This is a genomic window from Propionibacterium cyclohexanicum (genome assembly GCF_900111365.1).
Classification (GTDB): domain Bacteria; phylum Actinomycetota; class Actinomycetes; order Propionibacteriales; family Propionibacteriaceae; genus Propionibacterium; species Propionibacterium cyclohexanicum.
Window position 1 is genome coordinate 1 of the sequence record NZ_FOGZ01000021.1, and the last position, 51,171, is coordinate 51,171.

Below are 51,171 nucleotides of genomic sequence, written 5' to 3' on the forward strand. Positions count from 1 at the left end.
CCCTGGGCTTCCGCAACCTCACCAACTACATCGCCAGAAGCCTGCTCGAGACAGGCGGATTCAGACCCCAACTACACCCTCGATTGGGATGAGCCACTTCAAGTAGCCGCGAGCCACTGGGAAACCCAGCAGGAATGCGAGCAACGTACCCATGCCGGCTCCGGCCGCCGTGTAGAGAACGCTGTTGAGCAGGTAATGCCCGAATCCGCCCTGCTGCCACGCATGGAAGAAATTCCCCCACATCGGGTGATGCACCAGCGAACCGGGACTCGAGAAGAATTCGGCATTGGACTTGATCGCCGTATTGAGCAGATAGAGCAGCGGGAGGAGGAACACGACCAACAGGACAACAGCACAGATGATCGAGCCCACGGGAACGCGCCTGCGACGATGCCTTCGGACCATGGTCGATATGGCAGTGCTCATAGGATGTTCTCCCTCCGGCGCAGGAACACCAACGTGAGACTCGTGACGACAGCGACAATGACGAACTGGACCATCGAGATGGCAGCCGCGTAACCCTGGGATTGAGACACCGTGGTTCCGGAGTTGCCGCCGAACCCTTGAACGAAGACCAGCAGGGACAGGACCTGAGTGGCCTTGTTGGTTGCGCCGGTGAGGACATAGGTCAACTGGTAGCTCTGCAGCGCGTTGACGATCCCCAACAGCACGTTCGCGGTGACCGAGGGGGCCAGCAGGGGCACGGTGACATTCCGGAACTGCTGCCATGATGAGGCACCGTCAATGCTTGCTACCTCGTACAGATCTGCCGGGATCGCCTGGAGCCCGGCCAAAAAAATGATGACTGAGATTCCGATCTGCATCCACACCTGGACCGCGATCACAAGCCACAGAGCGACCCGGGGGTCTCCGAAGAAAGCCGAATTGGCCCCGAACCACGACAGCACCGACGCCGCGGGGCCTCCAGATACATTGAAGATGAGTGAGAAGACCAATCCCGTGACGGTGACGCCCAGGACTGTCGGCATGAACACAATTGCTCGTAGGAAGTTCCGGCCCCGCATCGGGCGGTTGAGGAACACCGCAATGCCCAGGGCAATCAAGATCTGGGCGACCGTGCTGACCAGCGCGAAGATAGCGGTGTTCTTCAACGCATTGATGTTGTCTGCGGCCTTTGTCGAGGAGAAGAACGATCGATAGTTGTCCAGGCCCACCCAGTGAACAGGCAGGTAGGGCAGCCCGCGCAGGTCGGTGAAGGACACGACGACCACTGCAATGGCGGGGACCAAGCCGAACACGGTAAGCACAAGCAAGGCAAGGCCAAAGGACAGGCGCATGGTCCCGCGCCGAGGAAACGGATATCGGTAGGTGGTCACAGACTGCCTCCAGGACGTCGTGGGGGTGGTGGCGGGGCCTGGGCGCAGCGCCGCCACCACCAGATAGTGCTGGCGCTAGTTGGTGGACCACGCAGCGGCCGCATCGCTGGCGGCCTGCTGGGCGGTCTTGGAACCAAGGGGCGAGAGCGCTGGGTAGTTGAACGGGTACAGGGCATCCTGGCCCGCGTTCTTGCTGGCTATCCACAACTGGTCCCACGCGGGCTGAAATGTGCTCGTCATCTGCTCGATGGACTTGAGGAAATCCGTAGCTGCGATATCCGGCTGCGCCGAGGAGAAGCCGCTGGTGGCGAGGAATCCCTTGTAGCTGTCGGCTTGCGAGAAGAACTCGAGCCACGCCAATGCCGCAGCCTGGTTCTTGCTGGAGGTTGGGATGCCGAGTTGCAGCTCAATCTTGCCGTTGAGCAGAGCGTTGTCCGCCGCGGTGTCACTGATGGGCAGTGGGAAGAAGCCGATCTCGAAGGCCCCATTCACTGCGGACGCAATCGTCGGCTCGTTCCAGGTGCCGTCGATGGTCATCGCATACTTTCCGGCGGCGAAACCCGAGGGGATGTCGTCATAACCCGCACCGGCGAAGTTCTGCTGACCGTTCTGGAAGATCGTCTGGGTGCGCTCGAGGATCATGAGGGGTCCCTCATCGGTCAGCTTGACGCTGCCATCCCAGATCGCCTTGGCGAGATTCTCCTTCTTGGTGGCGTCCGGATAGAGCGCAGCGACCGAACCCAGCATGGCCAGCCCCGCTGGCCAGGTGTCCTTCCCGCCGATCCCGAAGGGCGTGACACCCTTGGCGGTGAGCGTACTCATCACTTCCTGTAGCTGGGTCCATGTGGTCGGTACCGACAGCCCTTGCTCGGAAAAGATCTTCTTGTTGTAGAACACGCCGGTGGAGTAGCTGAGGCCCGTAGGGACCCCGTACTGCTTGCCGCCGATGGCTTGTGCGCTCAGCACACTGGGCGTGTATCGGTTCATGAAGTCCTTGCCGGTGAGCTCGACAAGTCCCCCGTTCTCCGCGAGGAGTACATCGTCGGAAGCAGAGTTCTTGGCGTAATCGGGCACTTGGAAGAAGGTCTTGAGAACCATGAGGTCCACCGTGCCTGCCGTCATCCGGGAGGACTTGGTCGATGCATAGGAATCGTTCGGCACGCTGGTGAACTTCACGGTCACATCCGGATACTTCGTCTGAAATGCGGCGTTGACCTTCTTGAAGGCCGCATCGGAGGCGTCGGCGCTCGAGGTCAGGATCTCGAGCGTGCCGCTGATTGTCCCGCTGCTGGATGCGCTGGTCCTCGAGGAACCGCACGCGGACAGGGCCGCGGCTGACAGTCCGGCAATGCCGAGCCCGAGCCCGCCTCGCAGGAGAGTACGGCGGGATAGTCCGACCTGCTCAGTAGCCCGGAGCGCGGTGTTGCAGTGTGCGGAGTGCGAAGAGGGTGTGTTCATGAGACTCCCTTGTCTAGTTGAAGCGAAACGTTTCGGTTCTCACAAGTGAACGAACACTGTCCAACAACCTTGTCAGAGCACCAAGTGACGATCCACCACCGTGGAGAGATCGAAGTCAGAGTGACAACCAAAACGCTTCGGTAATGAAGGTAGCATGCTTCGCTTGCGGCTGCCACATGGTGGCCTCAGATCGTCGACGCCGGCCCGGCGGAAGAACGCACCACGAGCCGGGCTTCTGGCACGCTCGCCTGGGCGTCCATCGGGAGGGAACCCTCTATAAGGTCGAGCAGAAGACGAGCGGACTGTCGCCCCAGTGCCCGGGGGGAGGTCTTGATCGTCGTAAGAGTGGGACGCGTGTAGCCGCCCATGGCAATCCCGTCATATCCGATGACCGACAGATCTGCCGGCACCTTCATGCCCAGATCGAGCGCCCGGTTCATGACGCCAACGGCCGTCAGATCGTTCGCACAGAACACGGCCGTGGGTCTGGGACTCACCGCAAGAAGCCGGTCGGCCGCCTCGTATCCGCCCTGGTACGTGAAGTCACCCTCGGTGACGAGCGAGGGGTCAAGCCCCAGGTCGAGCAGCACCGATCTGAAAGCTTCGAGCCGTTCCACCGCGTGGACGTAGCGCAGGGGGCCTGCGACATGGGCGATCGTGCGGTGCCCGATCCGTGCCAGCCATCGCAGGGCCTCCACTATCGCCTTCGTCCCGTCCTGCCGGACGGTCGGGAAGACAAACTCGCCAGGACCCGGATTGATACCGACCGCGGGCATCCCCCACCGCAGCATGGATTCCGGCCTGGGATCGTCCACGAGCAACTCGTTCAGGAACACGCCGTCCACGCGACGATTGCCAGCCAGTTCCCTGTACCCCGTCGCAGCCGCTCGCGCGTCGCGGCTCACCCGGACGGCCAGCGCGTAGCCGCGCGGACCCAGCGACTCCTCGATCCCTCCGACAAAAGCACCGAAGAAAGGGTCATCGCCCATGACGTCCGGGTCACGCTCCACGACCAAACCGACAGTAAAGGCTCGCTTGGCGGACAAGCTACGTCCCCGCCATGACGGCACATAGCCCAGATCCTTGGCAACCGACAAGATCCGCGCTCTCGTTTCGTCCGAGACGCCCGGTTTGTCATTCAATGCCGCCGAGGCCGAGCTGATCGCCACGCCTGCGCGCCCCGCCACATCCCTGATGCTGGGCGGGCGCTGCGCCTCGGGAGTCACCCCCTGAGCCTACTGCGAGCACAGCACCCAGTCCTGTCAGACCCAGCGGACTGCCCGGCCGCGAGGAGCACGAGAGACTGGACATCTCTGTTCGCGATCATGCGCAGGCCTGCTCATGACAGGAAGCGGCTCACTGTGGCAGCGATGATCGGCACGACCCCCACGAGAATGAAAGCCGGCAGAAAGCAGACCATCATCGGCCCCACAGCCTGGACACCGACCGCTCTGGCCCGGGCAGTGAGGTGGTTGTGGCGACGCTGCCTGGCCCGCTGTGCTCGCGATCGAAGGATCTTTGCCACCGGTTCACCTGTCTCGGCGCTGCGTGCGAGATCCCGAGCAACATCGCCCCAGACGGATTCCTCGCCCAGGCTCCGCCAGGCCTGGGCTTCGCTGAAACCGACCCGCAGGTGCGCATCGACCTCCTGGAGGAGCTGCGCCGAAGGCTGCGGCGCAATCCGGGCGATGTTGGCAGTGGCGGTACGCAGCGCGGCGCCTGCGTCCAGTGAAGCTGTGAGCAGGTCGAGAACCTCGGGTTGTTGCAGCAGGAGCTGTTCCTTGCGTCGACGGACAGCCCGGGGCTCGATCCTGCCCAGAACAAGGTGGGCGACAAGCCCGGCGACCAGGCCGAGCGGAATCGACCACGGGGCGGGTAAAGCCACCAGTACAGCCAGTGCACCGGCACAGGCTCCCAGCAGCCGTACCCGACTGCTGAGCGTGGCGGACCGGGACTCGGGTGCGCGAGCTGGAGGGCCCCAGCTGTGCAATGTACCGCCAGACCCGGACCCCGTCACGCCGAGCCGGTTCGCGTCGGCGCCGGGCCACAGGCACAGCATCGCCGCGAGGAACGCGAGGGCCGCCGCGAACTGCCAGCCATTCATGATTCGCGTCCGGCCCGAAAGGCGATGGCCTCTGTCCACACCAGACCTGCGCAGGCGCACAGGACCGCAGCCACCAGGCAGCCCTTGCCCACAGCAGTCGAGGTGAGGAAGGCCACCGGATCACCCCCGGCCATGAATCCCATCGCGAGACCCACCACGGGCAACATCGCGAGAAGCTTGCCGGTGGCCCGCGGCACCGCCAGCTCCGCGGCGATCTCCGATTGGAGTTGGGTCTCGGCGGCCACCGCCTCGGATACTCCCTGGGCCGCCGGGGACAGCCGGCTTCCGGTACGCTCACACAACCGCCAGGTACGCGCCAGGCTGGCCAGGCCCTGCGCGCCTGGTTGCCGAGAGGCGGCGGTGAGCGCATCGGCCACATCGGCGCCGACACGCTGGGCCGAGACGCATCCGGCGAGCAACTCGCAGTCCTGAGCGGCAGTGGCCAGGGCTTGCGAAGGAGTTCGCCCGATCTGCAGCTGGGCGGCCAGCACCTCACAGGCGCGGGCCACCAGATCGGCATTCCTGCGGGCCCTGCCCTCCTGACGATGCCGCATCCCCGACCAGGCCAGGGTGCTCACGACAGCGCCGCAGGCCACCGCCCAGGCAAGCAGATCCGGTGCGACGAGCGCGAGCACAGCGAGTGCCGCGCTGACCAGGACGAGGACCGAGAGCACCCTGCGCTGCCCGGGGCGGCGTGCCCCGCCTGGAGTCGGCGCACTGTGCCGAAGCCCTCCGGACGGGGGAACCAGAGCAAGGATGGACAAACTGGCAAGAGCGGCCGCGAGGAGCACGATCATGGTTCCACTCCTGTCAGCCGAGCCAGTGCCGTCCAGCCGGAGCAGGGCGCCGACCGGCCACGGTCGTCGACAGCGAGCGCCTCCTCGATGAAGACCTCACCCTGCGGTCGCACCCGGACCACGCCCACCTGTCCCACTCCTCGCATGCCATCGCGGCGCCGGCGCAGATGCACCACCGCATGCAGTGCCGCCGCCATCTGAGCGTGGCATGCGGAGCGGGAGAGCCCGCCCAGTGCCGCGAGTGCCTCCAGCCGAGCTGGCACATCGCCCACCGAGTTCGCGTGGACGGTGCCGCATCCGCCCTCATGTCCGGTGTTGAGTGCGGTGAGCAGATCGCACAGCTCCGGGCCGCGCACCTCCCCCACCACCAGTCGGTCCGGACGCATCCGCAGCGCTTGGCGCACCAGCTGCGTCATACTCACCGAACCCGCCCCCTCCGCGTTGGCCGGACGCCCCTCCAACCGGATGACGTGGCGGTGGACAGGGTTGAGTTCACGGGAATCCTCGACAATGACGATCCGCTCGCTGGCCTCGACCAGGCCCAGGAGCACACCCAGCAAGGTGGTCTTGCCCGATCCGGTCCCGCCGGTGACGAGGAAGGCGGCCCTGCTCGCGACCAGCCCCTCGAGCACCTCTGCGGTTCGCATGTCGAGGCTGCCCTGACGCAGCAGTTCGGGCAAAGTGATCTGCTGACGAGCCGGGACTCGCAGCGAAATGCAGGTACCGGGCTCGGCAAGACACGACAACACGGCATGCAAGCGCGTTCCGTCGGGCAGCCTGGCATCCACCCAGGGCGAGGCGTCGTCGAGTCGCCGCCCCGCGCTGGCGGCAAGTCTGGCGGCAAGGCCCCTGACCTCGTCGTCGTCGCGAAAATGCACGTCGGCGCGCTCCAGGCCTTGCCCGCGGTCGATGAACACCCCCTCGTGCCCGTTGACCAGTACATCGCTGACCCCGGGCATGGCCAGCAGCGGCTCCAGGGGTCCGGCCCCAACGCTGGTGCGCCGCAGCATCTCGCCTGCCTCCAGCACCGCTGCATCGGAGACGACGAAACCCAGGCGATCCAGCCCTTCGGCGATCTCCCGGAGGCCATGGCCCCTCCCCTGCTGGGCAAGCCAACCGCGCAGCTGCTCCAGGTCCTCCTCACGCATCGCCGCACACCTGCTCGAGCAGGGTATCGAGGAAGCGGAAACGCCGTCCAGGTCTGCCGCGGCGCAGCGGGACACCAGTGGCGACGGCTTCGGGAAAGCGGAGGTCGGTGGGTATCGAACCGGCCAGCCTCAGGCCGAGACTCTCCGCCACCGTAGCGGGCGCGATCCTGCAGCCGGGACCACGGCGCACCACCACGCAGGCGTCCTGCCAGCCGAAACCTTCGACATGCGCCCTCGCTGCCATGATCGCACGCACCTCAGCGGCCACCACCACCACCCGCTGTACCCGGCCTGGGGCCCGCCACTGACAGGCCCCAGGGTTGTCCATGACCACCACATCGTGGCTACGGGCCACAGCGTCGAGGACCGCGCGGAACGCCGGCTGGGCCACCGGAGGCTTCGCCGCGCCCGCTTGGGTACCGACAGCGCCTCGTCCGACGGACAGGAGATCGACGCCCGCCACCCGGGGCAGCCGCCCGGAGAGATCACCCACCGTGCCTGTTGCCGACGACAGGTCGGGCCACCGCCAACCTGGTTCATGCTCGGCCCCGAGCAGCAGATCGAGCCCTCCCCCGACCGGGTCGCAGTCGACCAGCGCCACTGTCCGCGAGGACGCCGCGCACCGCTGGGCCAGTGCCGCCGCAAGCGTGCTGGCTCCTACTCCGCCGCTGCCCCCGGCGATGTCGAGAACCACGGTTCCACTCGCTCCATCGGCCCGTGACTGACTGAGCACAGCAGGCAGGAAGCCGGCGTGCTCGGGGAGCTCGATGACCGAAGCCGACAACGGCACCGACCATGCTGCGGCACTGGCCGCATCTGCACCCAGCACATACACCCCGGCGCGTTCGGGCAGCGCCAGCCCCGCCACGAGTGCGGCGGACTCCTCGCCGACGAGCACGGCGGACGCCTGTGCCCAATGCTGACGGATGTCGCGGGGTTGGCCCACGACCATGGGCTCGGCACCGGCACTCGCCGCGGCAGCCGCGATCAAATCGAGCAGCCGCGGCTCATGACAGACCACCATCGGGCCGGTACACCCCGCAGCCTGCCGCCCGGTGCCACCCGCGGCCTGCCACGTGCTCCCCTTCGCAGCCTCCCCCACGATGTCGTGCGATGCGGCGGCGAGGATGTCCGGACCAGGAACACCGAGACCGAGCAAACCGGAGCGCCGGTGCTCCCTGGCATGCGAGGTGGCGTGGGAGGAGAGATTCTCCGGCACCGCCCTGCGCGATGGCGGGGCCGGGCTCGGCTGATCTGGCATGACCACACTGTGGTGCTTTCCCACCGGATTCCCCACGACGGACCCGCCTGTGGAAAACCTGGCTCCGGCCCGCGTGCCGATTCGTGGGTTTCGCAGCCGCTCACAGTCCCCCAACTACGATGTGACCATGCCCAACAGTGCTCCTCACTTCCCCGATGCAGCGCTGGAATGGCTCGTGGGCGACGACGGCAACAACGAAGTGCTGACGTTGTCACCAGCTGCTGGCCTGCCACGCAAACTCGCTCGGCGGGGCCATCATGTCTGGTGCATCGACAAAGACCCCGCCAGGCTCCAGCAGATGGGCGCGGCGCCGGGGCTCGCGACTGTGGCTGCGCGGGCCGAGGCCCTGCCCTTCGCGCCATGCCAGTTCGACCTCGTGCTGGCCCATCAGATCATTCACGAGCTGGCCCCAGGCATCGCCTTCGGCGAACTCGCCCGAGTGCTTCGGCCCAATGGGTGGGTCGGTGTCTCGTACCTCACCCGCGATGATTCAGTCCCGTGGGTGCGTCGGCTGATGGCGCTCATGCGCAGCATCGATCCCGAGGCGATGAGCGCGGACCTGGGGACCGGTGTCACCAAGCAGCTCGTCGCGAGCAAGTACTTTCCCCACCACGAGCAGCGCGACTTCCGGATCTGGATACCGGTCACAAGGGAACGGCTGGTGACGATGACCTCCCGCCACAGGGCGCTCGCGAGTCTCCCGGATCGCGAGCGCGAGCAGGTGCTGAGGGCGGTCGGTGCCATCTACGACGGCGCTGCGGCAGGCTCGGAGCTTCGGCTGCCCTATCAGCTGTCCTGCTGGCGTGCCTATGTCGACCACAGCGAGATGACCACACCCATCGTCATCGGCGACGACGCCTTGGTCATTCCGCTGTGAACCAGCTGGCTCACATACACCGGCCGCACCTGCGCCCGTCAAAACGATTAGGCTCGACACAGCGAAAAGCCCTTACCGGCACCAATGGAGGAAAGATCATGGCAGAGCGCCCCCACCCCAGCGAGTACCTCGCGAACATCAAGGCCTCCGCGCCTCAGATCGTCTCCGACATCAAGGAGCTGGCGAGCGCCGAGATCGTCCCGTCCGCCAAGCACGCCGGAATCGGCGGTGGCCTGTTCAGCGCCGCCGGTGTCTTCGCGTTGTTCGCGCTCAACTGCGTGCTGTGGGCTGCGGTCTTCGGGGTGTCGAATTTCTATCACTATGTCGCCGGCCGCGACTGGTTCACCTCCCTGGCGCTGGCCTTCATCACTCTCGCGGTGTTGCTGCTCATCCTCGCAGCGCTCGTCGCGATCATCGGCTATCGCCAGCTGAAGCAGGTCAAGGCCCCCAGCGCGACCATTGCGGAGGCCAAGGCCAGCATCTCAGCGCTGAGTTCGTCGCTGTCGGCCGGCGCCCGCGATGCCAAGGAGGACATCACGCCCTCGGTGACGAGCCGCTGATCCACCTGCTGGTCCGGACACGGATGAGGGGGACGCGCATTCGAGCGCGTCCCCCTCATCCATCTCTGCGGAGTCGGGTTCACTCCTTGTCGAGGTCCTTCTCGATGAGATCCGCAATCGCGTCCACTGCCTCGGCATTGTCGGACTCGATCGTGACCACTGCGCCCTTGCCGGCGCCCAGCGTCATGATCATGAGCGGCGAGGCCGCGTCGACCGGCTCGTCATCGCTGTCAGGGATCGACAACAGGATCTCGTCGTCGTAGTCGCCGGCCTTTTCGGCGATCAGCGCGGCGGGACGTGCGTGCAGGCCGACCGACGACCCGACAACTGCTTGCTTGCTTGCCATGGGTTTCTCCTTCTCGGTGCTGTGAGCTCATTCTGCCGCACCGGGGCCATCATCACACGTGCCGGGCCCCTTGTGCGCCATGGGGCGTTCTCTTGGAGGAAAGCAGAGCCACCGATAGCAGCTCCTACCAGCTGCGTGAGAGACTGGCCGGGCACGCAAGCGGTTCTGGAAGGACTTCACATATGGCTGTCGCTGACTCATTCATCATCTCTGGCGCCGGGGTGGTTGCCGGAGCCGCCTATGCCCCGGTTCTGCGGGTGCAGCCCCGCCCCCAGCTGCCCTCGGGAGGTTCGGTCACCGACGACGAGAAGGAGGGCGAGATCAAGAACTTCACCGACGCAGTCGCGACGGTGCAGGACATCCTCCTCAACAAGGCCGAGAAGTCAAAGGGCCATGCCAAGGAGGTGCTCACCGCGACCGCCCAGCTCACCGCCGATCGCGGGCTCACCCGCGCAGTGAAGAAGCTCATCCAGCATGGCGACGCCGCCGACTGGGCGATCGTCCAGGCCACCGACAACCTCGTGACCCAGTTCGAGCGCCTGGGCGGCCTGTATGCCGAGCGAACCACCGATCTGAGGGACATTCGCGACCGCCTCATCGCGGAGCTCCACGGCGAGCCGGCTCCCGGGGTACCCGAGCCCACCGAGCCCATCGTGCTGCTCGCCGAGGACCTGGCCCCCGCCGACACCGCCGGCCTGGACCCCGAGCTGACTGTGGCGCTGGTCACCGAACTGGGTGGCAAGACGAGCCACACCGCCATCATCGCCCGTCAGCTGGGCATTCCCTGTATCGTCAGCGTGGGCAAGGCCCTGCGCCAGATCAAGAACGGCACTCCTGTGCTCGTGGACGGCGCCGCTGGCACCATCCAGGCGAACCCCGACCCCGGCAAGGCGAAGGCAGCTGTCGCCAATTCACGCGAGTACCTCAACCGGGTGCGCCAGTGGCGTGGCCCCGGCCGCACCGCCGATGGCTATTCCGAGCAGTTACTGGCCAATGTCGGCAATGGCTCGGCCGCCGAGGCCGCCGCGAAGGGCGAGTCGGAAGGCATCGGGCTGTTCCGCACCGAGCTGTGCTTCCTCAACGCCCCCGAAGAGCCCACCGTCGCCGAGCAGGCCGAGATCTATCGCTCGGTGCTCGCCCCCTATGCCGGCCGTGGCGGACATACGCATGTCGTGATCCGGACCCTCGACGCCGGTTCCGACAAGCCGCTGGCCTTCGCCAACTTCGAGGCCGAGGAGAACCCCGCCCTGGGCGTGCGGGGCCTGCGCCTCGCGAAGGACAACCCGAATCTGCTAAGCCACCAGCTGGACGCCATCGCCGAGGCCAAGAACGGGCTCGATGTGGACGTGTGGGTGATGGCCCCCATGGTGGCCACAGTTTCCGAGGCCCGGTCCTTCGCGGCCGAGTGCCGCAAGCGCGATCTGTGGCCGGGTGTCATGGTGGAGGTGCCCGCCGTAGCCCTCAAGGCAGACCAGGTGCTCTCTGAGGTGGAGTTCTTCAGCATCGGCACCAACGACCTGACCCAATATGCGATGGCCTCCGACCGGCTCTCGCCCCATCTGACCGAGCTCAACGATCCCTGGCAGCCGGCCGTGCTCAGCCTCATCCAGATGGCGGCCCAGGCAGGGTTGAAGGCCAACAAGCCAGTGGGGGTCTGCGGTGAGGCCGCCGCGGATCCGGTACTGGCGTGCGTACTCACCGGACTCGGTATCACGTCCTTGTCGATGGCCGCTCCCGCCTTGCCGGCAGTGGGTCTGCAGCTCGGTGAGGTGACGATCGCGCAGTGCCGCCAGGCTGCCGCGGCAGCAGTGAGTGCCCCCGACGCGGTAACCGCCCGGACCAAGGCCGCCACGATCCTGGGCGCGTGAACCACCGCTGACCCCGCATCCGGCGGGGTCAGCGTCCGCGCAGCCGATCCGTCTCGCGGCGCTGCTTCTTCGTGGGGCGCCCGGTGCCCGGAGCGCGCCTGGCTACGGGCATCGACAACCACGCTGGGCGCTGCGGCGACAGATCTCGATAGGCCGTGACGGCGACCTTGGCTCCCACGCGCTTGTCGAGGAGCTGGAGTACTTCGAAACTGCGGTCCCAGCCGGGCTGCCGAAGGGTCACCACGTCACCCACCTTGACCTGCTGTGACGGCTTCGCGGGCTCGTCATTGTGGCGCACATGACCACCCTTGACGGCTTGGGTCGCCATGCTTCGGGTCTTGAAGATCCGCACCGACCAGAGCCAGACGTCGATTCGTGTCACCAGTTCACTGTCCTCGCGCGCTCCGCATGCGTCAACCGTCGGCAGACGATCTCGGTGCCGCCGCTGCATGCAGCACCCCCCATCCACCGGGGCTCAGGCCGGTGATTGGTCCTGGCGCTCGGGCGATCGAAAGCGAGGTGGCACGTCGACCACGCGGTCCTCGTCCCAGGGGCTCTCCCAGCCGCCCAGACGCAGCAGGGTCTGTGTGAGGAACGCCGTGAAGCCCCAGATGAACAGTTCGTCGAGCTGCCATGCCGGACCCAGCGTGCGTCCCGGATGGCGGGCCCTGACCCGGTTGCGCGGATCCGCGAGAGCGCTCACCGGCCAGATGCGCACGCTGGCCACTTCCCGAGGATCGACGGGCTCCAGCTCACGGTCCGGGTGCCACCAGCCCACGACCGGGATCACGTCGAACTGGCTGACTGCCAGCGTGGACATCGGAAGAGTCGCGATGAGATGTACCGCGCGGGGATCGAGCCCCACTTCCTCTCGTGCCTCCCGGGTCGCCGTCGAAAGCGCGTCGGGATCGCCGGGCTCCGCGCGTCCACCCGGGAAGGAGACCTGGCCCCCGTGGTGACGCAGCGTGCGCGCCCGCTCGGTGAAGACCACCGTCGGGTCCTGCGCGTCGGACAGCAGCACGAGCACCGCCGACCGGGAGCCGCCGAAGGTCGGGGACCGGTTCGCAAGCCCTCCGCGCACCGCCGGGTCGCTCAGTGCGGACGCAAGCCGGGCCAGCGCCGGGGGCACGCTCATGAGCCCTTCACCAAGCCGGCGGCCATCTCGGGGTCGGTCGGCCCCAGGCCGAAACTGGGGCACAGTCCGGCCACCGGACAGGCGCCGCAGGCCGGCCGTTTGGCATGGCAGCGCCGCCGTCCGTGGAAGATGAGGGTGTCCGACAGGGATGTCCACACCGACGGGTCGAACAGCTCCGAGAGCTGCTCCTCCGCCGTTCGCGGTGTCGTGGAGTCGGTGAGACCCAACCTCTTGCCCACCCGGATGACATGGGTGTCGGTGGTGATCGCTGGCAGGCCGAAGGCGTGCCCGCGCACCACATGAGCGGTCTTGCGTCCGACACCGGGAAGGCTCGTGAGAGCGTCGAGTTCCCGGGGTACCTGCGAGCCGAAACGTTCCACCAGGGCTTCGCCGATGCCGATGATGGCCACCGCCTTGTTGTGGAAGAAGCCGGTGGGCCGGATGATCCGCTCCACGTCGGCGAGTGGTGCGCCGGCCAATGCGGCCGGGTCCGGATAGTGGGCGAACAACTGCGGGGTGACCTTGTTGACGCCCTTGTCGGTGGTTTGCGCCGAGAGCACGGTGGCCACCAGCAGCTCGAAGGGGCTGGCGAAGTCCAGCTCGCACCGGGCATCCGGATAGCACGCGCGCAGCAACTCGTAGATCTGACGCGCCTGCTTCGGGTCGCTCACAGCTGGGCGATGAGTTCGACCTCGACGCATGCGTTCTTGGGCAGCAGGGCCACCCCGACCGCACTGCGGACATGCCTGCCCGCATCGCCGAAGACCTCGGTAAGCAGATCCGATGCGCCATTGGCCACTGCGGCCTGCTCGGTGAATCCGTCTGCGCTGGCGACAAAGACCGCGACGCGGACGATGCCCTTGATGGCGTCCACCCCGCCGGCCACCTGCGCAGCAGCAGCAAGGGCATTCGCGCAGGCCGTCCGGGCGGCCCGGGCGGCTGACTCAAGGCTCACCGGGCCACCCACCAGGCCGGTGACGAGCTTCTCGCCGTTCAGGGGCAGCTGCCCGGAGACGAATACCAGGTCACCAACCCGCCGGGCGGGAAGATAGGAGCCGACCGGGCGGGCCACATCGGGAAGGACGATGTTCAGTTCGGCCATGCGCTCGCTGGGGATGCTCATGCGGCGACCGGACGCTTGAAATAGCCGACCACGGTGTTCGCATCCGTGCCGGGAACGACCTGGACGAGTTCCCAGCCGTCGGCTCCGAAGTTGTTGAGGATCTGCTGGCTCACATGGCTGAGGATCGGTGCAGTGAAGTACTCCCACCTGCGCACCGCATCCGTCCGTTGCGCACCAGCCACCGGATTGTCACTGCTCATGAGCGTCCCCCATTGTTGCGTTTGTCGACGGGGTCCAGCTTGCGCGTGAACAACTGCTCTGGCAACCGGCCATCGCCGGAACCGGCCGAGGCGGCGCCGAGCACCGCCGCCCAGGACTTGACCTCGGGACGCTGGCGCAGCAGCTGGCGGCGCTCCCGCTCCGTCATACCACCCCACACGCCCCACTCGATGCCGTTGTCAAGGGCCTCGGCGAGGCACTGGGGACGCACCGGGCAGCCCATGCACACGGCCTTGGCGCGCTTCTGGTCCTTGCCTTCGGGAAAGAGGGCATCGTTCATTCCACGACACTTGGCCCGCAGAGGCCAATCCTCCAGCGGCCACTCGGCAGCATCAGCCACGACTCTTCCCTCCCATAGAGGACCTAGTGTCAAACTACACCGGCAGGTCTACTAGGAGAATTGCCACAAAGAGGCCAGCTCAAACCGCATGGCTGCACACCGGCCAGCTGCCTGTCGTCCGTGCCGCGAAACCGACCAAGGGTCTGGGGACGCGCGCCAGCACGGTCCTGACAGTCCTGGCAGTTAGTCTGGACGCCATGAGTTCACGCGGGGGCGGTTCCAAGGTCTACTCGCTTGCGATGTTCATCGTCGTGAGTGTCGTATGCGGGCTGTTCGTCGCCGGCATGGGTATTCCCTTCGCAGCTCTCACCACCGGCACGCTGAAGACAGCCTCGGACAATCTGCAGAACATCCCCACCGACCTCACCGTGCCCCAGCAGCCCCAAGCGTCCAAGATCCTGCTGTCCGACGGTTCGGTGCTGGCCACCTTCTTCGACCAGAACCGCCAGTACGTGGACCTCGACCAGATCTCCCCCCTCATGCAGAAGGCTCAGCTGGCCATCGAGGATCATCGCTTCTTCATCAATGGCGCCATCGACTTCCAGGGCATTCTGCGCGCCGCTCTCGGCAATGTCGCCACCGGCGGAGTGAGCGCCGGAGGGTCCACGCTGACCCAGCAGTACATCAAGCAGGTGCGCATCCAGATCGCCGAGGACAACAACGACAAGGAGGCGATCGCCGAGGCCCAGTCCCAGACGATCGGGCGCAAGATCCTCGAGATGCGCTACGCGGTGGCCCTCGAGAAGACCCTCACCGCGAAGCTCGGCAGCACACAGGCCGCCAAGAATGCCATTCTCGAGCGCTATCTGAACATCGCCTACTACGGCGACGGCGCCTACGGCGTCCAGGCAGCCGCCCGCCACTACTTCAGCGTGGACGCGAAGGATCTCAACCTTGCCCAGTCCGCCATGCTTGCCGGACTCGTGCAGAGCCCCAGCGAGACCGACCCGGTCAACCACCCGGATGCCGCGGTGGCCCGCCGCAATGTGGTGCTCGACACCATGCTCAAGTGGGACAACGAGGGCGTCTGGTTCCATGGCGCCCCTCAGCTGACCCAACAGGAGGTCGACGCCGCCAAGGCCACCGGCTTCGACGCGTCGAAGGTATCCACCAATAATCCCGGCTGTACCGCGTCGAAGTATCCCTTCATCTGCCAGTACGCCGAGAACGTCCTGCTCAGCGATCAGATGAGCTCGCTGGGAAGCGACCAGGACGCTCGCAAACGGGCCCTCAACCGTGGCGGCCTGATCATCCGTACCGACATCGACCCGCTCACCCAGGACGCGGCCCAGAACGCGATCGCCAGCATCATCGCCCCCACGGACCCCGTCGTGAGCGTTGCCGTGATGACCGACCCGAAGACCGGGCTGATCAAGGCCATGGCGCAGAGCAAGCCGGTGATGGGCTCCAATGCTGCAGCCGGCGAGACCTATTACAACTATGCGGTGGGCACCGATATGGGCGGCGCTGCCGGTTTCCAGGCCGGATCGACATTCAAGGCCTTCGTTGCTGCTGCGGCCATTGACCAGGGCTTCATCCCCGACCGGACCATCTACAACGCCGCAGCCACGAGGAACTGGGACGGCCAAGTCTTCAAGGACTGCACCGGCTCCTTCCAGCTGGACACGAATGGCCAGGGCTGGACTGTCTCCAACAGCTGGAAGTATGGGCAGATGAACATGCTCGTGGCGATGGCCCAGTCGGTCAACAACTACTGGGTGCAGCTCGAGCAGGACGTGGGCATCTGCTCGGCGATCAAGATGGCCGAGGCGGCTGGTATGAGACTGGGCTCAGGAGGCTCGCTCGAGGACTATCAGCGCATCCCCTCATTCACACTCGGCGCCCTCGATGTCACGCCCCTGTCGATGGCCGAGGCCTACGCCACCTTCGCCAACCGCGGCGTACGCTGCGATCCCATCATCCTTGCCTCGGTGACCAATCCCGATGGCACCACGCTCGCCGTGCCGCAGGCCAACTGCCAGCAGGTCATCGATCCGGTGACTGCCGACGGCGTGAACTACACCCTCCAGCAGGTGCTGAAACCCGGTGGCACCGGCTATGCGAGCCGGGTACAGGGCAGTTACGACCAGGCAGGCAAGACCGGCACCGCAGGCAGCACGGAGACCGAATCGGCCGTCTGGTTCAATGCCTACACCCCAGATCTCGAGGGCGTCGCAATGATCTCGGTCGACACCGGCAACAACTACTGGAACGGACGGCCCCAGACATTGACCGGGCTGACGGTGGCCAGCGGAAGAACTCTGCACGGCAACTCGACCACCGAGTCCGGCGGCATATGGAACTCGATGATGTCGGCGGAACTGCCCCGAATTCCCAACTCGGGCAATTCCAGGTTCACTGCCTATGCACCGAAGAATTCCACGATGCCGAGCAACTACTCCGGGCTGCGCACGTCACCGGGTTCCGGCTCCGCCCCATCCTCGGGTAACACCGTGGCCCCGGCGAGCTCCTCGACGGCGAGCGCTCGGGCGGCAGTCCGGCCGGACGATCGGGCGACAGCCGGCACAGCGGTCGCTGCCATCGATGCTCAGCCGGCAACGACTCCCAGCGCCGGCTCGGCGTCGACTTCCCGGCCCGGGCGCGACGCGGCGATCGGAGGCTGAGCCCGTGACACGTCATCCAGTCCTGAGCGCCCTGGGTCACATCGGCCTGGGCAGTGTCGGCGTGGGAGCCCTCATCGGAGCAGGTGCGCTGGTCGAGGCCCAGGCCTTCGTCCTGCGCAGGATTGAGGCAGCGGTGCTGCCCAGTGGCTCGGCTCCGCTGAAGGTGCTGCACATCTCCGATATCCATCTGACCCCCCGTCAGCACGAGAAGCTTGCCTTCCTGCGCGGTGTCGCGGCGCTGGAACCCGATCTCGTGGTGAGCACGGGGGATCACCTGTCCAGCGCGCTCGCCATGCCCCAGCTGTTCGATGTGCTGGCGCCGCTTCTCGCGCGTCCGGGGGCGTTCGTCTTCGGTTCCAATGACTTCGAGGGACCGCACTTTCGAATGCCAACCGCCTATCTGTGGGCCAACTCCACCCCGCGAGCCCCTACAGCCGACAAGGCAATCCCCGCCGACAAGGTACGGGATCATTTCGTGACGGCGGGCTGGGTCGATCTGGACGACGCCCGAGCACGCCTCGAGATCGCCGGGCACATCATCGAATTGCGCGGTACCGGCGACGCGCATGTGAACCAGGACCACTACGGACAGGTGGCCGGTCCCGCCGATCCACAGGCGGATTTGAGCCTGGGAGTCACCCATGCGCCCTATCGCCGCGTACTCGATGCAATGGCCGACGACGGTGTGGCGCTGATCCTTGCCGGGCACACCCACGGCGGCCAGGTGTGCCTGCCCGGTGGGCGCCCGATTGTCACGAACGCTGACATCGGTCCCGAGTACGCCAAAGGCCTGAGCACATGGACCCATGAGGGCCACAGCAGCGTGCTGCATGTCTCGGCCGGGCTGGGCTCCTCGCCCTACGCCCCCTATCGGCTGTTCTGCAGGCCGGAGGCCACGCTGCTCACCCTGGTCTCGGCGCCACCAAAACGCGCAGCGTAACAGGTGGCAAGGATCCCCAGGGTGAGGGATGTTCGACGCTGGTTTCCCAGCGCGGCCCGCAGTGGGCTAGACTCATCGACGGCTCTCAGGCCACGGGGTGTGGCGCAGCTTGGTAGCGCGCTTCGTTCGGGACGAAGAGGTCGCAGGTTCAAATCCTGTCACCCCGACCGTAGTCAGACCGGAAATGGACTTCCAAACACTCCCCCAACGGGGGGAATTGACCGCCATGTGACCACCATCGGGACGGTGACGGTCGTCTCGCATCTCCGTCGCGCCAGGCTGGGGTGCCTGCGCAGCTCAGCGGCATACGCAGCCTGAATGGACTTGGCCTATTGCTGCTGGACGGCAGCTGCGGGGATGGCCCACGTGGTGCCGACGCGGACGCCGCGGGGGATGGCTCCCGCTACGACTTTTGCGAACTTCCTGTTCATATTCCGAACTGCCCTTGCCGCGCGGCTAGTAAAACACGTCATTCGGCGACTCCGACAGGCCATACAGGACGAATTTCAGTCAGGTTGGGATGTTCAGCTTGCCGATTTGGATGATGCTTCCCATGTGGATAAAGGTGCCGAGAGGCAATTCAGGAGACCGATTACCGACCAGCCAGGGGCCGAGCGTGTCGCAGCAGGTCTTACAGCGGCAATGCAGATGACGAACAATGCACTCGCACGTGAGGCCGGGATTCTCACCCGGTCGCCACCCGCTACCCATCTTGGGAACGTGAACTTCCCGTGGAGCGGATCTTGATGAGCAGCGCCGTGCGGCAGGCCCTTCTGCTTCCATCGCTTTGGCGTGGCCACGTGGCAGCCGGGAGGCCCCGGGTTCTGCCCATTCGACCCGCGAGAAGGAGCCGCCGAGTTGACTCGCCTCCAGTCGGGACGTAAGACTGGGGGTATCGAAGTAAAAACGTCGCACCGTTTCTGGCCAGGTGCGACGAGCACAGGCGGGACTAGGCGAACCGTTACTTCTTCATCACTGAAGGAGAACGGATGTCCATTTCGCAGCCCGCACGCTCGCAATCCCTCAAGCCTCACTGGCTGGCCTTGAGCGGCCTTTCCGCGGTGTTCTTGTACGGGATGCTCGATAACTCGATCCTCACCATCGCCCTGCCGACGATCGGTCGACAGCTGCATGCATCGGCAACGGGACTCCAGTGGATCACCAGCGCCTATGCACTCACTTTCGGCGGCCTCATGCTCTCCATCGGAGCGGTCTCGGATCGATTCGGTCGCCGTCGCATCATGTGCATCGGACTCATCGTATTGGCGCTCGTGAGTCTGCTGGTCGCCTTCGTACGGACTCCCGGTGAGCTCATCGCGGTGCGTGCTCTCACCGGCATGGCGGCCGCGATGACGACCCCCGGCACGATGGCCCTGGCCTTCCGGCTCTTCGACGACGACAGGCTGCGCATCCGCGCCATCTCCGTCATCACAGCCGTGGGGCTGGTGGGCCTCGCCGCCGGCCCGGTCGCGGGCGGCCTGCTGCTGGCGGTGCTGCCATGGCAGGGGCTGCTGTTGATCAATGTGCCGATCGCGATCCTCGCCTTCCTCGGCATCCGAGCGGGGATCGCACCCGACCGCGCTGAGGATCTCCACCGTGTCCCGATCGACGTCGCCGGCGCATCCCTCGGCACCCTGACCATCGTGCTTGCGCTCGTCACGCCCACACTGCTCGTGCACTCCGGTGTCGCCTCGCCCTGGCCCTGGACAGCCGCCGCAGCAGCAGCCGTCTCAGCCGGGACCCTCGTACTGCGCGAACGCCGCACCGCGCACCCGCTCCTGGACGCAAGGCTCCTCTCGCAGCCACTCGTGTCCGGAGGGCTCGCGTACAAGGCGGCCACCGGGCTCGCCATCGCCGGGCTCGGCTACGTCATCACCGTGCAATTGCAGCTCGACTGGGGATGGTCACCGGCCCTGGCATCGCTGGGGATGCTGCCACAGGTGGCCACCCTTCTGCTGGTTGGTCTCGTCGTGGAGAGGTTCGTCGATCGGGTCGGCATCCACGCAGCCGCATGGTTGGGATCGCTCAGCGTGGTGGCAGGAATGGTGGTCTACGTGACCCTCGGCCTGCACGCCTATCTCTGGGTCGCACTCACACTCGTCCTCGTCTCGGGCGGGCTGCGTGTGGTCGGCCTCGTTGCTGGCCTCAATGTCATGAAGGGTGCCCCGGGGAACCGCACGTCCATTGCTGCAGCGATGGTGGACACCACCGACGAGATCACCTCTGCCGTCAGCACGGCGATAGTCGGCACCGTCATCGCGGCACTGTTCGTCGGGGACTTCGCCGACGGCCACTGGACTTCGAGCCAGGCGGCGCAGTTCGAGACCGGCGCGACGCGAAGCGTCTCCATCCTCGCCCTCGTCGCTGTGCTCCTCATCACCTGGGCGTTCCGGCGGACTCACCGCGCATCACCGGGCACGACGTAGCGCGCTGGGCGGCGATGAAGTGTCACCCCGCAGGGCTGAAGGCCGCCGCCAAACGCGAGGCCAGCGCGGAGCCGTTCGCATGCCACGAGCCGAGCGTCACCGTGCTGGGCACTGCGCCCCCCGTTGCGCTGTCCACTGCGTGATTCGGGCACGCGCGCTGTTCGATGAGACCAGCTGTTCGATGAGACCAGCCCCATCGGGCGGAGGGAGGTGGCTTTCGCACGAGGGTCAGGCCGCACCGGGCTCCATGGGCCCCACCATGATCAGCTTCACTGACTCGTCGGCGCAGGCGGTGAACTCGTCACTCGGCGCATAGAGCGCGGCTGTCTGCTCCGGTGGATAGACGCGCAGGCCGTCGGCGGCAACCGGGGAACAGGTGTCCGCCGGGAAATTCTCGGCCCGGGCGATCCGCAGCTTGGAGTGGGAGGACTGCCCCGGACTCAGGGTCACCGTCTGCAGCGAGGCAAGGTCGACCCGCAGGCCGGCCGCCCCCAGCTGAGTGCCGTTCCCGTAGCCCACGAACGAGACCCCTGGGTATCCGCGCACAGTGCAGGTGGCCGAGCTGCTGTTGGTGAGCACCAGATAGGGGAACAGACTGCCGGCACCCGCGCCCTCGCCTGGGGTCAGCGAGACGTCCAGATCGTGGGTGGAACAGGCCACCGCCTCGGCCTGGCCGCTCGAAGATCCTCCTGTCGGCGCCGAGCTCGCCGGCGGGCTGGGCTGGGAGGGCGACGCGGCGCCGGGCGCCGTCTGGCCGCCGGCGGGAACAGAGACCGTGGACGCCGGACTCTGCGCCGAACCGGACGACGCCGGACTCTGCGCCGAACCGGACGACACCGGGCTCTGCGCCGAACCGGACGACACCGGGCTCCCCACGGCCGCCGGTGGTGTGGCGGAGCTTTTCTCGCTGCCCCCGCAGCCCGAGAGCGTCAGGCCGAGGGCCCCAGCGAGAGCCATGGCCACCAGCGGACGAGCGTTGTGCATTCGCGCCTTCATATCGCAAGGCTATGACTACGCGGGCCATCTGGTCGGGCTTGGAAACGCTGGATTGGTGCCGAGCCGCAGCACCCGCGCCGGCGCACCGGGTGATCGGAGCCTCTTGATCCTCACCGGCCGGTCTGTCGGCGCACCTGCCTAGGATGAGTTCCACTTCGGGTGGGGGGAATGACATGCGTTTCGTGGCAAGCGCCGACTGGCAACTGGGCATGACGGCGCATTATCTCGACGACGACGCGAGACCCCGCTTCCAACGCGCGCGATTGGACGCGGTCCGCCGGCTGGGGGAGCTGGCGACCGAACGTGATGCCGAGTTCGTCGTGGTCTGCGGCGATGTCTTCGAGTCCAACCAGCTCGACCGCGCCATTGTGGCGCAGACCTTCGAGGTGCTGCGGGGCTTCTCGGTTCCCGTCGTTCTGTTGCCCGGAAACCACGATGCGCTCGACGCCGCATCGATCTACGACTCACCGGCCTTCGCCACATCACCCAGGCAGGTGCATGTGCTGCGGGACTCCCATGTCTTCGAGGTGGTGCCCGGCGCGCAGCTCGTCGGCGCACCGTGGTTCTCCAAGAGCCCGCAGACCGATCTCGTGGCACAGGCCTGCGCGCCCCTGGGCCCCACTCCCCCGGGTATCGTGCGGGTGCTCGTCGGCCACGGGGCGGTGAGCACTCTGAACCCGGATCGCGAGGCGCCTGACACCATCGATGTGGCCGGGCTGCGGGCAGCGCTCGACGCCGGGCGGGCAGATGTCGTGGTGCTCGGCGATCGTCACTCCACCATCGAGGTCGACGAACGCGTCTGGTATTGCGGCACTCCGGAAGTGACGGCCCGACGCGAGGTCGACCCCGGCAATGCCCTGGTGATCGATGTCGACCCCGACACCCGCGCGCTCTCGGTCGAGAAGGTGCACATCGGGAGATGGGCCTTCCTCACTGTCGAGGAGACGCTCGCCAGCCGCGCCGACGTGGATGAGCTGGCCGCACGACTCGACCGGATTGCCTCGAAGGACACCACCGCCGTATGGCTGGCGCTGTCGGGCACGCTGGACACTGCCGCGAAGGCACATCTCGATGATCTCGTCGACCGGGCCGGTGACCTGTTCGCCAAGCTCGACTACTGGCGCCGCGAGATGCATCTGGCCGTCCTGCCGGACGAGAACGACTTTGCCGATCTGGAGCTGAGCGGCTTCGCACGCGAGGCCCTCGACGAGCTCGTCAGCACCGCGACATCGCCGGGACCGCAAGCCGGGCACGCCCAGGATGCGCTGGGCCTGCTCTATCGCTTCGCCGGAGGTGAGGCATGAGGCTGAGAAGAATCGTCTTGCGCAACTTCCGCGGCGTCGCGCAATCGCAGGTGGAGTTCGGGGACACCGTCACAGTCGTCCAGGGCCCCAACGAGGTGGGGAAATCATCGATCGCCGAAGCGCTGCGCCTCATCAGGTCCGAGAAGGACAGCTCTCAGAAGGGATGCGTGCGATCGGCTCAGCCGGTCGGCACCGATGTCGGGCCCGAGGTCGAGATCGAGCTTCGCAGCGGCGGCTTCGACATGACCTACCGCAAGCGCTGGTTGCGTTCCCGGCTCACGGAACTGCGGATCCGGGCACCGAAACCCGAGCAGCTGACCGGGGAGCAGGCCCACGCCCGCTTCCGCGAGATCCTCGAGCACACCGTCGATCTGCAGTTGCTCGAAGCCCTCGACATCGTCCAGGGCAGCTCGCTCGATCAGCCCAAGCTCGCTGCCGTGAACGCACTGCACCGGGCTCTCGACGATTCCGAGCCGGATGGCGGCAGTCAGGACGCCCTCATGGCGCGCATCGAAGCCGAGTACGCCAAGTACTTCACCAGAACCGGGAAGAAAACGGGCCGGCTCAAGGAACTCGATGCCGAGGTGGCGACGCTGGAAGCGCGAGTCGCAGAACTGGAATCCCAAAGCACCGAGATGGATGAGTTCACGGCCGAGTTCGCCGACAGGCAGTCCGAACGCAGGCGCCTGGAGCAGGAGCTGACCGCCGCGACAGATGAGTGGAGGGCCGCACGTCAGGCCGCTGAGCAGGTGAACGCGCTGCGCGAACGCGGCGAGGCCGCACGTCAAGAACGCAACGCCGCGCAGGAGCGGCTGACACTGGTGCGGCAAGCCGACGACAACCGCACCGGGCAGATCAATGAGCTGTCGAAGCGGACCCGGGATGCCGAGACGGGCAAGACCCGATCCGAGCAGTGCAGGGGCGCCCTGGAGCAGGCCGAGACGCGGCTCAAGGGGGCACAGGAGACCGCAACGGCACTGGATGCCACACGCCGGCAGGCCCATCTGGCTGCCGTCGACGCCCAGTCGGCCCTCGATGTGCGCATCGCCCGCACCGAACGCGACCGGCTCGCCGCTCAGCTGGAACACGCCCGGACAGCCGAGCGTCGCCGCCTCGAGGCAGCGGCTCAACTGAAGAACCTCACGATCGACGACGAACAGGTCAGCGAACTCGCCGCGCTGGAGACAGCGCTCGTGGTGGCGCGCCGCTCGCGCGATGCGGCGGCCGCCCATGTGAGCGTCCGTTCGCTCGGCGAGCACCCGATCACCGTGGACGGCGCGGTGCTGCCAGCCGGTGCCGAGCACCGCTGTGCGGTGCTCTCACAGGTGCATATCGAGGTGCCCGATGTGGTGAGCATCGATGTGAGCCCGGGAACCCCGCCGGCCGAGCTCGACCGAGAACTGGCTGAGGCCAGCGCCGCTGTGGACACCGCACTGGCTGCGCTCGAGGTGACATCGGTCGGGCAGGCGCGCGAGCTCGCCGGGCGCCGCCGCACGGCGAAGGCCACGCTCGACCAGGCGCAGGCCAGCTTGGCTGCCCTGCTGGGCAGCCGCGGACTGGGCGAGGTCGAGGAACAGCTCGCCGAGGTGACCGCCCGGATCGAGCAATCCGCCGCAGCCCCTGGGGACGATGCCCCGGTGAATTCGCTGCGCGAGGCTGCCGAACAGGCGCGCAACGCGGAAGAGGACCTCGGCGCTCAGTGGGATCTGGCTACCACGCAGGTAGCCAGATACCGCCAAGAGGCCGAACATGCCCGGGAGGTGTTCGTCCATGCCAGCGCCGAGTTCGACGCGGCGGTGCGTGAACTCGACGTGTCACGTCAGCTGCTCGCACAGGCCCGCGAGACGGCGAGCGACGGCTCGCTCCGCGAGGCCGTGGAGCAGGCCGAGATCGCCCTTCGCGCGGCCGAGCAGGCGCTCCGGGACGCCGATTCCGAGCTCATCCAGGCCGATCCGGACCAGGTGGCGATGACGCTGGCCAACTGCGAGGAGCTCGTCGCGAGCAGGAAGGACAGGCTCAGCGCTACTGCCACCAGGCTCACCGAGCTGCAGGCACTCATCGATGACCGGGCGAAAGCCGGAATCTACGACGAGCTATCCCGGGCGAAGGCCGCCCAGGAGGCCGCCGCCGCGAGCCAGAATCGTCTGCAGCGGGCGGCCGACGCGGTGGCGCTGCTGCGCGACACGATGGTGAGACATCGAGTGGCCGTGCAGCGCAGATATGTCGCGCCTTTCCGCGACCATCTGGAAAGGCTGGGCAAGGTCGTGTTCGGCGCGGACTTCCAGGTGGAGATCTCGCCCGAACTCACCGTGCAATCACGCACTCTTCACGGGGCGACGGTGCCCTTTGGCTCGCTGTCGGCCGGAGCGCGGGAACAGATAGCGCTGCTGGGGCGCCTGGCCAGCGCACAGCTCGTCGACTCCGGCGAAGGCGCCCCGGTGATCCTCGACGACAGCCTCGGTTACGCCGACCCGGTTCGGCTGCGCCGGCTCAACATCGTGCTCAACGATGTCGGGCACTCGGCGCAAGTGATCATCCTCACCTGCCAGCCCGACCGCTTCGGTTCGATCGGCGGAGCGAAGGTCGTCCAGCTCGACCCAGCATCGGGCGGCGCGCCGGGCCGGGCCTTGGTCCAGGGCCGAGACGGAGCCCTGGACCAAGGCGGCGCGGATCAGTGAGTCCGCTGTCGGGGCATCACCGGCAGCTCGCCGTCGCTGAGAATGCGGCGGACCTCGGACGGGCTCGTGGCGGTGAGCAACTGGTCCAGATTCATCGGATCGGCGAGGACGCCGGCAAGCGCGGAGACGATGACGAGGTCGGCATGCTCATCGGTGGCCGCCACCCCTATGACCAGTCGCACCGGGTCGTAGCGGTAGTGGCCGAAACGGACCGGCTCGGCGAGCCGGACAAGGCTCAGACCGGTGTCGTGAACGGCCGCGCAGGGCAGGGCATGCGCCAGCGCGATGCCCGGTGCGACAACGATGTACGGCCCATGCTTCTCGACCTCCTGGATCATCGCGCGCGTGTAGGCGCGATCTGCCACGCCGCTGGCCTCGAGACCGCGGCCAGCGAGCTGGATCGCCTCGTGCCAGTCATCGGCATAGACGTCCAGGGCAATAGCTGAATCAGGCATGACCATTGAAAGGAACATCGGATTACCCCCACTTCATCGTGGAACATCGTCGGACGCCATATCGTCCGGCCGATCGTCTGTGAAACCAGGTACAGGATATTCCGCACCGAACGATCTCGGCAAGTTCCATGACGCCAGCCATGAATGCCTGGCGACATGCTCCAGAGGTGGAAGGCGCCGTTCGAGATCCCTGAACCCCAGGAGTCTCCCCTTGTGGAAGCCGCATTCGATGCCTCTGGACGTGAGTCGCGCCAATTTAGGAGAAACTCCCCTTTCGAAAAGATCAGGCGCTCTCAAGAGTTCTTACAGAAAATCCTCAACCGGCCGATCGATTCTCCGGCGGATCGCCGCAGTCATTCCATGATCAGTGTGCGCCGACCACGCCCAGAACTCCCTGCCGGTGGCCGCGGCCCGGGCCAGTGGCCTCCTCGGTCACGATCGCTGCTGTCGTGGCAGGATCGGCAGGTGCCCTGCACAGCTGCAGGAGTCGATGAGCCGAAGGAGGACAGCAGATGAGCGGCGCGTTCACACCGATGCACGGCCCTACCAGGGTCGACCCCGAGGACCGGCGGCAGCTCGACGAGTCGCCCGTGAGACTGCGCGCCGTCCTCGCCCTGTTCTCAGGGCACCGGCTGCGGATGGGCGCGGTGGCAGCCATCATCGTCGTGGCCTCCCTGGTCTCACTGGCGCAGCCCTTCCTGCTGCGCGAGGTCATCGACCAGGCCCTGCCCCACCACAACACCGCGCTGCTGGTGAAACTGGTGGCGGGCATGATCCTCATCGCTGTCGTCTCGGGAGTGCTGGGCGTCTGGCAGACCTGGCTGGCGGCTGTGACGGGCGAGCACGTCACTCATGAGCTGCGCACCCGGGTATTCGCGCACCTGCAACGCCAGTCGATCGCCTTCTACAAGAAGACCCGGGGCGGCGAGATCCAGTCGCGGCTGCTGCAGGACGTTGCCGGCCTGCAGGCGGTGATCACCACGACAGCGACGTCGATCGCCTCGAACCTCACTGCCACAGTGGCCACCGCCGTAGCGATGATCGCCCTCAACTGGCGCCTGTCGCTCATCTCGCTCGTCGTTCTCCCGCCCGCCTCGCTGCTCACCCGGCAGGTGGCGCTGGTGCGCCGTGAGGTGATGGAGCGCAGGCAGCGCACGCTGGCCGACCTGCACACTCAGGTGGACGATGCCCTGAGCATCAATGGCGCCCTGCTCGCCAAGACCCTGGGCAGCGAAGCCCAGACGCTCGAACAGTTCACTCGGACATCGAGCACCCTCATCGACCTCGACGTGCGGGCCCAGCTCGCCGGGCGCTGGCGGATGGCCGTCATGAGCATCATCTTCGCCGCGATTCCCGCGCTGCTCTACCTCACCGCGGGTTTCCCGGGCTTGTGGGGCGACATCAGCATCGGTACTCTCATCGCCTTCGCGAGCCTTCAGACCTCGATCTTCCGGCCCATCCAGGGACTCCTCAACACCGGCGCCCAGTGGGTCTCGTCGATGGCCCTGCTCAGCCGGATCTTCGGCTACCTGGACCTGCCCGTCGAGGTGGCCGAACCGGTCCATCCGGTTCCGGTGGATCCGCGCGAGGTGAAGGGCCTCGTGCGCCTGGACCACGTTTCCTACCGCTTTGCGGACGGAACCCAGGATGCCCTGCGCGACATCGACCTGACCATCGAGCCCGGGCACTGGCTGGCGGTGGTAGGAGAGACCGGCTCGGGCAAGTCCACGCTGGCCTCGCTGCTGGTACGGCTGGCCGACCCGACCCGCGGCACGGTGAGCATCGACGGAGTCGATCTGCGCCGGATCACGAGCCGGGACCGTTCCCGGATCGTCGGGATGGTCACCCAGGAGACCTATCTTGCGCACGCCAGCATCGAGGAGAATCTTCGCCGGGCAGCGCCCGGGGCCAGCCGGGCGGACCTGCTGCGGGTGCTGGAGATCGCCCAGCTCGATGCGCTGATCGCGGCCCTGCCCCAGGGCTTGCAGACCACCGTCGGGGCCCGCGGCCACCGCTTCAGCGGCGGGGAACGCCAGCGGCTGGCGATTGCCCGGACGCTGCTCGTCAATCCGCCGGTGCTCATCCTGGACGAGGCAACCTCCGCTCTGGACACCGAGACCGAGCGTGAACTGCAAACGGCCCTGAACCGGCTCATGGTGGGGCGCACGACGCTCACCATTGCCCACCGGCTCAGCACGATCCGCGATGCCGACGAGATCGTCGTGCTCGACCACGGCCGGATCGTCGAGCGGGGCCGCCACAGCGAACTGCTGGCTGCCGGCGGACGCTACGCCCAGATGGCCCGGTGAGCCGGGCCGGCCCAGATGGCCCGGTGAGCCGGGCCGGCCCAGATGGCCCGGTGAGCCGGGCCGGCACGTGGACACCGGGGCACATCTGCCAGGGCGCAGCCCCGGGCGCACAGCGGATCTGAGGGCCCGGAGCTGTGCGGGGCAACTCATCGCGAGCACCTGTGCCGCGCACAGGCGCGCCACAATGACGATTTCTAGCCTGCAGAGAGCTCGAGACGAACGCACTGGGCACCACCGTGGTGCCGGCCCCCTGTCAAGACGTCCCGCAGCCGAAAGGGACGAGACAACGATGCGAGATCATGCGCAGCGCGGGCAGGTGCGTTCGGCCCATCTCCTGGGCGAGGTCTTGATGCTGTGTGCCACGGTCTGCTGCGCCAGCTTCGCGCCCAATTCGGCGTCGCCGGCGTCGGCCACGACGAATCTGAGCTCGGCGGTGAATGCGAGCATCGACTCGGCAGCGCGCCAAGGAATCACCCAGTACGTTTCCATCGTCGACCGCAGCACCGGCAAGGTCGTGTTCGCCACCCCCAACGCATCCACCCAGGTGGCCAGCGAGTCAATCGTCAAGCTCTACATCGCGGTCTGGTGGTTGCACCAGACCGGCGGGGATGCTAGCGCCGTCTCGTGCGGCGACATCGGATACATGATTCGCGAGTCCGATGACGACATCGCCACGGCATGCTGGCGTCCTGACATCTTGTCCGACGTGTCCAGCTGGTATGGGCTGAGTGCCTCCAACAACGATCCGGTGACGTGGACCTACTGGGGCGCGGCGCACATCAGCGCGTCCGATGTGGCGAGATTGCTGAACAGCGCCGCGAACGATCCCCTGGTCGGCAGCTGGCTCATCAACCAGATGGCGCAGACCACCTCGCTGGGCGCCGATGGCTACGACCAGGACTTCGGCTTCAGGGCAGTGAGCGGCGCTGCGAGCAAGCAGGGTTGGGACAATGACGGCTACTGGCTGCCCCAGACCGGCATGATCCACTCGGCCGGCTATGTGGGCAATTTTGCGGCGGTGATCCTGCAGATGGGCGATCTGTCGAGCCAGGAAGATGCGATGCACGCCACTGCCACGAACACCGCCCAGGCCATCGCTGCCAATGCGCATCCCACCCAGGGGGCGATCGGCGCCGCCTACCAGCAGTTCGGCGGGCTGACCAGCGAGCTCGGCTATCCCACCTCGGACCAGGCCGCGAGTACGGGCGGTGGGACCACCCAGAGCTTCCAGCACGGGGCCATGTACTGGACCGCGGCGACCGGCGCCCATGCCCTGCTCGACCCGATTCGCAGCTACTGGATGAAGGCCGGTGGCCCGAGCGCTGCGCTCGGCTATCCGAACAGTCCGCAGACCTGTGACCTGCCTGCGGGTGGCTGCTGGCAGAGCTTCGTCGGCGGGATTCTCGTCGTGACGGGCCAGAATGTCGTCGAGATAGCTGGTCCGCTCGCCAGCCAGTGGACCGGCCAGCGCGAGGTGTTGGGCGCGCCGGTCGGTGCGGCAGTGAGCGGGGCTGTCGAGGATGGTCATCGCACCATCAGCCAGGACTTCGCGGGCGGTGTCCTGCATGCCTCGGTTCTCGCACCGGCCCCCGCACCGGCCCATCTCGGTTTCTGGGCCAGCGTGCGCAAGGGTATCGGAAAGGTCCTCGACGGCATCCGGGCCAGGCTGTGAAGGCTCGGCGCGGCTGAGCTTCCCCACGAGCCACCTGCAACCGGCCTCGTACGCGCCGCCGAGCACCGGTGTCGGCAGCGACCCGCGCCGCCCGAGGAGCTATCCGGCGGTTCCCACGATGCGCTGCCCGTTCGGCTCCGCCACGGGGGCAAGGCGGTGGAGCAGCAGGGTGAGCAGGACCACGCGCTCGGCCAGCGAGGCGATCTCGACGTGCTCGCCGGGAGCATGGGCCCCGCCGCCACGCGGGCCCATGCCGTCCAGGGTGGGCACCCCCATCGCCCCGGTGGTGTTCGTGTCACCGGCACCTGCGGCGGGGCGTCCGGTGATCCGCAGGCCCGCCTGGCGGGCCGCATCCTCGGCCACGGCGAGCAGGGCCCGGTCCCCGTCGTGAGGCTGCCAGGCCGGGCGCGCGCTGAGCACCTCGACGTCCAGGGTGGCGCCGGATCGGAAGGGGCGCAGCGCATCCAGCAGCGCCATGGCCTGGGCCTGGACCTCGGCACCCCCGAACCGCAGACCGATGAGCGCGTGCGCCCTCCCGGGAATGACATTGCTGCGCCCACCACCGCCCAGCGCACCGACATTGCTGAGCACCTGGCCGGGATACTTCCCGGCGATCTGCTCCATCCCGCGTCGAAACGCCACAAGCTGGTCGACCAGTTCATCGATGGCCGAGATGCCGCCGGCGGGGTCGAGGGCCGCATGGGATTCACGCCCGACGACGCCGAGGCGAACCCGGGTAGAGCCCAGCCGGCCCACCTTGAGGGCACCGTCGGGATGGGGCGATTCGAAGCCGATCACCGCGCGCGCCCGCTCGCAGACGCGGCGGACGAGCTGGGTGGACGAGGCCGAGCCCACCTCCTCGTCAGCGGTGATGAGCACCCGCAGCGGGGGATGAGCCAGGCTGAGACGACGAAGCACCCGGACCGCGTCGTGCATGACCACCAGGCCCGACTTCATGTCGTAGGCTCCAGGGCCCTGGAGCTGCCCCCCTGCCACCACCAGCGGTAGCTCGGCATCGATGGTGCCGTGCGGCCAGACCGTATCGCTATGGCCCAGCAGCACGATCGGCGCGCCACCGGGGTGGCCGGATTCCGCGATGTCGACCAGAAGGTGGCTACCGCCCTCGTTGACCTCCACCCGCGTCGAGCCGTAAGGCCGCCATGCGGACGCCAGCTCGTCGGCGATCGTGGCACTGGCCGCGCGGTCCTGGCTCGGCGTCTCCGAGCGGACAAGATCGGTCAGCTCGCAGACCAATTGCGAGGGGTCAACCATCTCCCGGACACGCCGGGCAAGATCGCTCGTCATATTCCACCTCCCTGCCTCTTACGTATCGTATCCCTCGTGTTACGAACGTGTATCTCACATGGACAGTCATCAGTGGCTGGGGATACGACTCGTATAGTCCGATTCATGAATGCGACGCAGACGCTGCGGGTGGCCGAGGTGACAAGCGCCTCGAGCCTTGCAGGAGCATCGGAGCTGTACCGGAGGGTCTTCGGCTATACGAAGCCGGAAGCGACGCTGAATCCCCGCCTGCTCCTGGCGATGGCGGCAAATGGCGGCTGCATGGTGGGGGCCTGGGACGATGACGAGACCATGGTCGGCTTCGGCTACGGCTTCACCGGCTGTTCGCAAGACCAGACCTATTTCTACTCCCAGGCCGTTGTCGTGAGCGACGGATTGCAGGGCACCGGAGTGGGGCGACGACTCAAGTACGAGCAGCGCCGACTCGCGCTCGCGAAGGGCCTGCACCACATGCGCTGGGCCTACAACCCGATCCTGGCCCGCAATGCGCATTTCAATCTGGCTGTGATCGGTGCGGTGGGCCGCTGGTTCGCGCCCAACTGCTATGGCGATGGCGAGTCGCGCCTCATCGTCGACTGGGACCTCGATGCCCCCTCGCCGGCGCACCCGGTGCAGGGCTGGCAGCGGTGCTATCCGGCCGACGAGTGGGGCTGGGCCGACCGTCGCGGCGATATCGCCCAGGTGCCCCTGCCCGCCGAACGCAGCCTCGCCGACGATGTCACGGTTCGGCGACTCGACGAATCCCTCGCCAGCCTCATGAGTGACGGTATGGTGGCGCGAAACTGCCGCCGCCAGGATGAGCGGACGGCCGTCTATGTCTTCGAGAGGTGTCCGCGGTGACCGTCACGAGCCCATCACGTCACGCAGCCAATCGGGCGCTGAGAACTCCCGGTGCCCGCTATCGAGCGCGCATCGAGACCACCTCGGCAGCAACCCTGCAGTCGCGGTTGATCGCCTCGGAGGTGAGCAATCTCACCGAGGCCTTCGACCGGCTCGCTGCAGATGGCAGCGTCTGCCGGGCCGCGGCGCTCACCGTGAAGGCCCGCCGCCGTTTCGTCATCGGCTCGGGCAAGAGCCACGCCTACGCCACCCTGCTCGCTGCCGATCTGTCCACTGCAGTTGCTCAGGTGAACCTCGTGGACGACTCCAGCACGAGCCTGCTCGACCTGCTCAGCGATGTGCGCGAATCCGATGTCCTGGTCGCCTTCTCCTTCCGCCGCTACCGCCGGTCCACAGTTGCTGCCGCGCGGGAGTTCACCGCCGCCGGTGGCACCGTCGTGGCGGTCACCGACGACGAAGCCGCTCCGCTCGCCGAGCATGCCCGCGAGCTGGTCGTCGTGGCGACCGATTCCGCGTCCTATGCCGATTCGCCCACCGCGGTGGCGGCAACCAGCCATGTGCTCGCCACCTTGACCACAGCCAGCGCCAAGGGCGCCCGCCGGCGGTTCGCCGACCGGGACCGTATCAGCGAGGACCTCGGCCTCTACCTCGACGACGCCGGGCCCTCACCGGTACAGGATCAGTCATGAGGGTCGTGCAAGCCACCCTGCACGTGGTCCGCCTGCCCCTGGTGCACCGGTTCCAGACCAGCTCTCATGCGAAGAATCATCTGGATCACATCCTCGTGGAGATTCGTGACGAGTCGGGTGCCACCGGCTGGGGCGAGATCGCCTCGGCCACACAGCCCTACTACGGGCCCGAGACCGTCGGGACAGCCCAGCTCATCGCCCAGCATTTCCTCCTCCCGGCGCTGCTCGGGGCACGCTGGGAACACCCTCGCCAGGCCGACGCGCTGTGGGCGAAGGTGCGCGGAAACAACTTCGCCAAGTCCGGCATCGATATGGCCTGCTGGGCGTTGTACGCCACCATGACTGGCCAGCCGCTCGCCCAGGCGCTGGGAGGAACCCGCACGAGAGCGGCCAGCGGCGTCTCGCTGGGCATCGAGGCGAGCATCGACCAGCTGGTCGACCAGGTCGGAGCCCAGATTGCCGCCGGCTACCATCGCGTCAAGCTGAAGATCGCTCCCGGCTGGGATGTGGAGCCCGTGAAGGCAGTGCGGGCGGCGTTCCCGCACGAAGATCTCCACGTGGACGCCAACGGCGCCTACCGGCCCGACGAGACCTCGTTCGCCGTCATGCACGCGCTGGACGCACACCATCTCACGATGATCGAGCAGCCCTTCGCCCCCCGCGACTTCGTCTCTCATGCCCGCCTGCAGGCCCAGCTCGAGACCCCGGTGTGTCTCGACGAGACTGTCGCCGAGCTGGCCGATCTCGACACGATGATCGCGCTTCAGGCGGGGCGGATACTCAACATCAAGCTGTCGCGGATGGGTGGCCTCACCACCGCCCTGGCAGCTCACGACCGCGCCGCCAAGGCGGGTATCCCCGTATGGTGCGGCGGGATGCACGAATTCGGCATCGGCCGCGCCGCCAATGTGGCGCTGTCGTCCTTGCCGGGTTTCACATTGCCCTCGGATGTCTCGGGCTCGGACAAGTACTATGCGCGAGATGTCGTCGTACCGCCGGTGCGCACCACTGACGGATTCGTCACCATTCCCACCACTCCCGGCCTTGGGTTCGATGTCGACACCGACTGGATCGCCCGAAATACCCTGGCCACCTTCACGACGAAAGAATGAGCATGCCGATCTGCATCATCGTCTCCCCCGTTCAGGAATCCGCCGACGAAGCCATCGAGGGCCGGCTTCACCTCGTGGATTCGCACGATCCCCAGGTACCGGTCACCGACCTGGGAGTCACCCGCGGCGACGGCATCTTCGAGGTGATCGGTGTCGTCCACGGACGCCCGCTGGCGCTCGATGCCCACCTTAGGCGGCTGGCCAATTCGGCGGCGATGCTCGACCTGCCCGCCCTTGAGCTGGAGGCGATTCGTGCCGCGGTGCTCAAGACCATCGATCTGGACGAGCACCGCGAGGAGTTGTCGGTGAAGATCGTCGTGACCCGGGGGGTGGAGGGCACCGGCGTGCCGATCTGCTGGGTGCTGTCCTTCCAGACCGACGACCACCGCGCGGAGCGGGCCGAGGGAATCAAGGTGGTCTTGCTGAGCAGGGGATATCCCCACGACATCGCCGCCCGGGCCCCCTGGCTCCTCACCGGCGCCAAGACGCTCTCCTATGCGATCAACAAGGCGGCATTGCGTGAGGCCGCCCGCCGCGGCGCCGATGACGTGATCTTCACGAGCACGGACGGCTATGTGCTCGAGGGTCCCAGTGCCAGTCTCATCATGAAGTTCGGCCAGCGCATCTGGACGCCGTCCACCGCCCAGGGCATTCTGCGCGGGACCACCCAGGGCGCCGCCTTCGAGGTGTTCGGGCGACTCGGATTCGCCACCGCGGAGGTACTCGTGGGAGTGGATCAGCTGGCGGCCGCAGACGCAATGTGGCTGGCATCGTCGACTCGCCTGCTCGCCCCGGTGCGGCTTCTCGACGAGCACGATGTGCCGGTCGACCACGATCTCACGGATACCGTGAACGCGGCACTGCTCGACACCGCACGCTGACCCGGGCGTCCGATCCGCCCTGCCCGTCGCTTTGTGGGGTGCCCTTCGGCCAGCGCGACAGCGGGCACGCCCACCGTCCCATGACGGGCAGTTGCGTTGTCCGGCGCGCGGACACTACCGTGTAGGCATCGTTGCCGCACAGTGCAGCTGTGCCACCCGAATCCGGGTGGCCGAAGGGAAACCGGACATGAGCACGCTCAACGCTCGCCACAACATTCCAGCAGTCGGCGCTCGCGCCTCGCTGTGTTGTCGCGCCTGTCTCCCCGCGTGTTGTTGATTTCTTTCCTGTCGCGTTGATCCGTTCGCTCTCGGCGACGAATTCCCCGGTCGCTGATCAGGGACCCTTCCCTCGATCCGACTTGGATCCTTACCCCGCCATGCCCTTCGTGGCTCCGTGCCGGTCACTTTGACGAGCGCCACCATCGCTCCCGGTGATTGCGCGGCGTCGCGGGGCCCGGCATGCGGTGCGCTCTCATCCACCTGCTCACGCTCAGCCATCTTCTCAGGAGAACCGATGTCCACCAGTTCCGGAACACCCCCCACCCCCAAGACCGGAGACTTGCTGCCCTCCGGCGCAGTTGTCCAAGCAACCTCAACCGGGCAGGAGACCCGGGCGAACCGCTCACTGAGCCGGCGCGGCTTCCTCACTGGCCTCGGGCTGGCCGCAGCCGGTGGCCTCATTGTCGGCGGCACAGCAGGAGGACTCATCGGCCATGGCCTCGGCGCCAAGCAGGCCTCGGCCGCCGGCGCGAAGAATCGCACGCTCAGTCTCATCTACGGCGGTGATGTCTGCGATGCGCCGGCCATCGTGGCAAAGGAGAAGGGCTTCTTCGAGCAGGCCGGGCTGAATGTCACACTGCACAAGTCGGTGGGCGACGAGGACATCAAGGCCGCTGTCGGCTCAGGCACCTACGACGCATCGAGCGGCATCTTCTACTCATGGCTCAAGCCGGTGGAACAGGGCCAGAACGTGAAGTTCGTTGCCGGCCTGCACAGCGGGTGCCTGAGGCTGGTCGTGCCGAACAATGGCTCGATCACCCAGCTCAGCCAGCTGAAGAATCGCAAGATCGGCATCCCAAGCCTGCAGAGCTCCGCCACCATGTTCTTCTCCATGGATCTGCTCGACGCAGGAATCAACCCCCTGCCCGATGCAGGTCAGGTCAGCTGGAAGGTGCTCGACAGCTCGCTGCTCGCCGATGCCCTGAAGAACGGTCAGGTGGATGCCATCGCCACCTCCGACCCGATCGCCTACGAGCCCTTGCTCAAGGGCTATGGCAAGGAGTTGGCGAGCAACATGACCGGCACGAACGCCCAGCAGTTCTGCTGCTGCACAGCGCTCAACGGCGATCTGGTGAGCAAGGAGCCCGATCTGGCCCGCAAACTCATCACCGCATGGGCCGACGGCTCACGCTACGTAGCGGGTCACGAGGAAGAGGTTGCCCACCTCGAAGTGGACAAGAAGTATGTCGCCGGTGACGTCGAGACCGTCACCACGCTGCTGAAGAGCTATGCCTGGAAGCCCTCCGTGGTGAATCTCAAGTCGTCGCTGCTGCCCGGCATCAAGAAGTTCCAGCAGACCGGCTATCTCGACCCCGGCGCCAATCCCGACGAGTTGGCCGACAAGGCCTTCACAACCCTTGGCCTGACATGGTGATCTCATGACTGCACAAACACAGCTTCAGCCCGCGCGCCCGCGGCTGCTCGAGCACGATGGATCCGCCGATCCGGCAGCCATCACCGATGCCAGGGACAAGGTGCTGAGGGACGATCCGCAGGTGCTTTCCGAGCTGGCGCGGCGCTACCGGCCCCGCACGGTGAACCACTGGCTGGCCGCCGCGGCAGCGGGGCTGTGGGCCTTCGACGTGTTCGTCGTGCTGGCGGTGCCCGACACCAGCAGCTTCGTCGTCAAGGGGCAGACGCCGGTGGCCATTGTCGCGACGCTCATCACCGCGGTGCTGGGCGTGATCTGGGCGGCGAGTGCGAGCCCCGCCAGCGCCCTGGGCGCCCGGGCCTCGCACTGGCTGGGGACCTGGGCCCCATGGTGGGTGGCGCTGGCGCTGTTCTTCCTGAACTGGGAACTGGCCACCGCCAAGGCGGGCGCACTGCGCCCGCCCTACTTCCCGCCGCCCGGGCAGTTGCTCACCGAGGCCTGGAATGATCGCGTGCTGCTGCTCCAGTCGATCGGGAACTCGATCATCCTGCTGGTCATCGGCTTCACCGTTGGAGCGATCACCGGCCTTGCCACCGGATTGTGGATGGGCTGGTCGAAGAGGGCCGGCTATTGGCTCAACCCCATTGTGAAATACATCGGCCCGGTACCCACGCTGGCATGGATCCCGATCGTCTTCATCGCCTTCAAGAACTCGTCGGCGGCCGCCATCTTCCTGGTGGCACTGACCGTCTGGTTTCCGATCACTGTGCTCACGAACGCCGGAATCCGCTCGGTGCCGAAAAGCTACTTCGATGTCTGCCAGACGCTGGGCGCCTCCGGCCGTTTCCTCATCTTCAAGGTCTCTCTCCCGGCTGCCCTGCCGAGCATCTTCACCGGCCTGTTCATGGCCCTGCCGACGGCATTCGTCACCCTGACGATCGCCGAGACGCTGGGCGTGAACTCCGGGCTCGGCTGGTACATCAACTGGAAGAAGGGTTGGAGTGCCTATCCGGCGATGTACGCCGCCATCGCCGTCATGGTGGTGCTGTGCGGCAGCCTGCTCTCGCTGTTGCTCTCGATCCGCACGCATGTGCTGGCCTGGCAGAAGGACCTCACGAGATGGTGACGACAACCACCACACAAGCCACCCGTCGAGTCGCCTCGGCAGGTGGGGCAATCGATACGGTGGGCGTCACGCAGGCCTTCTGGGCGCACCACACGCCGCTGCCGGTCCTCGACGAGGTGACGCTGTCGGTCCCAGCCGGGCAGTTCGTCAGCCTCGTCGGTCCCTCGGGATGCGGCAAGTCGACGTTGCTGAGGCTGATCGCCGGCCTGGACCGCCCTGTCGCCGGCCACGTCTACGCCGATGGCCACGAGGTGACAGGGCCTGATCCCTCCCGCGGAATCGTCTTCCAGGATCCCACCCTGTTGCCATGGCTGAGCGTCGAGAAGAACATCGGCCTGGGTCCGCAGGTGCAGGGGCGGCGCGACGATCCCTTCGTGGTCGAGCGCGTGAACGCGATGATCGACCTTGTCGGACTCGGGAGCTTTCGCGACGCACTGCCCGCCCAGCTGTCGGGCGGCATGGCCCAGCGTGCCGCACTCGCCCGCGCACTGGTCAACCGCCCGCAGATCCTGCTGTTCGACGAACCGCTGGGCAAGCTCGACGCCCTGACTCGCGCGACCCTGCAGACCGAGATCGTCCGGCTGTGGCGCGACCAAGGATTCACCGGGGTCATGGTCACCCACGATGTCGAGGAGGCTCTGCTCCTGTCGGACCGAGTGATTGTCTTCTCTGCACGCCCGGCGCGCGTCCTGGCAGATATCTGCGTGGACCTGGAACGCCCGCGAGCCCAGGACGCGGCGGGCTTCCGCGAGCTGCGGCGCGAGATCCTGGCGCTGCTGCGGCAATAGCCGACGGCCAGGGCACTGCACGCCAGCTGACCCCGGCCCTGGGCCCGGCCGCTGTCCGTCACGCCGAGCTCGCACATTGCCTTGTGTGACCGAGTTCCCGACAATTCCCTTGTCTGGGCGCGGCGCACATGCCTACCATGGCCAGGACAGATGGAGGTGGCCATGAATACGAATACCCGAGTCCTCTCGATTATTCGACAGGTATGTTGTCCTGGAGGCTATCTCCAGATGTCCTGGCGCTGACAGCGCGCCGAACTCTTTGCCCCGATATGGCGACCCGAATCGTGTGTTCCCATGTCGTGCATGGATTTCGATGCATTCTATGACGCGTTGGCCTCTATGACGTGTTGGCATCTATGACGCGCTGGCCTCTATGACGTGTTGGCATCGTTTCCCGTGCCCTTTCTCCTAGTTGTGAGGCCGTTCGGGCTGCCGATGACCGTGGATGCGATGGCGTCCACGCTGGCATCGACCACCGGCCTGGCGCAGAACTCGCTGGCGCAGACTCACGACCTCACCCGACCTCGGCAGGGCTGTCTCACTGCCGGACTCCCAGAAGACAAGTTGCCCATGCACTCCACCACCCTTGAACACCCCGGCGGGGCACGTCGACGTCCCGTGCCGCCGCCCGGCCCTCAGCCCCACCTGGTGCGCTACTTCGGGCACGCACCCCGGTTGCTCGCTGTCGAGCCCCATCGCTATCTGATGGCCGGGGATCTGGCGCAGGCGCCGGCCCGCCGGCTCTCGATCCTCATGCGGCTGCTGGGCCTCGACGAACCAGTGCCCTACCTGGCGCTGAAGCCCGCCGGACCCGATGACTGGAGCATCGAGGACCCCCGGCGGTTGTTGCCCGGACCGCTGCCCAAGCGGCTGCTCAGTGAGCACTATGGCGGGCAGCCTGCGGTGCGTCCGCACTCGCCCGCTCTGCTGGACGCCCGCACTGGCGGCGTGCTGTGCGACGAGCCCGATGTCCTGATGACCGAGTTCGAGACCTCCTGGCGCCCTCTGCACGACGAGGACGCGCCGGATCTGTATCCCGCCGCCCTGCGGATCGATGTCGACACCGCCATCCGGCGGATCCGCGAGCTCACCCGGATCAGCACGCGCGTCTGCGCCTCGGTGCCCCGGAATGCCTCGCGGCGACTCGCCACCACGCTCGAATCGCAGCTGGACGCACTGGACCGATTGCTCGCGCGGCGCCGCTTCCTGTTCGGGGAGCACTTGACCACGGCCGACATCTGGCTGTTCGTCTATCTGTGCGACTATGAGCGGCTCCATCGCCCGGCTCTCACATCTGTTCTCGGTGAACGGCGCATCAGGCACCTGGATGAGTTCGGGCAGCTGTGGGCCTATGCACGGGATCTGTTTGCGCTGGGCTTCATGGACCAACGCGAGGCCTACCATGTGGCGCTCGTGCCCGATTCTGCCGGCATGTACGTCGAGGGAGGCTTTCGCGGCCGGCCAGGCCAACGCCACGACACCCTGGCCGCATGGCGGGAACCCGCTGGCAGGGCCGCACTCACCGCTGCGTCACCGTGGACAGCCGGATCACCGCGAGGCACAGCCCGCGACTCAGTACGCGAAGGACCACAGCCGGTCGGTACCGGCACCACCAGGGCCGGCCGTGACGGGTGAGCCACCCAGCCCTTCCCTGCCCGCCGGTTCCTGCCAGGCGGCAAGGCGGTCGGGCTCCTCGGACGCCAGGACCGGATCACCGAAGCCGCCCAGATAGCTGCCGTCGGCGCGCGGCGTGATGCCCACCGCCTCGGTGTCACGCTCGTCGGCGAAACCGGGCGTCTGGAAGAGCTCGCGCAGATAGGCCCACAGGTTCGGCAGCTGCCTCACGCGCAAGGCCTTGTCGCGCAGCTTCGCCGGATATCCCGTCAGATAGGTCTGGTCGAAGCTCACCAGGGTCGAGAACAGCCTGATGTCGGAATCTGTGAGCCGCTCGCCGAACAGATGACGCCGGGTGCCCAGCCGATGATCGTAGTCGCGCAGGCGCGCCTCGAAGACCTGTCGGGCTGTCTCGGCCGCTTCGGGCCGGGTGGCGAACAGCACCTTGTAGGGGCCGTTGTTCACGTCATCGAAGAGCTGCTGATTGAGCAGGTCGATCTGCGGGCGCAGATCTGGCGGGTAGAGATCGGGTGCCGTGTCGGCCTGGAAGGGCCGCCAGGCCGTCTCCAGCTCGAGGCTGAGTACGTGGTAGTCGTTGGTGACGACTTTGCCCGAGTCGATGTCGACAAGGGCGGGGACGGTTCCGCGCCCGGTGTAGTCGGGGTCTGCGGCGCGGTACGCCTCGTTGAGGCCGTGGATCCCGAGTACGGCGTCCACTGCGCCGGGCTGGTCGGCGAACACCCATCCGCCGTCCTCGCCGCGTCCGGAGACATAGGCGATCGAGATGGCATCCTGCAGGCCGAGCAGGCGGCGCACGATGATCTGACGGCGCGACCAGCCGCACTCGGCGGAGACGACCAGCCGGTAGCGCCCAGCCTCGACAGGGAGCTCGCCGGTGGTGAAGCGGGCGGTGAAGTGGTTCTCCTGGCGCTTGAAGGAACCGTCGTCGGTCTGCTCGGTACCGAAGATCGACTCCCCCACCTCACCGCGCGGCCGGGTGTTCACATTGGCGGAGTCCGGCAGATCAGTCATGGGTTCCCCCTGGGATGTCATAGATGTAGAAGCGCAGACGCTGACCGCCATCGACGACCACTGTCTCGCGTTCGCGGTGACGGCGGAAGCCGAGATGCTCGTACATGGCGTGGGCGGTGGTCATCTGGGGTCCCGAGTGGATCCCGATCCGGCTGATGCCGCGTTCCCGGGCGATCTGGACGGCCTTGTCGACGAGTGCCTTTGCGACTCCCCTGCCTCGCGCTGCCGGCTCGACCGCGAGCTTGTTGAATTCGAGCTCGTCGGTGGGAGGACGGTAGACGGTGCCGTTCTCGTCGGTCCACGGCTCGGGCGCCAGGCCAGGAGCGGGAGTGAGCACGGCCCCGACCAGCCGGCCATCGTCGAGAGCGACCCAGATCTGCTGACGGGGGACGACCTCGCCGACATGGCGAAGCGAGTCCAGATACTCCTCGCTGTTCTCATAGGAACTCGTGTAGGCGCGCACCAGCAGATCGGCGACCTCGTCATACTCGCCCGCCTGCGCCTCGCGTACCACTAGATCTGTCATCGTCCCCTCGTTACACACGGTTCTCTCGTCACAGTGGATTCCGGGCGAATGGCGCGGACTGTGGCGCACGTCACGAGTCGAGCCCGAAGGGCCACAGCCCCCGCCAGCCACCGGCGGCCACCGAGTACCTCACTGGTGCCGAGTGTGGCTCTGGAGCCGAGTGTAGGCAGCGGTGCTGAGGCAGCCTGCAAGCATGGCCCAGCTGGGTGCTGCTCACCACGGCGGCGGATCCGTGGACGCACGGGCTGCGGGAGCAGCTCCCAGCTCCGGGCAACCCCAATTCCGCTCACAGTCGCCAATCGAGTTCGGGACCCACCGGCACGATACCGGCGGGATTGATGTGCAGTTGGGTGCCGTAGTAGTGCCGTTTGATGTGGTCGAAGTCGGTGGTCTGGGCAAACGCCGGGATGCTGTACAGCCGGCGCGCATATTCCCACAGCTTCGGGAAATCCACGAGCCGCCGCCGGTTCACCTTGAAATGTCCGTAGTAGACCGAGTCGAAGCGCACCAGGGTGACCCACAGCCGCACATCGGCCTCGGTGAGCCGGTTCCCGAACAGATAGGGGCCGTCGCGATCAAGTCGCGACTCCAGCCAGTCCAGTGACTCGAAGACCTCCTGGCAACCCGCCTCGTACGCCGACTGGTTGTCCGCGAAACCTGCGTGGTACACGCCCGCATTGACGTGCTCGCCGACACAGTCGTTCAACTCGTCGATGTCGGCGCGCAGATCTTCGGGATAGAGATCGAGCTGGGGATTGCCTGCCCACTCGTCGAACTGGGTTTCCAGATCGATCGTGATTGTCGGGAAGTAATTCGCAACGATCGTTCCGGTGAGCTTGTCCCACAGCACCGGCACGGACACCCGCCCTGTGTAGTGCCCGCCGGGCACCGATGCCTGGTAGGCCTGGGACAGGAAACGGAAACCGTTGCCTGCCGTGTCGAGGGTCTGACCGGCGCCCTCGCGGAACGCCCAGCCGCGCCCGTCGCGGATGGGATCGAGCAGCGAGACGCTGATGGCACCCTCAAGCCCCTTGAGCTTGCGCACGATCAGCGTGCGATGGGCATAGGGGCAGGCGAGTGACGCGTAGAGGTGATAGCGCCCGGTGTCCGGTTCGAAGGGCCCGCCGCGTGCCACCCGACCCCGCAGCGGATAGGCGTCCTCGCCGGCCGGGGCAGCCACCAGCGCGTCACCACGCGGGTGATAGATGGTGCCGTAGCGCTCGAAGTCGACGGGCTCGGCGGCCTGCTCGGGGATGGGCTGGGTGCTCACGGTGTCTCCTCGGGCGTGTGCATGCGGGCCCGAAAGGCAGGACCGTGCCGCAGACCCCGGTGCGCCGTCCAGCGCGCATTCCGGCTGGCCTGGACCCGCCCGGGGGTGTCGGGCCCCTGGCCTGGGATGCTGCCTTTCGGGTCGAAGGGCACCACCTGGTCCGGCACGAATGGTCGGCCACCGATCACGACCCTGGACAGCGCATCGAGCGCGTCCAGGCTCTCCAAAGGATCGCCGTCCACGACGATGAGGTCGGCGCTGCGTCCCGCCACCAGCTCCCCCGTGACTTCCGACAGGCCCAGGGCGGCGGCGGCCCGGGTGGTGGCCGCAGTGAGTACCTCGGCTCTCGGGATGCCCGAGGCCTCCAGCTGCTTGAGCCCGAAGGTGTAGCCGCTGGGCGGCAGCACAGCACCGATGTCATGCCCCGCGACCAGCCCCACACCGTGCTCATAGAGCTGTTTGGCGCGCGGCGTGAAGGTCTCGCCGGGCACCGGCGGCCAGGAAGGCGGCGCGCAGGTGTCGACGAAGATCCCCCGCTCGGCGATGGCGTCGGCCAGCGCCCCGTCGAATCGGGTGACGCCGTCGGGATCAACGAAGCTGGCATGGGCCAGGTAGTCGATCCCGGCGTCGACGGCCCGGCGGATGCCTTCGGTACCGTGGGCATGAGCCGCCGTGCGCTTCCCGAGCCGGTGCGCCTCCTGCACAAGGGCTCGGAGTTCCTCCGCGCTGAACTGGGCAGCCCAGGGGCCTGTCCCAGGTGTCATGAACCCGCCCGTCGCCATCACCTTGATGACGTCCACGCCCGCCTTGTGGTGGCGGCGCACGGTCCGCCGGATGTCGTCGATCGAGTCGACCTCGGCGCCATTGGTCCAGGAATGGCCTCCTGTGGTGGTCAGCTGCGCGCCGGAGGCAAGGATTCTCGGGCCGGCCAGCACGCCCGCGGCGATGGCCTCGCGCAGCGCGACATCCGCGTAATGCCTCGCACCCAGGGACTGGACTGTCGTCACACCGACCGAGGCGAGCTGGCGGGCAGTGGCAAGGGCGGACAGGATGTGCAGGGACTGCGCGAGCAGCGCTGGGTCGCTCACGTGCTGGGACACGTGGGGTGTGTACGACCCCAGATGGGCGTGGGTTTCAATGAGCCCGGGCATGATCGTCGATGCAGGATGGTCCTCGACGGGCAGGCGCCGATCCTCTGCAGGCAGTTGCCCGGCCGGCCCGGCCCAGGTGATCGTGCTGTGACGCACGACCACCGCACCGTCGGGCACGGCACGACGGTCTGGCCGCTGGACGAGCTGCCCGGCCCTGATCACCCACCCGGGTGGGTCTGCCTGCGTGTCCCGGGCCCGTCCAGCGGGGGCTGTCTCAGTCATGAAACCTCCTGGTCGCCAGCCTGCTGCCGTTCACTGTGCGAGCCAGACTCTTGATGCACCGAACGGCTGGCCGGGAGCCGGGTCGATGGTGATCCCGCCGACCCTCGAGACGGATGCCAGGTTGTCCTGAGTCTGGTAGAGCGGCAGGACGTAGAAGTTGTCGGTCACCAGCTTCTGCAGGTCCTTATAGGTCTCCTTGCGCGCTGCGAGGTCGTTGGTGAACCGGCCCTTGTCCAGCAGCGCGTCGAGATCGGGATTGTGATACTTGCCCCTCGCGATGAAGCCACGCGTGGGATCCGAGGAGTACAACAGGTCGAGGCCGACGCCGGGATCTGCGCCGCCATAGGAGTTGTCGAAGATCTCATAGTCATTGGCCTTGGCCCGGACAGACTCGGTTCCCGAATCCACGATCTGGAACTGGTAGTCGATGCCGACATTCTGCTTGAGGGCCGCAGCGATGGCGATATTGAGCTGATCGCGGCTCTCCCGGACGAAGTCCGAGCTGGAAACCGCCCTCACGGTGAGCACCTTCCCGTCCTTGCTCCGCAGGCCGTCTGCATTGCGCTGGGTCCAGCCGGCTTCGTCGAGCAGCTTGTTCGCCGCATCGATGTCCACCGCATACCCGCTGAGCGACGAGGGATCGGCGAAAGGGCCCTTGGTACTGATCGGGGCCTTCGCCTGGTCGAATGCCCCGGCGTAGATACTCTGGATGATCGGTGCGAGATCGAAGCCCTTGATGAATGCCTTGCGGACCCGCACGTCGTCGAAGGGTGCCTTCGAGACGTTCAGATAGAGGCTGTAGGGCAGCCCGCCGACATATTCGCGCTCGTAGGCAAACCCTGATCCCTTCGAGAAGCTGGCCACATCGAGCGGCTGGATGTCCGACGCGACCTGCACCTGGTCCTGCTGGAGGGCGCCGGTGCGGGTGCTGCCTTCGACGAAGGTGCGATAGATGACCTTGTCGAGATAGGCGGCCTTCTCGCCGCCGGCCAGCGCCTGGGGCGCCCAGGCGTAATCGGGGCGGCGGGCCAGGTCGAGTTCCGATTTCGGGGTGAACGCCGTGATGACGAACGGGCCGATGCCCGCCACCTCAGGGCCGCCGCTCTCCAGAACTGTCTGGGCCTTGGTCAGCGAGGCCGGGGACAGCGGGGTGGACGCCGGCGTGGAGAGATACAGCAGGAACAGGGTGTCGGGTTTCGACAGCGTGAACTGGACCTTGTCGTCGGCGAGCTTGGCGAAGGAGGTGAGGAACTGCAGTCCGCTGGGGATGGATGAGAGATAGCCCTTGCTCGTGAGCTTGGTGAAGTTGGCGATGACGGCGTCGGCGTTGAACGGCTGACCGTCACTGAACGTGACTGCGCTGCGCAGGGTCAGCGTCACGGTGGTGCCGTCGCTGCTCACGTCATAGCTGCTGGCGAGCCAGGGGGCGTACTCACCGGACTCCTGCCGGTACAGATAGGAGTCGAAGACATTGCGGAGAATCGGTGTGGCCTTGTCCTGACCGTTCAGGTGGGGGTTCACGGTCGGCAGGGCCGTCTCGACACCCCAGTACAGGGTGCCTCCCTGGACCGGTGATGCGGAGCCGGCGGCCTGCGCCCCTGCGGCGCCGCCGTTCGAGGAGCAGGAGGCCAGAGCCATTCCTGCCCCGCCGGCGAGGACCATCGCCACGAGACCACGGCGGGTGATGCTCAGGGTTGTGGGGGCTGCGGTGTTCGTCATTGGTTCGTACTCCTGGTGTGTGGGAAAGTCGGCGTGCGCCGGTGCGGCGGCATTCCGGACCGCAGGGGATCTGTGCGGCAGCAGACAACGAGAGGTTCACGGCCTACATCGGCGGTCATGCGCAGGCTCGCCCATTACGCGGCCCTGAGGTCATGGGCCGGCTTCGGGGCGGCCGCGATGAGCCTGCGGGTGTAGGCGTGCTGGGGATCGGCGAACACCTGGGTCACGGGCCCGGACTCCACCACGCGTCCCGCCTCCATGACGACGACGTCGTCCACCAGGTGATGGACCACCGAAAGGTCATGGGAGATGAAGACCAGCGAGGTACCGGTCCGATGGTTGAGGTCATCGAGCAGGTCGAGGATCTGGGCCTGGATGGACACATCGAGCGCGGAAACCGGCTCATCGCAGATGAGGACCGAGGGACGCAGGGCCAGCGCCCTGGCGATGCTGACCCGCTGGCGTTGACCGCCGGAGAGCTTGCGCGGCAGGGCAGCGAGCAGATCGGGGCTCAGACGGGTCAGCGCCAGCACCTCGCGCACCCGCTCGGCCCGCAGCTGGGCAGAACTGACCGATCTCAGCGGTTCGGAGATGACCTCTTCGACGGTGTAGCGCGGATCGAAGGAACCGAGCGGGTCCTGGGACACGAACTGCACAGCGCGGCGGATCTCGTGCCTGTGCTCACGCCCGGCGGTGCCCCAGTCGGTTCCCAGTACTTGGACGGCGCCAGTGTCGGGGGCCTGCAGACCAAGCAGGATCCGAGCCAGAGTGCTCTTGCCCGAACCGGACTCCCCCACCACGCCGAGCTTCTGGCCTGCCTTGACGCTGACGCTGACGCCGTCGACGGCGACCAGCCGGCGATGACCGGGCAGCTCGAAGCTCTTGTGAACGGCCTGTGCGCACAGCACCACCGAACCGCGATCCCGCGCCACCGGAAGGCCGTGATCCCGCGCCACCGGCGTGGCTTCGGCCTCGGGCGCTGCGTCGGCACTGAGCCGGTGTCCGCGGGTCGATGCCGAGGGGATGGCTCGCAGCAGGCGTGTGGTGTAGTCGTGCTGCGGGTCCTCCAGCACCTGGGTTGTCGTGCCCGATTCCACGACGACGCCGTCCTTCATGACGAGCACCCGATCCGCGATGCTGGAGACCACGGCGAGGTCGTGGGAGATGAGCAACAGCGCCGTGCCGGCTTCGCACTTGCTGCGCAGCAGTTCGAGGATCTGGGCTTGGATGGTGACGTCGAGTGCGGTGGTGGGTTCGTCGGCCACGATGAGCTTCGGCCCGCCAGCCAGTGCAGCGGCGATGAGTGCCCGCTGCCGCAGACCGCCGGACAGTTGGTGTGGGTATTGCCCGCCGCGCACCTGCGGGTCGGGGAAGCCGACGTCGCTGAGGGCCTGGTCCACCGTCCGCGCCAGCTGGCGCCTGGGCACCAGCTGGTGCCTGATGAGCACCTCGCCCACTTCGCGGCGAACCGGACGCAGCGGATCCAGCGAGTTCTGGGCATCCTGGAGCACCAGGCCGATGCTGCGGCCGCGGATCTTGCGCCAGGCCCGCTCCGACAGGCGGCGCGCATCGACATCGCCGATCTGGAACCGCTTCGCGCTCACCACCGCGCCGGGGCCCGCGAGCCCAACCAGGGTTCGTGCGGTCACCGACTTGCCCGAGCCCGATTCGCCGACGATCGCGACACACTGGCCTGCGGAGATATCGAGGTCGAGCCCGCGAACTGCATGAACGTCCCGTCGTCCGCCGAACCGCACATCAAGCCCGCGCACACTGAGCAGCACCTCCGGGCGGCCCTGGTCCTGCGCCACGACAACCTCACGGATCGTCTGCGTCATGGCAGCCTCCTCTCATAGCGCTCCTGGAGATGGCGGCCGAGCACCGTGGCAGCCATCACGACGGCAGTGAGGGCGACTCCGGGGAAGACCCCGGTCCACCAGGTCTGACGCAGATAATTGCGGCTCTCGGCGAGCATGAGACCCCATTCCGCTGCAGGAGGCTGGGGGCCCAGCCCCAGGAAACTCAGACCCGACGAGCTGATGATCGCTCCCCCGAATCCGATCGTCACCATCACCGGCAGCGGCCCCAGCGCGTTGGGGAGCACGTGGCGGACCAGGCGCTGCCAGCGCGAGGCACCGAAGGTGGTCGCCTGCTCGACGTAGCCGGCGCAGCGGGTCTGCTGGACGGTGGCGCGGATCGTCCGGGCGTATTTCGGGAGCCCGGCGACCCCCAGGGCGAGCGCCAGGTTGATCGCGCCCCGGCCGCTGAGGGCAATCATGAGCAGGGCCAGCAGCACCTCGGGGAACGCGGCGACGACATCGACGAGCCTGGTGACCAGCTGATCGGCCCACCGCGGGCCGACGCCGGCCACGATACCGAGGATCGCCCCGAGGCCGAGCGCCACGAGGGTGGCACCGAGCCCGATGAGCAGGGAGAACCTGGCGCCGTAGACAATCCTGGTGAGCACATCGCGCCCCTGGATGTCCGTGCCGGCCAGGTGCGCGAGGCTCGGTGGCTGACGTGCCGCGAGCGGGTCGGCGTGCAGGGGGTCGGTGTGCGTCCACAGGCCCGGCGCGATCGCCGCACTCGCCGCCACGGCCAGCACGAGCAGGCTCAGCACGAGCGTTGGGCGTATCCCCCGGATCCAGCGCGGCAGATGGGCGGCGAACAGGCCGCCGGAGGGAATGGAAACAGCGGTCATCGCAGATTCCCCTTCGTTCTCGGGTCGATGAGGGTGCCCAGGATGTCGACAACGGTCGAGGCGGCGACGAAGACGGCGGTCGTGACGAGCGTGACTCCCAGGATGAGCGGCATGTCCTTGACCTTCACGGCATCGACAAGCAGCTGGCCCAAGCCGACCCGGCCGAAGACCTGCTCGACGATCACCGCGCCGCCGAGCAACGAACCCACGATGAGACCGAGCATGTGCAGGGCCGGTAGCGCAGCATGGCGCAGCGCGTGCTGGATCCGGGCGGCGAGCAGGGAGCTTCCTCGGGCCCGAGTCGTGATGATGAACGGCTGTTCCATCGCGCGGTCGATTCCACTCACCAGCAGCTGGCTGAGATAGGCACCGATCGGGAGCGCCAGGGAGGCCGCCGGCAGCACCAAGGCCTGCCAGCTGCCCTGCTTGACAATGGAGAACCAGCCGAGTTCGAAGGAGAACAGCCACAGCAGGACGATGGCGAGCCAGAACGACGGCGCGGACACCATGATGAGCTCATATCCGCTGACCAGTGGCCTCAGCCAATGCACCGGCGAGGTGACGATCAAGGCCCCCAGGATGGCGATGACGATTGCTCCTGCTGCCGCCACTGCCGCCAGGGTGAAGGTCGGGCCGGCATTGATCGCGATGAGATGGGCCACCGGCTGACGCAGTGTGTACGAGATGCCCAGATCGCCGGACGGAATCCTGCGCAGGTAGGTGAGGTACTGCACCCACAGGGGCTGGTTGAGCCCCCAGCGCTCGATCGTCTGGGCCCGCAGTACCGGGTCGTCGCGATTCTCGCCGAGCAGCAGGGAGACAGTGTCACCGGGTGCGAGCTGAATGGCGAGGAAGGTGGCGGTGATGGCGGCCCACAGCACCAGGACGCCGGCCAGCACCCTGCGCGCCACGAGGAATGCCAGTGCACCATGTCCCGACCGGCGCTCGCCAGCGAGCGGTACGGCTAAAGGGCTCACCGCCGTCTCGACAGTCGTCGTCATACCCCGAACCGCCACAGCTCGGACGAGCCACCGGCGCCAGGTCCAGAGCTCAGCACAGAGCCCTCCAGATGCTCACGGCCCGCAGGTTCACGCCACTGTGCCAGCGCTGCCACCGGGTCGGGCCTTTCGGAGCCGTCGGCGAAGAATCCCCCGCCGATGTACTCGCCCGAGGGGCCGGGCAGGAGATCGAGGAAGTACAGTTCCCGGTCGTCCACGAACCCCTGGGCGAAAAGATCCCGGGCATATCCCCAAAGATTCGGGTAATCCTGCAGGTGAGCCGTATTCTCCTCGCCAAAGATGGCGGCAATCGCGGGGCGATAACCCCGCTCGTAGGATGACAGCGTGACGAACAGCCGCACATCGGAGTCGGTGAGCTTCGGCCCGAAGAGATAGCGCCTGGAAGCCAGTCGGAAATCGTAGTCGGCCAATCTCGCCTCGAATATCCTCTTCGCGGCGCGGGCTGCGCCGGGATTGGTGGCGAAGATCACCTTGTAGGTGCCGTTGTTCACGTCGTCGAAGATCTGCTGATTGAGCAGGTCGATCTCGGCTCGCAGTTCGGCTGGATACAGGTCGGGGGCCTGTGGGTCCTGGAAGGGCTTCCAGGCTGTTTCCCACTCAAGGCTCAGCGGATGGTAGTTGTTCGTGACCACCGTGCCGGTCTGGGCATCCAGGACGGTGGGCGAGGTGCCGCGGCCCTGGAACGAGGGATCGGTGCGGCGGTAGAAGTCATTGAGCAGATTCGTCCCGAACCGCTCCTGCAGGTCGTTGCCATGGCTGGCGATCCGCCAGCCCTGCTCGTCTCGGGCAGTGAGCAGGACGAATGGCACCGCCTCGGTGAGGCCAAGCAGACGCAGCGTGATGAGCTGGCGACGAGCCCACCCGCACCCCACGCTGCCGAGCAGCAGATAGCGCCCTGGCTCCGGGGCAACGAACCCGGGCCCCGCCCCGAAGCGCTTGGTGAACCAATTGCGCTGCCTGCGGAAGGCCCCGTCGGGCGTCTGCTCCGCATTGGTCTCCGGCATGGCGGAACGTGCAGGACGCTCGGGCGTGTTGCGCAGATCGGACTCGAGTTCAGCGGTGAGCGTACTCATGGCATACCTTCCTGGATCAGGGATGATCGGAGCCCGATTGGTCTCCGCAATGTCGGTGCAGTGGATTGTCACCGCGCCGGGCAAGGAATCGGAACGAACGATGATGGTGGGTTACTGCAGGCCCGGCGCAGTCACAAAGTCAATACCGCTGGCCGGTATCCGATGACGCATGCGCCCGCTATGGCGCCAACAGCGCCACGCCCGTGAGGAATCCCCTGGGGAACTACCGTGCCGTCGATGGACTGCAACAGTCCAGCTGACATCTCGTGGAGCGCACGGCAGGCATCACCGACACAGCTTCGCGAGAGATATTCATGACAAACCCTTCGGGAGATAACACCCAGATCGTAGGCACCGGCCAACGCGATCTGCAATGAAAGCGGCTCTTCACAGATGAGGGTGTAGGTGGGGTCTGAAGCCGCCGGTCTCGAGCAGGCTGCGGGCGATGTAGTTGGTGAGGTTGCGGAAGCCGAGG

45 protein-coding genes and 1 tRNA gene are annotated in these 51,171 nt (G+C 66.9%); 19 read left to right on the top strand and 27 right to left on the bottom strand.

What is annotated here, in order from left to right:
* Positions 1-60: 60 nt before the first annotated feature.
* The 8 genes from BMX93_RS09735 to ssd all read right to left on the bottom strand — a co-directional run bounded on the left by BMX93_RS09735 (position 61) and on the right by ssd (position 8,105).
* On the bottom strand, positions 61-372 hold the full coding sequence (locus tag BMX93_RS09735; protein WP_091970525.1) for an ABC transporter permease family protein: 312 nt from the start codon (positions 370-372) through the stop codon (positions 61-63).
* 50 nt (positions 373-422) lie between these two features.
* Complete coding sequence (locus tag BMX93_RS09740; RefSeq protein WP_218139296.1) at positions 423-1,337, bottom strand: carbohydrate ABC transporter permease; 915 nt, start codon at positions 1,335-1,337, stop codon at positions 423-425.
* A gap of 75 nt (positions 1,338-1,412) precedes the next feature.
* Entirely contained in the window at positions 1,413-2,795 is a 1,383-nt protein-coding gene (locus BMX93_RS09745) for an ABC transporter substrate-binding protein (RefSeq protein WP_091970528.1), read from the bottom strand.
* Between the two features lie 185 nt (positions 2,796-2,980).
* Positions 2,981-4,021, bottom strand: a complete 1,041-nt coding sequence (locus tag BMX93_RS09750; protein ID WP_091970530.1) for a LacI family DNA-binding transcriptional regulator — start codon at positions 4,019-4,021, stop codon at positions 2,981-2,983.
* 113 nt (positions 4,022-4,134) lie between these two features.
* On the bottom strand, positions 4,135-4,899 hold the full coding sequence (locus BMX93_RS09755) for a type II secretion system F family protein (protein WP_091970532.1): 765 nt from the start codon (positions 4,897-4,899) through the stop codon (positions 4,135-4,137).
* Complete coding sequence (locus BMX93_RS09760; RefSeq protein WP_091970534.1) at positions 4,896-5,696, bottom strand: type II secretion system F family protein; 801 nt, start codon at positions 5,694-5,696, stop codon at positions 4,896-4,898. Before BMX93_RS09760 ends, BMX93_RS09755 begins: the two co-directional genes overlap by 4 nt.
* Positions 5,693-6,844 carry a TadA family conjugal transfer-associated ATPase gene (locus tag BMX93_RS09765; RefSeq protein ID WP_091970536.1) on the bottom strand — a complete coding sequence of 384 codons (1,152 nt, stop codon included), beginning with the start codon at positions 6,842-6,844 and terminating at the stop codon, positions 5,693-5,695. The genes BMX93_RS09760 and BMX93_RS09765 overlap by 4 nt, the downstream gene beginning before the upstream one ends.
* Positions 6,837-8,105, bottom strand: coding sequence for a septum site-determining protein Ssd (gene ssd, locus BMX93_RS09770; RefSeq protein ID WP_143052877.1), 1,269 nt, complete (start codon positions 8,103-8,105; stop codon positions 6,837-6,839). The genes BMX93_RS09765 and ssd overlap by 8 nt, the downstream gene beginning before the upstream one ends.
* A 127-nt stretch (positions 8,106-8,232) precedes the next feature.
* On the opposite strand from ssd, the gene BMX93_RS09775 reads away from it, so the two are divergent.
* Both BMX93_RS09775 and BMX93_RS09780 read left to right on the top strand, forming a co-directional pair.
* Positions 8,233-8,982, top strand: a complete 750-nt coding sequence (locus tag BMX93_RS09775) for a class I SAM-dependent methyltransferase (RefSeq protein WP_091970615.1) — start codon at positions 8,233-8,235, stop codon at positions 8,980-8,982.
* Between the two features lie 98 nt (positions 8,983-9,080).
* Positions 9,081-9,542, top strand: coding sequence for a phage holin family protein (locus BMX93_RS09780; RefSeq protein WP_091970539.1), 462 nt, complete (start codon positions 9,081-9,083; stop codon positions 9,540-9,542).
* A 79-nt stretch (positions 9,543-9,621) separates the two neighbouring features.
* Here the strand turns inward: BMX93_RS09780 and BMX93_RS09785 are convergent, their stop codons facing one another.
* The gene (locus BMX93_RS09785) at positions 9,622-9,888 is read right to left on the bottom strand and encodes an HPr family phosphocarrier protein (RefSeq protein WP_091970541.1); all 267 of its coding nucleotides are present in this window, start codon (positions 9,886-9,888) and stop codon (positions 9,622-9,624) included.
* 182 nt (positions 9,889-10,070) lie between these two features.
* Here BMX93_RS09785 and ptsP point away from each other — a divergent pair, with 182 nt between their 5' ends.
* Positions 10,071-11,756, top strand: a complete 1,686-nt coding sequence (gene ptsP, locus BMX93_RS09790; RefSeq protein WP_091970543.1) for a phosphoenolpyruvate--protein phosphotransferase — start codon at positions 10,071-10,073, stop codon at positions 11,754-11,756.
* Between the two features lie 28 nt (positions 11,757-11,784).
* Here ptsP and BMX93_RS09795 read toward each other — a convergent pair whose 3' ends face one another.
* From BMX93_RS09795 to BMX93_RS09820, 6 genes are all read right to left on the bottom strand, one after another.
* Positions 11,785-12,138 (bottom strand): RNA-binding S4 domain-containing protein, encoded by a 354-nt coding sequence (locus BMX93_RS09795; protein ID WP_177170172.1) that lies wholly within the window; start codon positions 12,136-12,138, stop codon positions 11,785-11,787.
* 93 nt (positions 12,139-12,231) lie between these two features.
* The gene (locus tag BMX93_RS09800) at positions 12,232-12,891 is read right to left on the bottom strand and encodes an NUDIX hydrolase (protein WP_091970548.1); all 660 of its coding nucleotides are present in this window, start codon (positions 12,889-12,891) and stop codon (positions 12,232-12,234) included.
* Complete coding sequence (nth, locus tag BMX93_RS09805) at positions 12,888-13,592, bottom strand: endonuclease III (protein ID WP_091970550.1); 705 nt, start codon at positions 13,590-13,592, stop codon at positions 12,888-12,890. The genes BMX93_RS09800 and nth overlap by 4 nt, the downstream gene beginning before the upstream one ends.
* Positions 13,559-14,014: a RidA family protein gene (locus tag BMX93_RS09810; protein WP_091970552.1), complete on the bottom strand. Its 456-nt coding sequence runs from the start codon at positions 14,012-14,014 to the stop codon at positions 13,559-13,561. The genes nth and BMX93_RS09810 overlap by 34 nt, the downstream gene beginning before the upstream one ends.
* Positions 14,011-14,169, bottom strand: coding sequence for a Sp36 family protein (gene sp36, locus BMX93_RS09815; protein WP_091970617.1), 159 nt, complete (start codon positions 14,167-14,169; stop codon positions 14,011-14,013). The genes BMX93_RS09810 and sp36 overlap by 4 nt, the downstream gene beginning before the upstream one ends.
* A gap of 41 nt (positions 14,170-14,210) precedes the next feature.
* The gene (locus BMX93_RS09820) at positions 14,211-14,549 is read right to left on the bottom strand and encodes a WhiB family transcriptional regulator (protein ID WP_281245664.1); all 339 of its coding nucleotides are present in this window, start codon (positions 14,547-14,549) and stop codon (positions 14,211-14,213) included.
* A gap of 221 nt (positions 14,550-14,770) precedes the next feature.
* On the opposite strand from BMX93_RS09820, the gene BMX93_RS09825 reads away from it, so the two are divergent.
* The 4 genes from BMX93_RS09825 (at position 14,771) to BMX93_RS09840 (ending at position 20,563) form a co-directional block, all read left to right on the top strand.
* Entirely contained in the window at positions 14,771-17,197 is a 2,427-nt protein-coding gene (locus tag BMX93_RS09825; RefSeq protein ID WP_091970555.1) for a transglycosylase domain-containing protein, read from the top strand.
* A gap of 40 nt (positions 17,198-17,237) precedes the next feature.
* Positions 17,238-18,137 (top strand): metallophosphoesterase, encoded by a 900-nt coding sequence (locus tag BMX93_RS09830; protein WP_425438782.1) that lies wholly within the window; start codon positions 17,238-17,240, stop codon positions 18,135-18,137.
* A 93-nt stretch (positions 18,138-18,230) separates the two neighbouring features.
* A tRNA-Pro gene (locus BMX93_RS09835) sits at positions 18,231-18,304 on the top strand.
* Between the two features lie 822 nt (positions 18,305-19,126).
* Complete coding sequence (locus BMX93_RS09840; RefSeq protein WP_091970558.1) at positions 19,127-20,563, top strand: MFS transporter; 1,437 nt, start codon at positions 19,127-19,129, stop codon at positions 20,561-20,563.
* 228 nt (positions 20,564-20,791) lie between these two features.
* Here BMX93_RS09840 and BMX93_RS09845 read toward each other — a convergent pair whose 3' ends face one another.
* Positions 20,792-21,559 (bottom strand): DUF4232 domain-containing protein, encoded by a 768-nt coding sequence (locus BMX93_RS09845; protein ID WP_091970560.1) that lies wholly within the window; start codon positions 21,557-21,559, stop codon positions 20,792-20,794.
* A 173-nt stretch (positions 21,560-21,732) separates the two neighbouring features.
* Between BMX93_RS09845 and BMX93_RS09850 the strand changes: the two genes are divergently transcribed.
* Both BMX93_RS09850 and BMX93_RS09855 read left to right on the top strand, forming a co-directional pair.
* A complete protein-coding gene (locus BMX93_RS09850; RefSeq protein WP_091970562.1) occupies positions 21,733-22,863 on the top strand; it encodes a metallophosphoesterase family protein in 1,131 nt (376 codons plus the stop codon).
* A complete protein-coding gene (locus BMX93_RS09855; protein WP_091970564.1) occupies positions 22,860-25,541 on the top strand; it encodes an AAA family ATPase in 2,682 nt (893 codons plus the stop codon). Before BMX93_RS09850 ends, BMX93_RS09855 begins: the two co-directional genes overlap by 4 nt.
* Here the strand turns inward: BMX93_RS09855 and BMX93_RS09860 are convergent.
* Positions 25,535-25,996, bottom strand: a complete 462-nt coding sequence (locus BMX93_RS09860; protein WP_177170173.1) for a PTS sugar transporter subunit IIA — start codon at positions 25,994-25,996, stop codon at positions 25,535-25,537. The two genes, BMX93_RS09855 and BMX93_RS09860, sit on opposite strands and share 7 nt — an antisense overlap.
* A gap of 512 nt (positions 25,997-26,508) precedes the next feature.
* Here BMX93_RS09860 and BMX93_RS09865 point away from each other — a divergent pair.
* Positions 26,509-28,305 (top strand): ABC transporter ATP-binding protein, encoded by a 1,797-nt coding sequence (locus BMX93_RS09865; RefSeq protein WP_091970568.1) that lies wholly within the window; start codon positions 26,509-26,511, stop codon positions 28,303-28,305.
* Positions 28,306-28,594: 289 nt separating this feature from the next.
* On the top strand, positions 28,595-29,977 hold the full coding sequence (locus BMX93_RS09870) for an LGFP repeat-containing protein (protein WP_177170174.1): 1,383 nt from the start codon (positions 28,595-28,597) through the stop codon (positions 29,975-29,977).
* Between the two features lie 99 nt (positions 29,978-30,076).
* Here the strand turns inward: BMX93_RS09870 and BMX93_RS09875 are convergent, their stop codons facing one another.
* Positions 30,077-31,282, bottom strand: a complete 1,206-nt coding sequence (locus BMX93_RS09875) for a M20/M25/M40 family metallo-hydrolase (protein ID WP_091970572.1) — start codon at positions 31,280-31,282, stop codon at positions 30,077-30,079.
* A 105-nt stretch (positions 31,283-31,387) separates the two neighbouring features.
* Here BMX93_RS09875 and BMX93_RS09880 point away from each other — a divergent pair, with 105 nt between their 5' ends.
* The 8 genes from BMX93_RS09880 to BMX93_RS09915 all read left to right on the top strand — a co-directional run bounded on the left by BMX93_RS09880 (position 31,388) and on the right by BMX93_RS09915 (position 40,004).
* Positions 31,388-32,122, top strand: a complete 735-nt coding sequence (locus tag BMX93_RS09880) for a hypothetical protein (RefSeq protein ID WP_091970574.1) — start codon at positions 31,388-31,390, stop codon at positions 32,120-32,122.
* On the top strand, positions 32,119-32,811 hold the full coding sequence (locus tag BMX93_RS09885) for a MurR/RpiR family transcriptional regulator (protein WP_091970619.1): 693 nt from the start codon (positions 32,119-32,121) through the stop codon (positions 32,809-32,811). Before BMX93_RS09880 ends, BMX93_RS09885 begins: the two co-directional genes overlap by 4 nt.
* Positions 32,808-33,923, top strand: coding sequence for an o-succinylbenzoate synthase (menC, locus tag BMX93_RS09890; protein WP_091970577.1), 1,116 nt, complete (start codon positions 32,808-32,810; stop codon positions 33,921-33,923). Before BMX93_RS09885 ends, menC begins: the two co-directional genes overlap by 4 nt.
* A 2-nt stretch (positions 33,924-33,925) precedes the next feature.
* Positions 33,926-34,804: an aminodeoxychorismate lyase gene (locus BMX93_RS09895; protein WP_091970579.1), complete on the top strand. Its 879-nt coding sequence runs from the start codon at positions 33,926-33,928 to the stop codon at positions 34,802-34,804.
* 514 nt (positions 34,805-35,318) lie between these two features.
* Complete coding sequence (locus tag BMX93_RS09900; RefSeq protein ID WP_091970581.1) at positions 35,319-36,458, top strand: ABC transporter substrate-binding protein; 1,140 nt, start codon at positions 35,319-35,321, stop codon at positions 36,456-36,458.
* 4 nt (positions 36,459-36,462) lie between these two features.
* A complete protein-coding gene (locus BMX93_RS09905) occupies positions 36,463-37,581 on the top strand; it encodes an ABC transporter permease (RefSeq protein ID WP_091970592.1) in 1,119 nt (372 codons plus the stop codon).
* Positions 37,575-38,369, top strand: a complete 795-nt coding sequence (locus tag BMX93_RS09910) for an ABC transporter ATP-binding protein (protein WP_091970594.1) — start codon at positions 37,575-37,577, stop codon at positions 38,367-38,369. The genes BMX93_RS09905 and BMX93_RS09910 overlap by 7 nt, the downstream gene beginning before the upstream one ends.
* Positions 38,370-38,819: 450 nt before the next feature.
* A complete protein-coding gene (locus BMX93_RS09915) occupies positions 38,820-40,004 on the top strand; it encodes a glutathione S-transferase C-terminal domain-containing protein (protein ID WP_091970596.1) in 1,185 nt (394 codons plus the stop codon).
* Here the strand turns inward: BMX93_RS09915 and BMX93_RS09920 are convergent.
* The 9 genes from BMX93_RS09920 to BMX93_RS09960 form a co-directional block, all read right to left on the bottom strand.
* Entirely contained in the window at positions 39,942-41,015 is a 1,074-nt protein-coding gene (locus BMX93_RS09920; protein ID WP_091970597.1) for a glutathione S-transferase C-terminal domain-containing protein, read from the bottom strand. The two genes, BMX93_RS09915 and BMX93_RS09920, sit on opposite strands and share 63 nt — an antisense overlap.
* Positions 41,008-41,541, bottom strand: coding sequence for a GNAT family N-acetyltransferase (locus BMX93_RS09925; RefSeq protein ID WP_091970599.1), 534 nt, complete (start codon positions 41,539-41,541; stop codon positions 41,008-41,010). Before BMX93_RS09925 ends, BMX93_RS09920 begins: the two co-directional genes overlap by 8 nt.
* A 286-nt stretch (positions 41,542-41,827) precedes the next feature.
* Positions 41,828-42,811 carry a glutathione S-transferase family protein gene (locus tag BMX93_RS09930; RefSeq protein WP_218139297.1) on the bottom strand — a complete coding sequence of 328 codons (984 nt, stop codon included), beginning with the start codon at positions 42,809-42,811 and terminating at the stop codon, positions 41,828-41,830.
* Positions 42,808-44,184, bottom strand: a complete 1,377-nt coding sequence (locus tag BMX93_RS09935) for an amidohydrolase family protein (RefSeq protein WP_091970601.1) — start codon at positions 44,182-44,184, stop codon at positions 42,808-42,810. The genes BMX93_RS09930 and BMX93_RS09935 overlap by 4 nt, the downstream gene beginning before the upstream one ends.
* A 30-nt stretch (positions 44,185-44,214) precedes the next feature.
* Positions 44,215-45,903, bottom strand: a complete 1,689-nt coding sequence (locus BMX93_RS09940) for an ABC transporter substrate-binding protein (RefSeq protein WP_091970603.1) — start codon at positions 45,901-45,903, stop codon at positions 44,215-44,217.
* Between the two features lie 134 nt (positions 45,904-46,037).
* The gene (locus BMX93_RS09945) at positions 46,038-47,741 is read right to left on the bottom strand and encodes a dipeptide ABC transporter ATP-binding protein (RefSeq protein WP_091970605.1); all 1,704 of its coding nucleotides are present in this window, start codon (positions 47,739-47,741) and stop codon (positions 46,038-46,040) included.
* A complete protein-coding gene (locus tag BMX93_RS09950) occupies positions 47,738-48,604 on the bottom strand; it encodes an ABC transporter permease (RefSeq protein WP_091970607.1) in 867 nt (288 codons plus the stop codon). Before BMX93_RS09950 ends, BMX93_RS09945 begins: the two co-directional genes overlap by 4 nt.
* Complete coding sequence (locus tag BMX93_RS09955) at positions 48,601-49,605, bottom strand: ABC transporter permease (protein ID WP_143052879.1); 1,005 nt, start codon at positions 49,603-49,605, stop codon at positions 48,601-48,603. The genes BMX93_RS09950 and BMX93_RS09955 overlap by 4 nt, the downstream gene beginning before the upstream one ends.
* On the bottom strand, positions 49,602-50,696 hold the full coding sequence (locus BMX93_RS09960) for a glutathione S-transferase family protein (protein WP_091970611.1): 1,095 nt from the start codon (positions 50,694-50,696) through the stop codon (positions 49,602-49,604). Before BMX93_RS09960 ends, BMX93_RS09955 begins: the two co-directional genes overlap by 4 nt.
* Between the last annotated feature and the right edge of the window lie 475 nt (positions 50,697-51,171).

Coding starts and splice junctions, on each gene's coding strand:
- BMX93_RS09765 (WP_091970536.1), bottom strand. CDS start 6,844: ATGCGTGAGGAGGACCTGGAGCAGCTGCGCGGTTGGCTTGCCCAGCAG.
- nth (WP_091970550.1), bottom strand. CDS start 13,592: ATGCGTCGAGGTCGAACTCATCGCCCAGCTGTGAGCGACCCGAAGCAG.
- BMX93_RS09745 (WP_091970528.1), bottom strand. CDS start 2,795: ATGAACACACCCTCTTCGCACTCCGCACACTGCAACACCGCGCTCCGG.
- BMX93_RS09920 (WP_091970597.1), bottom strand. CDS start 41,015: ATGACTGATCTGCCGGACTCCGCCAATGTGAACACCCGGCCGCGCGGT.
- BMX93_RS09950 (WP_091970607.1), bottom strand. CDS start 48,604: ATGACCGCTGTTTCCATTCCCTCCGGCGGCCTGTTCGCCGCCCATCTG.
- BMX93_RS09925 (WP_091970599.1), bottom strand. CDS start 41,541: ATGACAGATCTAGTGGTACGCGAGGCGCAGGCGGGCGAGTATGACGAG.
- BMX93_RS09810 (WP_091970552.1), bottom strand. CDS start 14,014: ATGAGCATCCCCAGCGAGCGCATGGCCGAACTGAACATCGTCCTTCCC.
- BMX93_RS09865 (WP_091970568.1), top strand. CDS start 26,509: ATGAGCGGCGCGTTCACACCGATGCACGGCCCTACCAGGGTCGACCCC.
- BMX93_RS09825 (WP_091970555.1), top strand. CDS start 14,771: ATGAGTTCACGCGGGGGCGGTTCCAAGGTCTACTCGCTTGCGATGTTC.
- BMX93_RS09780 (WP_091970539.1), top strand. CDS start 9,081: ATGGCAGAGCGCCCCCACCCCAGCGAGTACCTCGCGAACATCAAGGCC.
- BMX93_RS09945 (WP_091970605.1), bottom strand. CDS start 47,741: ATGACGCAGACGATCCGTGAGGTTGTCGTGGCGCAGGACCAGGGCCGC.
- BMX93_RS09940 (WP_091970603.1), bottom strand. CDS start 45,903: ATGACGAACACCGCAGCCCCCACAACCCTGAGCATCACCCGCCGTGGT.
- BMX93_RS09845 (WP_091970560.1), bottom strand. CDS start 21,559: ATGAAGGCGCGAATGCACAACGCTCGTCCGCTGGTGGCCATGGCTCTC.
- BMX93_RS09905 (WP_091970592.1), top strand. CDS start 36,463: ATGACTGCACAAACACAGCTTCAGCCCGCGCGCCCGCGGCTGCTCGAG.
- BMX93_RS09860 (WP_177170173.1), bottom strand. CDS start 25,996: ATGCCTGATTCAGCTATTGCCCTGGACGTCTATGCCGATGACTGGCAC.
- BMX93_RS09955 (WP_143052879.1), bottom strand. CDS start 49,605: ATGACGACGACTGTCGAGACGGCGGTGAGCCCTTTAGCCGTACCGCTC.
- BMX93_RS09900 (WP_091970581.1), top strand. CDS start 35,319: ATGTCCACCAGTTCCGGAACACCCCCCACCCCCAAGACCGGAGACTTG.
- BMX93_RS09870 (WP_177170174.1), top strand. CDS start 28,595: ATGCGAGATCATGCGCAGCGCGGGCAGGTGCGTTCGGCCCATCTCCTG.
- BMX93_RS09915 (WP_091970596.1), top strand. CDS start 38,820: ATGGCGTCCACGCTGGCATCGACCACCGGCCTGGCGCAGAACTCGCTG.
- BMX93_RS09785 (WP_091970541.1), bottom strand. CDS start 9,888: ATGGCAAGCAAGCAAGCAGTTGTCGGGTCGTCGGTCGGCCTGCACGCA.
- BMX93_RS09895 (WP_091970579.1), top strand. CDS start 33,926: ATGCCGATCTGCATCATCGTCTCCCCCGTTCAGGAATCCGCCGACGAA.
- BMX93_RS09850 (WP_091970562.1), top strand. CDS start 21,733: ATGCGTTTCGTGGCAAGCGCCGACTGGCAACTGGGCATGACGGCGCAT.
- BMX93_RS09840 (WP_091970558.1), top strand. CDS start 19,127: ATGTCCATTTCGCAGCCCGCACGCTCGCAATCCCTCAAGCCTCACTGG.
- BMX93_RS09960 (WP_091970611.1), bottom strand. CDS start 50,696: ATGAGTACGCTCACCGCTGAACTCGAGTCCGATCTGCGCAACACGCCC.
- BMX93_RS09935 (WP_091970601.1), bottom strand. CDS start 44,184: ATGACTGAGACAGCCCCCGCTGGACGGGCCCGGGACACGCAGGCAGAC.
- BMX93_RS09755 (WP_091970532.1), bottom strand. CDS start 4,899: ATGAATGGCTGGCAGTTCGCGGCGGCCCTCGCGTTCCTCGCGGCGATG.
- BMX93_RS09775 (WP_091970615.1), top strand. CDS start 8,233: ATGCCCAACAGTGCTCCTCACTTCCCCGATGCAGCGCTGGAATGGCTC.
- ssd (WP_143052877.1), bottom strand. CDS start 8,105: ATGCCAGATCAGCCGAGCCCGGCCCCGCCATCGCGCAGGGCGGTGCCG.
- BMX93_RS09855 (WP_091970564.1), top strand. CDS start 22,860: ATGAGGCTGAGAAGAATCGTCTTGCGCAACTTCCGCGGCGTCGCGCAA.
- BMX93_RS09800 (WP_091970548.1), bottom strand. CDS start 12,891: ATGAGCGTGCCCCCGGCGCTGGCCCGGCTTGCGTCCGCACTGAGCGAC.
- BMX93_RS09760 (WP_091970534.1), bottom strand. CDS start 5,696: ATGATCGTGCTCCTCGCGGCCGCTCTTGCCAGTTTGTCCATCCTTGCT.
- BMX93_RS09880 (WP_091970574.1), top strand. CDS start 31,388: ATGAATGCGACGCAGACGCTGCGGGTGGCCGAGGTGACAAGCGCCTCG.
- ptsP (WP_091970543.1), top strand. CDS start 10,071: ATGGCTGTCGCTGACTCATTCATCATCTCTGGCGCCGGGGTGGTTGCC.
- BMX93_RS09875 (WP_091970572.1), bottom strand. CDS start 31,282: ATGACGAGCGATCTTGCCCGGCGTGTCCGGGAGATGGTTGACCCCTCG.
- BMX93_RS09910 (WP_091970594.1), top strand. CDS start 37,575: ATGGTGACGACAACCACCACACAAGCCACCCGTCGAGTCGCCTCGGCA.
- menC (WP_091970577.1), top strand. CDS start 32,808: ATGAGGGTCGTGCAAGCCACCCTGCACGTGGTCCGCCTGCCCCTGGTG.